The sequence below is a fragment of the Chitinophaga sp. ARDCPP14 genome, from assembly GCF_051362515.1.
Classification (GTDB): Bacteria; Bacteroidota; Bacteroidia; order Chitinophagales; family Chitinophagaceae; genus Chitinophaga.
On record NZ_JBKIXB010000002.1, the window covers coordinates 518,571 to 576,241 of the forward strand.

47 protein-coding genes (2 of these 47 cut by a window edge) are annotated in these 57,671 nt (G+C 46.2%); 25 read left to right on the top strand and 22 right to left on the bottom strand.

The window, feature by feature from the left end; all coding sequences use genetic code 11:
• From ACLHR0_RS06795 to ACLHR0_RS06805, 3 genes are all read right to left on the bottom strand, one after another.
• Nucleotides 1–171 carry the 5' portion of a RagB/SusD family nutrient uptake outer membrane protein gene (locus ACLHR0_RS06795; protein ID WP_370908741.1) on the bottom strand. It extends 1,221 nt beyond the left edge of the window, so the window shows 171 of its 1,392 coding nt (coding positions 1–171); it begins with the start codon at nucleotides 169–171; its stop codon lies off the left edge, out of view.
• Between the two features lie 17 nt (nucleotides 172–188).
• Complete coding sequence (locus ACLHR0_RS06800; RefSeq protein WP_436485502.1) at nucleotides 189–3,287, bottom strand: SusC/RagA family TonB-linked outer membrane protein; 3,099 nt, start codon at nucleotides 3,285–3,287, stop codon at nucleotides 189–191.
• Nucleotides 3,288–3,539: 252 nt separating this feature from the next.
• A complete protein-coding gene (locus ACLHR0_RS06805; protein ID WP_370908743.1) occupies nucleotides 3,540–4,229 on the bottom strand; it encodes a zinc metallopeptidase in 690 nt (229 codons plus the stop codon).
• Nucleotides 4,230–4,788: 559 nt separating this feature from the next.
• On the opposite strand from ACLHR0_RS06805, the gene radA reads away from it, so the two are divergent.
• The 6 genes from radA to ricT all read left to right on the top strand — a co-directional run bounded on the left by radA (nucleotide 4,789) and on the right by ricT (nucleotide 11,075).
• Nucleotides 4,789–6,165, top strand: a complete 1,377-nt coding sequence (radA, locus tag ACLHR0_RS06810; RefSeq protein WP_370908744.1) for a DNA repair protein RadA — start codon at nucleotides 4,789–4,791, stop codon at nucleotides 6,163–6,165.
• A gap of 28 nt (nucleotides 6,166–6,193) precedes the next feature.
• The gene (locus ACLHR0_RS06815) at nucleotides 6,194–6,883 is read left to right on the top strand and encodes a ComF family protein (protein WP_429042875.1); all 690 of its coding nucleotides are present in this window, start codon (nucleotides 6,194–6,196) and stop codon (nucleotides 6,881–6,883) included.
• A 95-nt stretch (nucleotides 6,884–6,978) separates the two neighbouring features.
• Entirely contained in the window at nucleotides 6,979–7,500 is a 522-nt protein-coding gene (locus ACLHR0_RS06820; protein ID WP_370908746.1) for a glutathione peroxidase, read from the top strand.
• A gap of 115 nt (nucleotides 7,501–7,615) precedes the next feature.
• Nucleotides 7,616–8,167: a hypothetical protein gene (locus ACLHR0_RS06825; protein WP_429042877.1), complete on the top strand. Its 552-nt coding sequence runs from the start codon at nucleotides 7,616–7,618 to the stop codon at nucleotides 8,165–8,167.
• A 32-nt stretch (nucleotides 8,168–8,199) separates the two neighbouring features.
• Complete coding sequence (locus ACLHR0_RS06830) at nucleotides 8,200–9,339, top strand: ATP-binding protein (RefSeq protein ID WP_436485506.1); 1,140 nt, start codon at nucleotides 8,200–8,202, stop codon at nucleotides 9,337–9,339.
• Nucleotides 9,340–9,485: 146 nt separating this feature from the next.
• Nucleotides 9,486–11,075 carry a regulatory iron-sulfur-containing complex subunit RicT gene (gene ricT, locus ACLHR0_RS06835; protein WP_436485508.1) on the top strand — a complete coding sequence of 530 codons (1,590 nt, stop codon included), beginning with the start codon at nucleotides 9,486–9,488 and terminating at the stop codon, nucleotides 11,073–11,075.
• Between the two features lie 423 nt (nucleotides 11,076–11,498).
• On the opposite strand, the gene ACLHR0_RS06840 is transcribed toward ricT, so the two are convergent.
• Entirely contained in the window at nucleotides 11,499–12,551 is a 1,053-nt protein-coding gene (locus tag ACLHR0_RS06840) for a nucleoid-associated protein (RefSeq protein WP_079471359.1), read from the bottom strand.
• A gap of 153 nt (nucleotides 12,552–12,704) precedes the next feature.
• Here ACLHR0_RS06840 and ACLHR0_RS06845 point away from each other — a divergent pair, with 153 nt between their 5' ends.
• Nucleotides 12,705–13,607, top strand: coding sequence for an SMP-30/gluconolactonase/LRE family protein (locus ACLHR0_RS06845; protein WP_436485509.1), 903 nt, complete (start codon nucleotides 12,705–12,707; stop codon nucleotides 13,605–13,607).
• 219 nt (nucleotides 13,608–13,826) lie between these two features.
• Here ACLHR0_RS06845 and ACLHR0_RS06850 read toward each other — a convergent pair whose 3' ends face one another.
• The 8 genes from ACLHR0_RS06850 to lptB all read right to left on the bottom strand — a co-directional run bounded on the left by ACLHR0_RS06850 (nucleotide 13,827) and on the right by lptB (nucleotide 26,832).
• Complete coding sequence (locus tag ACLHR0_RS06850; RefSeq protein WP_436485511.1) at nucleotides 13,827–16,847, bottom strand: glycoside hydrolase domain-containing protein; 3,021 nt, start codon at nucleotides 16,845–16,847, stop codon at nucleotides 13,827–13,829.
• A gap of 119 nt (nucleotides 16,848–16,966) precedes the next feature.
• A complete protein-coding gene (locus ACLHR0_RS06855) occupies nucleotides 16,967–18,448 on the bottom strand; it encodes a RagB/SusD family nutrient uptake outer membrane protein (protein ID WP_429042889.1) in 1,482 nt (493 codons plus the stop codon).
• A 22-nt stretch (nucleotides 18,449–18,470) separates the two neighbouring features.
• Entirely contained in the window at nucleotides 18,471–21,641 is a 3,171-nt protein-coding gene (locus ACLHR0_RS06860) for a TonB-dependent receptor (RefSeq protein ID WP_436485513.1), read from the bottom strand.
• A gap of 242 nt (nucleotides 21,642–21,883) precedes the next feature.
• Nucleotides 21,884–22,993, bottom strand: coding sequence for a FecR family protein (locus ACLHR0_RS06865; protein WP_436485515.1), 1,110 nt, complete (start codon nucleotides 22,991–22,993; stop codon nucleotides 21,884–21,886).
• A gap of 81 nt (nucleotides 22,994–23,074) precedes the next feature.
• Nucleotides 23,075–23,638: an RNA polymerase sigma-70 factor gene (locus ACLHR0_RS06870; protein WP_429042898.1), complete on the bottom strand. Its 564-nt coding sequence runs from the start codon at nucleotides 23,636–23,638 to the stop codon at nucleotides 23,075–23,077.
• 110 nt (nucleotides 23,639–23,748) lie between these two features.
• Nucleotides 23,749–24,498, bottom strand: a complete 750-nt coding sequence (gene fabG, locus ACLHR0_RS06875; RefSeq protein WP_370908756.1) for a 3-oxoacyl-[acyl-carrier-protein] reductase — start codon at nucleotides 24,496–24,498, stop codon at nucleotides 23,749–23,751.
• Nucleotides 24,499–24,515: 17 nt separating this feature from the next.
• The gene (locus ACLHR0_RS06880) at nucleotides 24,516–26,048 is read right to left on the bottom strand and encodes a GH3 auxin-responsive promoter family protein (protein WP_370908757.1); all 1,533 of its coding nucleotides are present in this window, start codon (nucleotides 26,046–26,048) and stop codon (nucleotides 24,516–24,518) included.
• A gap of 22 nt (nucleotides 26,049–26,070) precedes the next feature.
• Complete coding sequence (lptB, locus tag ACLHR0_RS06885) at nucleotides 26,071–26,832, bottom strand: LPS export ABC transporter ATP-binding protein (protein WP_370908758.1); 762 nt, start codon at nucleotides 26,830–26,832, stop codon at nucleotides 26,071–26,073.
• 168 nt (nucleotides 26,833–27,000) lie between these two features.
• Here lptB and metF point away from each other — a divergent pair, with 168 nt between their 5' ends.
• Complete coding sequence (metF, locus tag ACLHR0_RS06890) at nucleotides 27,001–27,954, top strand: methylenetetrahydrofolate reductase [NAD(P)H] (RefSeq protein WP_429042904.1); 954 nt, start codon at nucleotides 27,001–27,003, stop codon at nucleotides 27,952–27,954.
• Between the two features lie 277 nt (nucleotides 27,955–28,231).
• On the opposite strand, the gene ACLHR0_RS06895 is transcribed toward metF, so the two are convergent.
• From ACLHR0_RS06895 to ACLHR0_RS06920, 6 genes are all read right to left on the bottom strand, one after another.
• Nucleotides 28,232–28,906: a porin family protein gene (locus tag ACLHR0_RS06895; RefSeq protein WP_436485519.1), complete on the bottom strand. Its 675-nt coding sequence runs from the start codon at nucleotides 28,904–28,906 to the stop codon at nucleotides 28,232–28,234.
• A gap of 31 nt (nucleotides 28,907–28,937) precedes the next feature.
• Nucleotides 28,938–29,612, bottom strand: coding sequence for a porin family protein (locus ACLHR0_RS06900; RefSeq protein ID WP_436485521.1), 675 nt, complete (start codon nucleotides 29,610–29,612; stop codon nucleotides 28,938–28,940).
• A 57-nt stretch (nucleotides 29,613–29,669) separates the two neighbouring features.
• Nucleotides 29,670–30,356 carry an outer membrane beta-barrel protein gene (locus ACLHR0_RS06905; RefSeq protein ID WP_436485523.1) on the bottom strand — a complete coding sequence of 229 codons (687 nt, stop codon included), beginning with the start codon at nucleotides 30,354–30,356 and terminating at the stop codon, nucleotides 29,670–29,672.
• A gap of 170 nt (nucleotides 30,357–30,526) precedes the next feature.
• A complete protein-coding gene (locus ACLHR0_RS06910) occupies nucleotides 30,527–31,147 on the bottom strand; it encodes a porin family protein (protein ID WP_436485525.1) in 621 nt (206 codons plus the stop codon).
• Between the two features lie 154 nt (nucleotides 31,148–31,301).
• Entirely contained in the window at nucleotides 31,302–32,003 is a 702-nt protein-coding gene (locus ACLHR0_RS06915) for a porin family protein (protein WP_429042911.1), read from the bottom strand.
• A gap of 125 nt (nucleotides 32,004–32,128) precedes the next feature.
• Nucleotides 32,129–33,535 (bottom strand): redoxin domain-containing protein, encoded by a 1,407-nt coding sequence (locus ACLHR0_RS06920; RefSeq protein WP_429062343.1) that lies wholly within the window; start codon nucleotides 33,533–33,535, stop codon nucleotides 32,129–32,131.
• A 75-nt stretch (nucleotides 33,536–33,610) separates the two neighbouring features.
• On the opposite strand from ACLHR0_RS06920, the gene rlmD reads away from it, so the two are divergent.
• From rlmD to ACLHR0_RS06975, 11 genes are all read left to right on the top strand, one after another.
• Nucleotides 33,611–35,071 (top strand): 23S rRNA (uracil(1939)-C(5))-methyltransferase RlmD, encoded by a 1,461-nt coding sequence (gene rlmD / locus ACLHR0_RS06925; protein WP_429042915.1) that lies wholly within the window; start codon nucleotides 33,611–33,613, stop codon nucleotides 35,069–35,071.
• Between the two features lie 5 nt (nucleotides 35,072–35,076).
• Complete coding sequence (locus tag ACLHR0_RS06930) at nucleotides 35,077–35,904, top strand: rhomboid family intramembrane serine protease (protein ID WP_370908767.1); 828 nt, start codon at nucleotides 35,077–35,079, stop codon at nucleotides 35,902–35,904.
• 47 nt (nucleotides 35,905–35,951) lie between these two features.
• A complete protein-coding gene (locus ACLHR0_RS06935; RefSeq protein WP_429042917.1) occupies nucleotides 35,952–36,884 on the top strand; it encodes a rhomboid family intramembrane serine protease in 933 nt (310 codons plus the stop codon).
• 43 nt (nucleotides 36,885–36,927) lie between these two features.
• Nucleotides 36,928–38,025 carry an endonuclease/exonuclease/phosphatase family protein gene (locus tag ACLHR0_RS06940; RefSeq protein WP_436485529.1) on the top strand — a complete coding sequence of 366 codons (1,098 nt, stop codon included), beginning with the start codon at nucleotides 36,928–36,930 and terminating at the stop codon, nucleotides 38,023–38,025.
• A gap of 28 nt (nucleotides 38,026–38,053) precedes the next feature.
• Nucleotides 38,054–39,196: an endonuclease/exonuclease/phosphatase family protein gene (locus ACLHR0_RS06945; protein ID WP_370908770.1), complete on the top strand. Its 1,143-nt coding sequence runs from the start codon at nucleotides 38,054–38,056 to the stop codon at nucleotides 39,194–39,196.
• A gap of 143 nt (nucleotides 39,197–39,339) precedes the next feature.
• Nucleotides 39,340–40,839, top strand: a complete 1,500-nt coding sequence (gene cysS / locus ACLHR0_RS06950; RefSeq protein WP_436485531.1) for a cysteine--tRNA ligase — start codon at nucleotides 39,340–39,342, stop codon at nucleotides 40,837–40,839.
• 20 nt (nucleotides 40,840–40,859) lie between these two features.
• Nucleotides 40,860–41,852: a M28 family peptidase gene (locus tag ACLHR0_RS06955; RefSeq protein WP_429062339.1), complete on the top strand. Its 993-nt coding sequence runs from the start codon at nucleotides 40,860–40,862 to the stop codon at nucleotides 41,850–41,852.
• 57 nt (nucleotides 41,853–41,909) lie between these two features.
• Nucleotides 41,910–42,551, top strand: a complete 642-nt coding sequence (locus tag ACLHR0_RS06960) for a DNA-3-methyladenine glycosylase family protein (protein ID WP_436485533.1) — start codon at nucleotides 41,910–41,912, stop codon at nucleotides 42,549–42,551.
• Nucleotides 42,552–42,592: 41 nt separating this feature from the next.
• Entirely contained in the window at nucleotides 42,593–43,210 is a 618-nt protein-coding gene (locus ACLHR0_RS06965; protein WP_436485535.1) for an alpha-ketoglutarate-dependent dioxygenase AlkB family protein, read from the top strand.
• A gap of 15 nt (nucleotides 43,211–43,225) precedes the next feature.
• Nucleotides 43,226–44,128: a hypothetical protein gene (locus ACLHR0_RS06970; RefSeq protein ID WP_436485537.1), complete on the top strand. Its 903-nt coding sequence runs from the start codon at nucleotides 43,226–43,228 to the stop codon at nucleotides 44,126–44,128.
• Between the two features lie 111 nt (nucleotides 44,129–44,239).
• A complete protein-coding gene (locus ACLHR0_RS06975) occupies nucleotides 44,240–45,673 on the top strand; it encodes an META domain-containing protein (RefSeq protein ID WP_436485539.1) in 1,434 nt (477 codons plus the stop codon).
• A 90-nt stretch (nucleotides 45,674–45,763) separates the two neighbouring features.
• Here the strand turns inward: ACLHR0_RS06975 and ACLHR0_RS06980 are convergent, their stop codons facing one another.
• From ACLHR0_RS06980 to ACLHR0_RS06990, 3 genes are all read right to left on the bottom strand, one after another.
• Nucleotides 45,764–46,531, bottom strand: coding sequence for an AraC family transcriptional regulator (locus ACLHR0_RS06980; protein ID WP_436485541.1), 768 nt, complete (start codon nucleotides 46,529–46,531; stop codon nucleotides 45,764–45,766).
• Nucleotides 46,532–46,652: 121 nt separating this feature from the next.
• Nucleotides 46,653–46,997, bottom strand: a complete 345-nt coding sequence (locus ACLHR0_RS06985) for an IPT/TIG domain-containing protein (protein WP_436485543.1) — start codon at nucleotides 46,995–46,997, stop codon at nucleotides 46,653–46,655.
• Nucleotides 46,998–47,265: 268 nt separating this feature from the next.
• The gene (locus ACLHR0_RS06990; protein ID WP_436485545.1) at nucleotides 47,266–49,428 is read right to left on the bottom strand and encodes a S46 family peptidase; all 2,163 of its coding nucleotides are present in this window, start codon (nucleotides 49,426–49,428) and stop codon (nucleotides 47,266–47,268) included.
• A 208-nt stretch (nucleotides 49,429–49,636) separates the two neighbouring features.
• On the opposite strand from ACLHR0_RS06990, the gene ACLHR0_RS06995 reads away from it, so the two are divergent.
• From ACLHR0_RS06995 to recA, 5 genes are all read left to right on the top strand, one after another.
• On the top strand, nucleotides 49,637–50,074 hold the full coding sequence (locus ACLHR0_RS06995) for a hypothetical protein (protein WP_429042949.1): 438 nt from the start codon (nucleotides 49,637–49,639) through the stop codon (nucleotides 50,072–50,074).
• An 89-nt stretch (nucleotides 50,075–50,163) separates the two neighbouring features.
• Nucleotides 50,164–50,763, top strand: coding sequence for a ribonuclease HII (locus tag ACLHR0_RS07000; protein ID WP_370908781.1), 600 nt, complete (start codon nucleotides 50,164–50,166; stop codon nucleotides 50,761–50,763).
• A gap of 96 nt (nucleotides 50,764–50,859) precedes the next feature.
• Nucleotides 50,860–52,347: an RNA polymerase factor sigma-54 gene (rpoN, locus tag ACLHR0_RS07005; RefSeq protein ID WP_429062325.1), complete on the top strand. Its 1,488-nt coding sequence runs from the start codon at nucleotides 50,860–50,862 to the stop codon at nucleotides 52,345–52,347.
• A 10-nt stretch (nucleotides 52,348–52,357) separates the two neighbouring features.
• Complete coding sequence (locus ACLHR0_RS07010) at nucleotides 52,358–53,053, top strand: hypothetical protein (RefSeq protein WP_370908783.1); 696 nt, start codon at nucleotides 52,358–52,360, stop codon at nucleotides 53,051–53,053.
• A gap of 591 nt (nucleotides 53,054–53,644) precedes the next feature.
• Nucleotides 53,645–54,655 carry a recombinase RecA gene (gene recA, locus ACLHR0_RS07015; RefSeq protein ID WP_370908784.1) on the top strand — a complete coding sequence of 337 codons (1,011 nt, stop codon included), beginning with the start codon at nucleotides 53,645–53,647 and terminating at the stop codon, nucleotides 54,653–54,655.
• A 235-nt stretch (nucleotides 54,656–54,890) separates the two neighbouring features.
• Here recA and typA read toward each other — a convergent pair whose 3' ends face one another.
• Entirely contained in the window at nucleotides 54,891–56,699 is a 1,809-nt protein-coding gene (gene typA, locus ACLHR0_RS07020; RefSeq protein WP_370908785.1) for a translational GTPase TypA, read from the bottom strand.
• A gap of 264 nt (nucleotides 56,700–56,963) precedes the next feature.
• On the opposite strand from typA, the gene ACLHR0_RS07025 reads away from it, so the two are divergent.
• Nucleotides 56,964–57,671 carry the 5' portion of an alpha/beta fold hydrolase gene (locus tag ACLHR0_RS07025; RefSeq protein ID WP_436485549.1) on the top strand. The gene runs 291 nt beyond the window's last position, so the window shows 708 of its 999 coding nt (coding positions 1–708); the start codon lies at nucleotides 56,964–56,966; its stop codon lies off the right edge, out of view.

Here is a 57,671-nt window from a genome sequence, read left to right on the forward strand (position 1 = left end):
CAGGTTGGTATATGCGCCCATTAAAACGCCCCGCACATCATCTGCCGTTTTAATCTGGTCAGGAACAATGTCCTTACCAGGCGTCACGTCCAGTTTTTTATTACATGCTGAGAACGTAGCCACTGCTACCACCAACATTATTGCGCTGATATATTTGTTATAGATTTTCATCTTTTCTCTTTTAAAGCTTAAAATTTAACATTCAGTCCCACTGTGATCTGCCTGGCCTGTGCCGGTGTGTAATAATCAATACCACCACCAATATTATCAGGTTCACCGGCTGTGCTATATGAAGCACCGGAGTTCACTTCCGGATCGCCATCGAAATTGGTGATTGTCCAGAGATTGTATCCGGCTACATATACACGCAGGCTGGATATTTTAAGCGTGTTCACCACACTCTTTGGCAGTGTATAGCCCAGTGTTAATGCTTTCAGACGCACATAAGAACCATCAGAAATCCAGCGGCTGGATAAGCCCGCGGCAGAACTTCCATCAGCAAACGCTTGTGTTAACCGTGGCACATCGGTGATGTCGCCTGGCTTTTGCCATCTTTTCAGAATAGTGCTGCGTTGGTTGTCGTAACCGGCAAAACTATTGTCCTGGTATTGACCTGCACGGTTAAAGATGTCATTACCCTGCACAAAAGAGAAGAACGCACTGAGGTCAAAGCCGTAACCGGTAAAGGTATTGGTAAGACCACCTGTCCAATCAGGATTGGATTTTCCAACTACTACACGTGGCGCATTCGAATAATCGGTGGTGCCCTTACCGGTAGAATCCTGGTATAAAGCGTCTCCGGTAGCCGGATCCACACCCACAAATTTGGGCATAAAGAATACACCGATAGGTTGGCCTTCCACCGCGCGTTGTTCTTTAGCCGGACTTTCTATGATCTGTCCGTTCAGGTTTTTAACCCTGTTCTTATTATAGGCAAGGTTCAGGGTGGTGGTCCATTTAAAATTACGGGTGTCTATATTCACACTGTTCAGGAGAATTTCAACTCCTTTATTTTCCATCTTTCCAACGTTCAGGTACTGGAACTCATAACCCGTGGAATATGGCAGATTGGCTCTCAACAGCAGGTCGGAAGTTTGCTTGTTATAATAATCCACTTCACCACTTAACCTGTTGTCAAATAATCCGAACTCAAGGCCAACATCAAACTGCGCTGTTTTTTCCCATTTCAGATTAGAGTTACCCATCTGGCTTGGTCTGTAACCAGGCAGGAAAGGATAAGCCGTTGTTTCCAGCAAAGTGAGGTACCTGTTTTCGCCGATTTCAGCATTACCGGTATTACCATAGCTCGCGCGGAGTTTCAGGTAATTAAGGGTTTTATTTTCTTTAAGAAAATCTTCTTCAGAGATAATCCAGCCCAGGGATCCTGCAGGGAATACACCATAACGGTTATTAGGTCCGAAACGGGAAGATCCGTCTGAGCGTATGCTGAAGGAAGCAATATACTTGTTATTGAAAGCATAGTTGGCTCTCAGGAAGTAGGAAAGAAAGGTATAACGTTGTACTTCAGAAGAACCAAAAACAATAGATCCTGCTGCAGATACTGTTTTCACAAGATCAGAAGGAAGGTATTCACCTTGTACCTGGGTGCGGGACAAATCATTCTGCAGATAACTCATACCAATGGTGGTACTCAGCGAATGCTTTGTGCCGAGATTTGGTGTGAATGTAAAATAGTTGTTGGTATTAAGGCCCACATTCTGCGTAAAGTAGGATTGTGCAAAACCTTTTCCAATGGCATCTGATGCCAGCCTGCTGATAAACTGATCTTCCGTGAGGTTGGTGATATCTGTTCCAAGCTCTGAACGGAAGCTTAATGAAGGCAGGATCCTGTAGTTCAGGAACACATTGCCGAGGGTTCTGAAAGTAACCTGTTTATCCCTGTTATACTGCGCATCATACAAACCGTTTGAATAAAGCACATTGTCGTTGTTAATAGTACCATCCTCATAATAGAGTGGCGACAATGGCGATTGTGCTACCAGCTGACCTGGTGTGGAGAATATGTTATCATTCGCTACCCTGTCCAGCTGTGTACGGCTTACATTCAGGTTCATACCAAATGAAAGCTTGTCTGTAGCGCTATGTTCAAGGTTAAGGCGGCCGCCATAACGCTGGAACTTGTTGTTTATCACAATAGCTTCCTGGTTGTTATAAAATCCGGAAACGAAGAACTTTGTTTTTTCGGTTCCTCCTGTGGCAGAAAGGTCAATCTGGTTAGTGTGGGCCACATCTCGGTACGACAAGTCTTCCCAGTTAGTACCTGCACCCGGGTTGTGCCAGTCCTTTCCAACAGTCAGATAAGGGAATAAGCCATAGTCGGGGTTTTCAAGTCCGTCTTTAAACGCAGCAATTGCCTCTTCTACTGTAGCATATTCGGGATTATCGGGGTCTTGTGTAGCAAAAGCGGTTCTGCCATCATTGGTAGCTGCTTCTTCCAGCAGGTCTACATATTGCTGTGCGTTTAAGAATCCTCTTTTACGGGTTGGTTTACCCCAGCTGCTGGCTGCATTCAGCTCCAGCCTTGTTTTCTCACCTGTTTTACCTTTTTTGGTAGTGATCAGGATAACACCGTTAGAACCGCGTGCACCATAGATGGCGGATGCGGCAGCATCTTTCAGTACTTCAACGGACTCAATATCGTTGGGGTTTATGTCGGCCAGGGGATTGGTGGGGTCATTATTTATGTCAGAGCTGCTTACAGACAATACGGGCATTCCATCCACCACATACAGCGGCTGGCTGTTGGCAGAAACGGAAGAAGTACCGCGCACGCGTATTTTCATTGCCTGGCCTACTTTACCACTACCGGATTCAATGACCACGCCGGGCGATTTACCCTGGATGGCCGATTCAAAGCTCACTACCGGCTGATTCTCGATTTCCTTCGCCGCAATTTTACTTACTGCGCCGGTTACCTCCCGCTTGCTTTGCGTACCATAACCTACTACCACTACTTCAGAAAGCTCTTTGTTACCGGTTCCCAGCTCGGCATTCACCACCTGCTGGTCGCCTACAACCACTTCTTTATCACCATAGCCAACAAAGGAGAAGACCAATGTGGTTCCTTTTGCGGGAACGTTCAGTTTATATGTTCCGTCGGAGGCAGTGACGGTTCCTATAGTGCCGTTTTTAATTTTGACAGTAACGCCAGGCAGGGCGCTGCCGTCTTTCTGGTCGGTAACTTTACCGGTAACTGGTTTGGACTGGGCAAACGAAAGCATGCAAAATAGCAATAGGATGCCCATAAACGAGAAGGATCGTATCATGGTTCTTAGTTTAGATTTGGTTTAATGTCAGCAGGCTGAACTATTTGATTGAATGATCTGGTTGAATGCTACATCGGGCTCAACTCTCATATAAGCAAAAACACCGGAAACTGGTTAATCGTCATCCGTATGGTAAAACTAAAAAATATTTTCTGTTTTTCTTAACAAAATGTTAAATCGCTTATTTACAGGTTATTAAACGATAAAAGGCGACCTTTGGTCGCCTTTTATCAATATAACAATATTATTTAATTAGTCCCTGCTTCTTGCCCCGGTGTATATCAAAATATAATATACCAGCGTGGCTATGGAGGCAAGTGCCGCTACCACGTAGGTCATGGCAGCCCACCAGAGGGCGTTTTTCGCCTTGTCGTGTTCCTCCCTGCGCATAATAGTGGTATTATCCAGCCAGGCCAGCGCCCTGCGGGAAGCGTCGAACTCCACAGGCAGCGTTACCACCGAAAATAGCGTGGTGAGGGCAAAAAGGATAATACCCCCCAATAACAGCTGCGGGAAGGTATTTATGAGGAGGATACCGGCCAGCAATACCCATGAAACGATATTGGAGCTGAACTGAACAATTGGTACCAGCGTGGACCGGAGGCCCAGCCAGGGATAGGCTGCCGCATGCTGCACCGCATGTCCGCACTCGTGGGCGGCCACTGCCGCAGCGGCTACATTGGCGCCATTGTACACATCGGGGCTCAGATTCACCGTTTTATCGGCCGGATTGTAGTGATCCGACAGAAATCCTGCTGTTTCACGTACCTGAACGCCGTATATCTGATTGTCTTTCAGCATCTTCTCTGCAATTTGCTTACCGGTTAAACCGGAAGAGGTGGGTATTTCGCTGTAAGCCCGGAACTTACTTTTGAGTACGAAGCTTACCAGCAGGCTGATCCCCACAAAAATCAACGATAAAAACATGATTCCAGGTGTCATAATGATAAATGTTAGGTGGTCTTATGGCACAAATATCTCACCAGATCATCCCTTTTAAGGTTTATTTAGCACTTGACTGCCAACCTTGCTTTTTGTCTGTAAATTATAAATTTAACACTGTCATTATGGCGTTAAAATAATTTTTCTGTGTGAAAAAGCGCCTGTTTGTCATTTACAAAAATGTGTTTTATTAAATTTTATTTATATACAAAAATCATCAACATCAACCCTATTTATCAACATTTTACGAGCCCCCAATGAAAGTAATATTAGATAAAAACAACCCCTGAAACAAGCGATGGCAGCCACTTTCTTAGATCAGGCAAATACCCCAAAAGTTATTCACATCAATTAAATAAACTTTTTTATTCTGAAGCCATTTTGTAATTTAGACCTGAATTTAATGGGTTAGTAAGTAGAAAGAGTCAGCGGAATCTTCCGTTTGGCTCTTTTCTCTTTTTATACCTCTTCCTCTCCTTTTTTAACACTTCTCTTCTTATCATTTCGGTTCAATAAACGTAAAAACGTTACTTTGTAACGCATCTTTTTTATGAAAATTATGAGTAAAATTAAAACCGCTTTTTTCTGTCAGAATTGTGGATATGAATCAGCGAAATGGAATGGAAAATGTCCGAGTTGCGGAGAATGGAATACGTTTGTGGAAGAAAGAGTGCAAAAAGACATTCCACTTAAACAAGCTGAATGGAAAAACAATGATACCTCCTCTCCCCGGACACACAAAATAATTAACCTCTCGGAAGTAGTTGCGAAAGATGAAGAAAGAATATTAACACCAGATAATGAATTGAACCGTGTGCTGGGAGGCGGCATAGTAGCGGGTTCGCTGGTATTGGTTGGCGGAGAGCCCGGCATCGGGAAGTCAACACTCTTCCTTCAGAACGCGTTACAGCTGAAGCATATCAAAACACTTTATATCAGCGGTGAAGAAAGTGAACAACAGATAAAAATGCGGGCCGACCGCATCCAGAATTCCAATGAACAATTCTATCTGCTCACAGAAACTTCTACGCAGACAATCTTCCAGGAAATTAAAAAATTACAACCACAACTGGTCATTGTCGATTCTATTCAAACACTGCATTCACCATTTATAGAATCTGCACCGGGAAGCGTATCACAAATCAGGGAAACTACTGCCGAATTACAACGCTTCGCCAAAGAAAGTAATACCCCGGTTTTTCTCATCGGACACATTACCAAAGATGGCTCCATTGCAGGGCCGAAAGTGCTGGAACACATGGTGGATACGGTTTTACAGTTCGAAGGCGACCAACATTACGCCTATCGCATTCTCCGTACCATCAAAAACAGGTTCGGTTCTACCGCCGAACTGGGTATTTATGAAATGACCGGCACCGGGCTCCGGCAAGTTACCAACCCTTCAGAAATCCTCATTTCACAAAGGGAAGATCTCCTGAGCGGTGTAGCCATTTCTGCCACCATGGAAGGAATGCGCCCGCTCCTGGTAGAAGTACAGGCACTCGTTACACAATCCGTTTACGGTACCCCGCAACGTACCGCCACAGGGTTCGACCTGCGCAGGCTGCAACTGCTGCTGGCCGTACTCGAAAAACGCGGCGGATTCCACTTCGGGGTAAAAGATGTGTTCCTCAATATCGCCGGCGGCATCCGCGTGGAGGACCCCGCCATTGACCTCGCCGTGTTATGCGCCTTGCTTTCATCTTATGAAGACAATGCCATTTCACCCAAAATCTGTTTTTCGGGAGAAGTAGGCCTCAGCGGTGAAATAAGAGCCGTAAACCGCATTGAACAACGCATTGCAGAAGCAGAAAAACTTGGCTTCGAGAAAATATTTATCTCCCGTTACAACAAAAAAGGAATTGATTTCAGTAAATTCCATATCGAAGTAATTGCTGTAGGGAGAGTAGAAGAAGTATACCAGCGGTTATTCTGATTACCACATATCTTTAAAAAACCATTCGATGCTCACCAGTTTGTTTTCCCCACTGGTTCATCTGTTCTATCCGCATTGCTGTGAGCTGTGCGGCACTGATCTGCATCAAACAGATGAACTGTTATGCCTGCGCTGCGTGCAGGCCCTACCCCTCACCCATTTCCAGCGTTACGCCAATAATCCCGTAGCGCAGATCTTCAACGGAAGGGTACCTGTACAACAGGCCACTGCCACTTATTATTACAACCAGTCATCCGGTTTGCAACACCTGATCCACCGGTTTAAATACGGACAACGTCCGGATATTGCTACCTGGCTTGGTAAACAAACCGGTTACCAGTTGCAGGAAAGCGCCTGGATCAGCACCGTCGATTTTGTGGCGCCGGTTCCACTCAATCCCCGCAAGGAAAAAAAACGTGGCTATAACCAGGCCACCCTGCTGGCCAATGGCATTGCGCAGGTAATACAGCTGCCGGTACATCCGGCCACTCTCCGCAGGGAACAGTTCACCGCCACCCAAACAAAAAAGGGACGAACAGACCGGTGGGAGAACGTAGCCACCGCCTTCAGTGCCAATGGCAACCTTTCAGCCGGATCGCACGTACTACTGGTCGATGATGTTATTACCACCGGCGCCACCACCGAAGCCTGCTCCAGGGCCCTTCAACAGGCGGGCGCCCGGGTAAGCATCTGCTGCCTTGCCTATGCCTGGAAATGAGACGGCTAAATTCTTCTCTTTTTTTATTCCGGGAATGCTAACTTTACAAATACAGCCCCGCGCTGTATTTTAATCTGTCTTTAAAAAAAATCTATATGTTCAGATTAGCTATACTATCAGTTGTTATGCTTTTTGCCTCATCCCATCTTTATGATTTCAAAGTAGATGCTGTTGACGGAGGAAAAATCGATTTCTCCAAATACAAAGGAAAGAAAGTATTGATCGTGAATACCGCCTCCCTGTGTGGTAACACGCCGCAATATGAAGGCCTGGAAAAACTCTACAAGAAATACCACGACAAACTCGTTATCGTTGGTTTCCCTGCTAATAACTTTGGTTCACAGGAACCCGGCAGCAACAAGGAAATACAACAATTCTGCACAAAACAGTATGCAGTAACCTTCCCCATGGCAGCCAAAATTTCTGTAAAGGGAACAGACATTCATCCGCTGTACAAATGGCTGCTGGATGAAAGTAAAGCCAAACACATGGAGCCGGCAGAAGTTACCTGGAACTTCCAGAAATACCTGCTGGATGAAAAAGGTAACCTGGTAGCAGTATTTTCTCCCAAAACTCAACCTGAGTCAGCGGAAGTGATTGCGGCCATTGAAAAATAGTTTTTATAACTGTTACCAACTTTTGCGTAGACAAAAAATTTTGCAGATACTTGCGTAAACGTATATCCGTTTACGTAAGTATCCTGTTATTAATATACAACGCGCAACCGTATTCATGAAACACTACTTTGTTCCTACCAATAACGCCTTGCCGCTAATGGCATTGCTGTGCTTTTTACTGATACTTTCCGCGTGCCAGCACGATGTAGATCCCCCTTCACTCTCGTGCCCCGAAATGCAAATGGTTACCAACATAGGAACCAGCAGCAACAATATGACCTTCAGCCGCAGCCTCCTGTTCCGTGAACGGACGGATACCGGCGGACTCAAATTCCTCAGTGTGGAAACTGTATCGGATTCCTGCAGGGTGGTATTTAATCTCACGGATGGTATGTACGACGAAGCGGGGTTGAAGAATGACAGCCTGCACCTGAAAACTTATACCTACACCCGGCAGGGAGTGCAAACCGGCGGACTGGTGGCCGTAGCCGTTAAAAACAACAATGGGGAATTCACCTATCTCACCACCGACTCTTCCAGTGTAACCATCCGTAAAATGAATCTCCGGACACAAACCATATCCGGCAGCTTTTATTTTACAGATAATGAGAAGAACATCAGCGGCACCGGCACCTTTGAAAATGCCTGTTATGTATCTCTTCAATAAATGATTAGCCCCCTTTTCATTATCTTGCGCCCATGCTTTTTTCTGATATTATAGGACAAGGGGATGTAAAGCAACAGCTCGTTCAATCCGTACAGCATAACCGGCTAAGTCATGCCATGATACTGCTTGCCCCGGAAGGTGCAGGTGGTCTTCCGCTCGGACTGGCCTTTACCCAATACCTGGTTTGTGAAAACAAACAAGCGCACGATGCCTGCGGACAATGCCCCGCCTGCACCAAGGCTTCACAATTTGTACATCCGGATATCCATTACTCCTACCCGGTTATTCCGCGCAAAACCGGCGATAAACCAGTAAGCACAGACTATATTACCGAATGGCGGGAGTTCGTAACAACGCATGCCTATGGCAATGCGTACGACTGGCTGCAGTTCATAGGCGCCGAAAACAAACAGGGTAACATCACTGCCACCGAATGCCAGGACATTATCCATAAACTGAACCTGAAAAGTTTTGAGAGCGGTTATAAAATACTGGTGATGTGGATGCCCGAATACCTGGGCAATGAAGGAAACCGCCTGTTGAAACTGATCGAAGAACCCCCTCAGAATACACTGTTTATCCTGATCGCTGAAAACCAGGAACAGATACTGGCCACCATCTTATCAAGAACACATCTTATCAAAATAAACCCGCTGGCAAAAGAAGACCTGGTGACTGCGTTGGTGCAGAAAAGTAATGTTCCCCCTGCAAAGGCCCAGCAAATGGCCACCATTACAGCAGGCAATTACCGGGAAGCCTTGTACCTGTTGCAGCATTCAGACGACGACTACCACGAGTTGCTCCGCAGCTGGCTGAACCACCTTTTTACCGGCAACCGGGTAGCCCTGCAGGAATGGATAGAAGGGATTTCCAGTGCAAAAACCGGCAGGGAAAACCAAAAGCAGTTCCTCCGTTATTTCATTAACCTGCTGGAACATACGCTCCGTTTGCAATACCTGGATAAGAGCCAGCTGGCTTTTTCCACGGAGGAGATGGACTTCGCCGCCAAGCTGGCTAAACTGGCCAACCTGGACCAAATGCAGGAAATCACGGAGGCGCTGAACAACGCCAGCTACTATATAGAACGCAATGCCAACGGAAAGATGCTATTTCATGCCCTGTCCATCAAGCTGCAATATATATTTAAAAAGAAACCTATACCGGTTATGTAATAACCACCGGCTTCCTGCGGAGCTATCAGCTCCTTTTCCCTATCTTTGTTGCTTCCGGCCTTTTGTTTTTCTGAAAGGAAAAACGTATTTTGAAGAACTGGAATAACCTGAAATGCTTATTTATAAAATTTAAACTAATTAATAATATGGCTTGTGCCGGATGTGGTACGGGTGTGGAAGGGAAGCCGTCAGGATGCAAGAGTAATGGAGGATGCAGCACAGGAGGTTGTAACAGACTGAACGTGTTTGACTGGCTGTCCAATATTCCCCTTGGTGATAGCTTAGCACCATTTGACATTATAGAAGTGAGTTTTAACAATGGCAGCCGCAAGGACTTTTTCCGTAACGTAACCAAACAATTCTTTGATAAAGGAGAAATGGTTACCGTGGAAGGGGTCAGCGGTTTTGACGTTGGAACAGTAAGCCTGACGGGCGAGCTGGTAAAACTACAGATGAAGAAGCGACGCGCTGAAGACACACCCGAAGTAAAAAAAGTGCTGCGCCGTTCAACGAACGACGACCTGCAGCGAATGAATGACAACAAGTCCCGCGAGAAAGAGGCGCTCATAAAATCCAGAGCCCTTGCCCGCAACCTCGGACTTGAAATGAAACTGGCAGAAGTGGAAATACAGGCCGATGGCCGTAAAGCCACCTTCTTCTATACCGCAGATGATCGCGTGGATTTCAGGGAGTTGATTAAAGTATATGCCTCTGAATTCAGGGCCAAGGTGGAAATGCGCCAGATAGGCGCCCGCCAGGAAGCCGGAAAAGTAGGTGGCATCGGCAGTTGCGGCAGGGAGTTATGCTGCTCTACGTGGCTGTCTGACTTCAAAAGCGTGAATACCACCGCTGCCCGGTACCAGAACCTGTCTATCAACCAGGCCAAACTATCTGGACAATGCGGCCGTTTAAAATGCTGCCTTAACTATGAGCTCGATACCTACCTCGATGCCCTGAAAGATTTCCCCGACGATGCCGATAACATTGAAACTGCCGGCGGCGTTGCCCACCTGCAGAAACGGGATATCTTCAAAAGCCTCATGTGGTACTCTTATGAAGGCAGTAACAAACAGTATCCACTCACCATCTCCAGGGCTAAGGAAATACGCCTCCTGAACAAGCAGGGCGTTAAACCAGACGACCTGAAACCGGTAGAAGTAGTAACCGCCAAACCAAAAGAAGCGGATCTCGGATACGCAGATGTGGTGGGATTAATCAGTCTGAAATCTCTCGAAAAAACAGCTCAGAAGCGTAAACAGAAGGATAGAGACAAACAAAAACAACAACGCGGAGGAGAACGCGGCGAACGTGGTGAACGCCCGGATCGTGGTGAACGCGGCGAACGTAGCGAACGTCCGGATCGTGGCGAACGCGGAGAACCTAAACAAGCCCAGGGTCAGGGTCAGCCAAGAACTGATTCCCCTAAGGCAGGTCAAAGGCCCGACAACCGCCAGCCTTCAGAGCGTAAACCCAAACCGGATAACCGCCAGCGGCAACAAGGCGGAGGCCAGCCCAAACAGGGACGTGAACAACAACCCCGTAACGAGCAGCCATCAAACCGGCAGGAACAGGGACAAAGACAACCTGCGCCAAAGCAACCCGGTCAGCAACCAGCCCAACCAGGCATGCCTGGAGGACAGGGACCTACCAATCCCAAACAGGACAGGCGTCCACCACGGCATAAACACCGGCCGCCCAACCCTAACAAGAACAACAATCCTGAAAAAGGACAATAAATAAAAACAAAAAAGACAACCGGACTGGTTGTCTTTTTTGTTGCATACTGCAAGCATTTCTTATATGTTCAAGCCGGCACACGGAGCTGACTGACCTTCATTACCCTTACTTCACGGATGCCTCTTCCATGCCGCATACCTGCGTATCCCATGGAGTATCCATGCACTCTTCATGGACTCATGATGCACTATCAATGCACTCCCCATGCACTATGAATACACTATGCCCCTTCCGGGACCTATTATTTTTTGAATATCAGATGGTGAGGAAAAATTGTTAGAGAAAACCAAGTAAAAGGCCGCCCAGACGAGGCAGCCTTTGTTAACAATTGGTTTTTGCTTATGAGAAAACTTAAAAAATGCTATTTTATATCTCTTCACAAAATCAATCACACAGGCGCCTCTACTGCTTATCACACACTCTTACGCTTCATTCTCAAACAGTAGTTTATAATAGTTCATGTTGGTGGCTTCATCAAATCCGCGCTCAATCATCTCACGGTTGCCATGAATATATACATGAAAGTTACGATCCAATTTCAGAATGCTCTTAAATACTTTCTGCTGTTTCTTTACAGCAGGTGCAGATATTTCAAACTCGTCAGGGATATCTTGTTGAAAATGATTCGCATATTCGTTTCGGTACTCCTTAAAAGAAGCAATAGCGTCGGGATGACCTAGTACCTCTTTCGCAAAATCGTCCAGTTGGAATTGTTCTTTTTCTTTGAAATAAGCGGCTGATTTATTTAACAGATCTACCTGATCTACTCTGTCCATCTCATACTCCGTTGGCAATTTGTTGTGTATAAACTGTTTACACATGTCCACCGCGGTTTCTGTCTGATGATAACTGTCCTCCCGGCGTTGTACCTGTAAAAAGGCATCCTTCCAATACACCGCCTCGGTTTGTTTGCTGTTACTGTCTACTATACTTACTTTAAAGCCTTCTGTTTCTTCTGTATTAAATACCAGACAACCTTTATCCAGCTTATTAATATTTATACCGTCCTCGTAATTTACCTGATAATTCTCGTCTGCCAGAAATACTTTTAAATAGGTATCGCGGTTCTCCGACTTAAAAATGCCTATGGCTTCCACCTCTTCACCATCCACCTGGCACTTGCTAAAGTAGGCTATATATAGCTCTCCCCCTTTTATTTTAGGATGGGTGGAATGTTTATATAGATGTTTGGCAATATTGACCGACTGCTCCTGGAATTCATTTTGGTCAGTAAATATACGTCGACAATATTGAAATATTTCATTCAATTGCAGATCTGCGTCATGACGGAATCTGAAATACTCTGCTGCATTGGCAAACGGCTGAATAAAATAAGTCACCAATAACTGGCTGATCGTTTCATCCTCCAGCTGCAAAGGCGCTTTGGAACAGAGCAGGGCCTCATCGTTAGTGGGATTCCCTACCTTGTGTATCGTTAATTGCGCCAAATCTTTAAACTCCGAAACATGGATCATGGGCGCAAAATTAATAAATTAGTTGACAGGCAACAGATCCGTTTCTCCCGGTAATTATTTCTTGATAATTTCATTACATACCCTCCCTCCCATCCATATACGCTGAAAAATATGGAATAGTTCCTTAATTTAAAGTTTCAAAACAAAACGAACATGAGAAAATATATCTGCCTGCTGGCAATGACGGCCGGATACGGTCTCCCGCTGATGGCGCAGCAAAAAAATACCAACAGGCCCGTATTCGAAACCCGCGACCTCACGGCAGAAAATATGTTTTCCGTAAATATTGAAGGACCCAACTTTGACAAAGCAGGCAATTTTTACGTGGTAAATTTTCAACAGGATGGCACCATCGGTAAAATAAATACCAAAACCGGCGCCGGTGAAATATTCGTTACCCTCCCCGATAGCAGCGTGGCCAACGGCATTCATTTCAACAGTAAAGGAACCATGTTTCTCCCGGATTTCATCCGGCATAATGTGCTCACCATTGATATGAAAACCAAAAAAGTAGGCGTATACGTTCACTCCGATCAGTTCAACCAGCCCAATGATCTCTGTATCAACAGCAAGGACCAGATCTTCGTCACCGACCCGAAATGGGCCAGCAACACCGGCCAGATCTGGCGGATAGACCCGGGCCACCACACCCCCATCCTGCTTGAAGGCAATATGGGCACCACCAACGGCATTGAACTCAGTCCCGACGAAAAAATATTATATGTGAACGAAAGCGTGCAACGCAAGATCTGGAAATACAAGGTGGATAAAGCAGGTAACATCTCCCGTAAAACCTTATTCGCCAGCTTCCCCGACTTTGGCTTCGACGGAATGAAATGCGACAAGGTAGGCAACCTCTACGTAGCCCGGTGGGGAAAAGGCGTGATCGCTGTACTCTCGCCAACAGGAAAACTGATCCAGGAAGTACCCCTCAAAGGAAAACAATGCAGCAACCTGGTATTCGGGGATAAAGACGGCAAAACCGTATACGTAACCCTGCAAGACCGTAAATGCGTGGAAACATTCCGGGTAAACGTACCGGGTAAACGCTTTTAACGCGGAGTTTGTCTTGGCTCAGGATTACGCTGATTTTACTGATTAGTTTGATTTTTACTTTTTGGATTTTTTTGATTTTCTTAAGATATAATTAAGGGAGATAAGCGAATATATCCGCTTCTATCTCCCTTAATCCTTTATAAAATCCAGAAGTAAAAATCAAACTAATCAGTAAAATCAGCGTAATCCTGAGAAAGACAAAATCCGCTGGCGATCAAACTACTTTATAATCAGCAGCCAGCCCTTGTTCTTTTCTACGGGGATACTGGCATCTTTACCAAATACCTGCCCTTGCTGGAAGTTGCGTATGTCCGGCGCCGTTATCGTTGCCTTTGTAGGGTCTATGCCCAGTGCTTTCCAGTCGATGGTGAGTTTAATGGTGGTGTTTTCCGGCGCCCAGCTGGCGAGGGATACCAGTACTGCGCCATCCTTACGGTAAATGGTGGCCGGTACCAACGGGTTGTTGGTTTTAACCGGGTTATTTTCTACCCAGTAACCAATCATCTTTGTTCCCTGCATACCAAAATCATCCCACACTTTCCAGATAGGACGCGGATCGGAAGTAGCAGTCCACGGCATGCGGTTGGTCATACCATACACCATACCCCGCCACTGGTTACCACCATCCTGGAGCATTTCGCCCATCAGGCCAAAAGGAATACCGCTTACTTCTGTGAGGAAGAAATCAGGATTGTTTTTTTCATAATCAAAGTACTCCCCAAACCAAAGCCTGTTCAGGTAAGGGAAGTGCTCCATATAAAGCACCGCACTGTTAATAAATCCATCGGATTTGTTATACTGGTTGGCCGAATGCAGATCAATAATGCCCGGATGATTATCCTTTGTCAGCACGCGTTTCACACGTTTCATGGTTACCCGGTCAAAAGCTACGTCGTCCAGGTAAATACCATCGATCCCTACGTTTTGCACCAGCCAGTTCATCCCTTCCACATAGTAGTTATGCCAGCGATTCATGCCACTGTTGATGATGGCGGCATCCTTAAACTCCGGTACAAACCATGCCGCGATGTAGTCTTTTCCTACATGCTCCTGCAGCCAGGAGAAGCCGCCACCCTTACCCGGACTGTATACTTCATGCCCTAAACTGCGCAGCGGGAAGGTTTCCCAGGCATGGTTCGATAACTCCCTTACGGTATTATAGATCTTAACTTTCAGCCCTTTCTGATGCGCTTCCGCAATGTAGTCCTTCATCGCCTTCCATTCAATGAACGGATAGTTGATCCAGGGGTTAATCTCGTTGCCATGGTGAATGTTTACCACCGTGGCGCCGGTAGTCTTGATGCTGTCGAGGTTATTATACCGGTGATAGAAACGGGTAGACCACTGGAAATCGGTGTTAACCGGGTGGAATGGCGTGATGATCAGGTGGAAGTTGTAATACAGTACCTCTCCCTTATGCAGCGTTCTTTCACCGCTATAGTTATTTACCAGTATAGCCTTTCCTTTTTCGCCCACGGTGATACCGCCTTTATCGCCATTACCCCATGAAGTGGGCAGCAGCAGCGGCTTCTGGAGGTAGAAGTTTGTATTCAGCGGGCGTACATAATTTTCATCCCGCAGGTTAAACTGGATGCCCGCGTTCACATCGCCAATCCAGGCGCCATCCTGGTTTTTGTTTTTCACGTCCCACTTCCAGTCGATCTTCTCCGGGCGTACGCCACCTTTCTGGTTCAGCCCCATCATGTACTTTGCAGCGCCTTTATCAAACGGCAGGTGCATCGTGATATCTTTCAGGGATACGTCTTCCAGCGCTGTTACTTTCACGGTATAGTCGAGGAAACCATCAAATTCCAGGGTGCCGCTTACTTCCATCTCCAGGCCGGCAGTAGTGTTCACCGCTTTCCAGCTGATTTTCCCCGGCGTTTGACTGGTAACTTTCCAGCCATTGCTTTGCCAGCGAAGATCCTTTCCTGTAGCGGCTTCAATGAAATGGAAATGTACCGGTTCGGTGAAAATATTTTTAGGTTGTGCAGACAGCGACGTCATTTCAGGCGTGAAAAAAGTCTGGATCTGCGCAGGGAAGCCATCTTTATGGATACCTACTTTACGGCCCAGTAAACTGATCACGCTGTCTTTCATTTCCAGTGGCGTGTAAGGTGCAATCACGGCATCGTCCTGTGCCAGCGTGGAGTTTAGCCATTTCAGGCGGGTTTGTTTCCAGGGCTCATTAAAGCCACTGTTCACGGCCAGTTTATTCGTTACCGTTAGTGTGATTCTTATTGGCATGGCAGGCATGCCGGCTGCCTTTATGGTGGCAATACCTTTATAGATGCCTGCTGCAGCGTTTTCCGGCACATCTATCCCGCACCACAGGGCCTGTACTTTTCCTTCGGGGATATTCACCGTTGCCGAAAAAGGTTTGGCATCGTAAGTGGTACCGGTGGTATTGATACAGTTGAGTTGCGTTGCCGGGATGGTTTGTCCGCCAGTGGTTTTCAGGTCGGCAAAAGAAATCTGCACATCCTTCATTTCATGGCGGGCATAAACGCCCAGCTGAAAGGCATAGTATTCGCCTTTATCGGCTTCGCCGGAGAAGGATTGGGAAGGCCCTTTCTTTATCCAGCGCTGTGGCAGGTCGTCCGTCATTTTAATAGGGAACTGCCGGTCTTCGGGAAACAGCATATAGCCGCCACCCGGATGTTTCAGCAGCAGCTGCTTTCTTTCTGCTTCCGTGGCGATTACTTCCATCGGGTAGAAGGTATTGAAGCTGTCAATAGCTTCCAGTTGCTTCACAGTGGTATTGGGCTTTATGCCCGCTGGTATGGATTGCAGCCAGTTGTTATCGGCGGTTTGTTCCGGCGCCAGGTACACGCCTTTCGGGTAGTTGTCGCGGCCTTCGTTTTTGGAAGGCAGGTAATAAATATAGTAGTCGCCTTTACCGGAAGTTGGTTCAAAGCAGATATCGCCTTGCTCACGGTTAAGTGTCAACGTTTTTACATTGGTAACTTTTTGTTTTGTTTTTGCATCTTCAACAATGATCCGTTTCAGCTCCGGATGCTCGTCTCTACGGCGCCAGGGGATTATAACCCGGGCTACGCCGGCGGCGCCATTAAAGGAAACTACCGCACGGTGGTTACCGAGCGAGTCTGCGTTCCAGTTATTGTTGCCATTGGTATACTTCAATTCCTGGGCGAGTGCTGTGGTAAGGAAGCTGAAAGTAAGTCCTGCCAGCAGCAATCCTCTCCTGAAATTGCGGGAAGGGTGGTTTGTCTGATACATGAAGAATAAGCAATTTTTTAAATGTTCACCGGTTATAAATTTACTACTGTTGCGGTTTCTTTTCCCGATTATTTTATAAAAGCAAAAGCCCCGCAGAACGGGGCTTTCACCGGGTAATACTATTGAATCGGGTTTTGCACCAGGTTAGGATCAAGCAATATTTCCTGTTCAGGAATAAAGTGTACCACCCTTGCATCTGTATAAGAAACTGTTTGCGGATTATTTTGTACGCCGGGATAATTGCGGTATACATTCCGGTTATTGCGGAACAGGTCAAATACACGATGTGTTTCAAAGGCAAGTTCCAGGCGGCGTTCGTCCAGTACTACATCCAGCACGGAAGGATAGCCATGCAGGTCAGATACGGTAAACAGCGCCGCGCCGCTTAACCCGGCCCTTTTACGGATGGTATTCACATCATCGATGGCGGCAGCGTTGTTGTTCAGCTTCGCATTCGCTTCCGCACGGATCAGGTACATTTCAGCCAGGCGCAATACCACCGGTGAACTGAGGGTAGGCACGTTATCCTGGTTGGAATATTTCAGCACGTACCATTTTGGAACGCCATTGCGGGAAGCCATTACTTTCTGGCCGCCGGCATTCACGGAATCCCGGCCATCAGCGCCTTTCAGGTACACCGCTTGCACAAAGGAGTTACGGGCATCTGCCGGGTATTTGTGCAGCAGGTCGAGGTACGACTGGGAAGCATACATTTCGCCATAGCCCATACCACCGGGCGACATATAATACATAGAGCCGATAGAGCTCCAGGTACGGTCGTCCTGCAAGGTATGATGAATAGCGAAGATGGTTTCCTTGTTGTTTTCATTGGTTTTGGTGTAATAACCGGGAAGATCAGAAGTATTCACCAGGGAATACTGACCCGAAGTGATAACAGAATCTGCATAAATACGGGCAGAATCATTTTTCCCCATGTAGAGATACACCCTCGCCAGTAAAGCCATAGCGCCATATTTGGTGGCGTAGCTGTTGGTGTTGGAGTTGTCCATCAGGTCTTTTCCTTTCTTCAGATCTGCTACCACCTGCGCGTATACATCCTGTACAGTGCTACGTTTAGGCATGGCAGTTATATCGAATTTAGTAACAACCGGTACCCCCAGGTTGGTTGCCGGGCTTTGTGTATAAGGGCGGCCGAAAGATCTTACCAGGCTGAAATGTACAAAGGCGCGGATGAACAGGTTTTCCCCGATCATCTTATTCACGGCGTCCGACTTACCTTCTGTCATTACCTCCAGCAGCTTATTACAGCCGTTGATCGCCTTGTATCCTGCCCGCCAGATCTGCAATGCGTTGGCCTGGTTGGTCAGGTGCCCGTAAGTGTATGAATAAAAAAGCGCATCAGTAGTAGCGCCACTCAGTGCTACATCATCACTGGGGAACTCTCCCATCTGGAAATAGTTGCGCGTAAAGTTTTCTTCTTTCAGTAACGCATAATTACCTACAGTGGCCGCCGGCCATTTAGTTTCATCTTTCAGAATATTATCATCCGGAACAGCACTGTACGGGTCTTTCTTCAATGAGCAGGAAGTAGCCACTGATAACAGCAACAGCCCTGCAAAGTATTTTGACATGTGTTTCATGATCATCTCTTTTTAGCTCCTGTTAAAAATTAATTTCAAGGCCTGCAAACCACTTGGTGCTGGACGGATACTTGATGTAGTTGATACCGCGATCATCTACTTCCGGATCCAGACCGGAGAATTTGGTTAAGGTCCACAGGTTATCACCGCCAATAGAAATTCTGGCGTTTCCAATATGCGCGCGGTCCAGCCAGGCCTTCGGCAACGCATAGCTCAGGTTTACGTTTCTCAGACGCAGGTAGCTTCCGTCTTCCAGGAAACGGGAAGATGGTTTGTGTGAGTTTTTATTTCCTTTGATAGTATACTTTGGATGGGTAGCCACATCACCTGGCTTTTCCCAGCGGCTCCAGTCTTTATCCAGCGACATCATATTATAGGTATAATATGCGCCGTCATTGTCCATCAGTTCACGGGTGCTGTTATACACATCATTACCGGAAACAAACGCCAGGAAGGCACTTAGCTGGAAATTTTTATAGGAGAACGTATTACGCATACCACCAAAGAATTTCGGCGTGGCAGAACCCACAATCTGCAGGGACGCATCGTTATAGTTATTGGTAGTGGTTTTACCGGTTACGTTGCCATTGGCATCTGTCACTAGTTTTTCCCACAGCGGATCACCATTGGCAGGATCTACACCGGCCCATTTACGCATGTAGAAACTGCGCATATCCTGACCCTGTTGCAGGATGAAATAGCCGCTGATCGGATCTACGATCTGGTTCTTCCCGGTATACAGTTCGGTTACCCTGTTTTTATTGAAGCCGATGTTGAAGTCGGTGCTCCATTTGAAGGCGCCTACGAGGTTATCTGTACTCAGGTTGATTTCAAGTCCTTTGTTACGCACAGATCCTACGTTCTGTGAAATGTAGCTGTAACCGGCAGTAGCAGGCAGCGGCACATTGAACAGGAGGTCTTTGTTATCTTTCTGGTATAATTCCACGGTCAGGTTAATGCGGTTAAATAATCCCAGGTCGATACCAATGTTGGTATTGTATGCTTTTTCCCAGGAAAGGTTCGGCACATTATACACGCTTTGGTAAGCACCGGGGAAACCGTTGTACTGCGTATTGATCAAATAGGCCCCAATAGCGCTGTAGTCGCCTATTTCCGCGTTACCGGTAGTTCCGTAGCTGGCCCTTAACTTCAGGTTGGTGATGGCTTTTATCTGTTTAATAAAGTTTTCTTCAGATGCTGCCCAGGATGCGCCGAAGGCATAGAAGTTACCATACTGCTGGTTGGCGCCAAACTTGGAAGATCCATCTCTTCTAAAGGAAGAAGTGAAGTAATATTTATAATTGTAGTTATAGTTCGCCTGTACAAAATAGGAGTTAAAGGCGCGGGCTATTTTAGTACCGCCAATAGACATCGGCGAAGAAGTACCATCCAGTACCTCTACTCCCTGCAGGATACCTTTACCTTTTGCATTGATATCATTAAGATTGGCCTGCTGGAACTCAGCGCCCACCAGTCCGTCGATGTTATGCACCTTGTTGATGGTATATCTTGCTTTCAACAGGTTGGAGCTGATATAGCTCGCAGAATCCTGGTAGTAATTATACAGGTTGCCACGGTCGTCGGTGCCGGAAGAAGTCCGCACATCGCCGTTGCTTTCCTGGTTGAAGTGGTAATACTGTGCGCGGTTGGTTGAGCTGAAGGACAACCATTTGGTGATGTCGTATTCCAGTTTCACCAGTGCTTCGAGCGACTGCCTTTTATTTTTAATATAGTTATACTGCTGGTCGTAAAGGAAGTTAGTCATATCCCTTCCGTACCAGGTAGCGGCGGTGAGCGGGTTTACCGGCTTGCCTTGTTCGTCGTACGCCTTGTCCCAGGGGAGATTGGTATAGTATTGATACAATGAGCCGTTTGAATTATCGTGGTCGGAAGTTTGCGTTCCGGCGAAGTTGGCGCTGATGCGGAACTTATCGGTGATGTTATGATCCAGGTTGAGGCGGGCGCTGAAACGCTCTACCCCGGTACCTTTCAGGATACCATCTTCTTTATAGTAGTTACCGCCCAGGTAGAACTTTGTTTTTTCGTTACCACCGCTGGTAGATAATTCGTAGTTCTGGTTGGTGGCATTCTGGAAGGCCAGCTTCTGCCAGTTGGTATTGATATTATGGAGAGATGGATCCAGCGTAGCGCCTGCGGCTTTCTGCAGGTCGTACAGGTCTGTTCCGTTCATGAGATGGAAATGTCCTGTATTAAGCTGGGCGGTTCCTACGTTGGTGCGGAAGTTTACCTGGGTTTTGCCGGCTTTACCTCTTTTGGTGGTAATTACCATTACGCCGTTGGCGGCGCGGGCGCCGTACAGTGTAGTAGCGGCGGCATCTTTCAGGATGGTAACGCTTTCAATATCGCTGGGGTTGGGTAATCCGCCTATGATACCATCTACAACTACCAGGGGAGAGTTGCCCGCAGTAAGGGTTCCGTTACCACGGATGCGGATCACGGGCGCCGAGGCAGGATCTCCGGAAGTATTTCCTACAAATACGCCGCTTACTTTACCCTGCAACATTTTATCCATGCTGCTGGCAGTAACGTCTTTCAGTTTAGCGCCGCTTACTGCCTGCGCTGCACCGGTGAGGTTTTTGGTAGTAGTGGTGGTGTAACCCATTACTACTACTTCTTCCAGTTTCTTGGTATCCGGTTCCAGTTTAATATTGAGTTCAGAGCGGCCGCCTATTGCTACTTTCTGTTGCAGGTAGCCGATATAGGAAAATATCAGCACGCTGTTTTCCGAAGGCGCCTGGATAGTGAACTTACCGGTAGCATCTGTTACGGCGCCGGTGCTGGCGCCTTCTACGGTGATCGTTACACCGGGCAACGGATCTTTGGTAGTGGCGTCTGTTACATATCCTGTTACTTTTACCTGTGCGGTACCGGTGGGAGTAATCACCACCAGGTTGTTTTCCAGCACGCGGAAGGTAACATTGGAGTTGTTGAAGAGTTCCTTCAGCACTTCACTGATCTTTTTATCTTTCACATCAATAGTCACTGCCTTATTCAGATCAGTAAAGTTCTCGTTGTAGAAGAAGCGATAATTGCTGTTGTTTTCGATGAGTTTAAATACATCTTTCACGCTTTTATTTTCAGCATGCAGTTCTTTTATATTATCCTGCGCGTATGCATTAGCGGATACCTGTAAAAAACCTCCGAAAATCAGCAGACCCGTCAATTTCATCATGAGCAATAATTTTCGCCCGGGGCAAAATAATGCCGCCAGGTTTGCAGTGGATTTCATAAACTTGTATAGATTTTAGTTAAACGATAATTACGGCGATTGCCCGTCGCAAAGGCAATTCGCCATTAAGTGATTTTCGTTGATTGGGGTAAGTCGCATTACCCCAATTTTTTTAGTCCTTCATGTCGGGCATGTAAGTTGGTTTTACAGGTGATTGAATGATGGTTGTCCCTTCTATCCGGCCATTACCGGCTTTTAAATGCTTTATTATATTTTTCTCTCAGCTCTTCGTCCAGCGCCAGGGTAACTACACCTTTGTTGATGGTGTATTTCAGCGGTGCTGTGAGCTTTAGAATGTTCAGTACCTGTTCCAGCGTTTCCTGACGGAAAGTGCCACTGAAGCGGTATTCTTTCAGTTCCTGTTCTTTAAAGATCACCTTTACATTAAACCTGCGTTCCATTGTTACCGCCAGTTCTTCCATGGTTTGAGCGGCCACTATCCAGTTGCCGTCTTTCCAGGCGGTATATATTTCCGTATTGTTCACTTCCCTGCTTTCTATCGGAGCAGCGGTGGAGCTGTCTCCGCCAGATACAGGCGTTTTCAATTGTTCACTGCCGTTTGACAACGGTTTTTTATACACAACATGTTGATGTGGTTTCATCATAAGTCCGAAAGGCGTAGTGGTTTTGCTGCCGTCTATCTTCACTTCTCCGTCTACCAGCGTGGTTACTACGGTTTTATCTTCCGGGTATGCTTTTACATTGAAAGATGTACCCAGCGCGAGTATTCTCAGGTCGGAGGCTCTTACCGTAAAAGGCTTTTGTGCGTTGGTATGCACTTTAAAGAAGGCCTCTCCCTCCAGTTTTACTTCGCGGCCGCGGAGGTTGTACGACTGTGCATACTGCAGCTTGCTCCCTGCATTCAGCCATACTTCCGTACCATCAGACAATTCAATTTTGGTGGTAGCCCCTTTCGGGCTGGTTACCGTTACCAGCGCATTACTGCTGTTATCTTTTTTACCGGAGGCCCAGGCATACACCAGGCCGCCGCCGATTAAAAAAGGCAATGTATAGGAGGCGGCCACACGGAAATAGTACCTCCATTTGTTTACCGCCAATGGCGGTTCTATGGCCGTGCTATACTGCAAACTATCCCAGGCGGTGCCGGTATCATAACTCCCTTCCCGTGCCGTTGCCTGCCACGCATCCCTGAGCTGAAGGAAATAAGACTGGTTCTCCGCCGAGGCATTGATCCAGTGCGTTAGCGCCGCCTGCTCATCCGGGGAAATATTACCGGATAAAAAACGTGCGATCAGGTCATCTGCCTGCTCCTGTGTATAGTTAGGACCCATCATATAGAAAACAAGTAGTAAGACAACATTTAATGCCGGGTAGGGTGACAAGCGAAGAAAATAAATGTTGTTTTTTTTAAACCTCTACTTCAAAAGAGGAAGTAGTTCGTCGCGTAACCTTTGCAGGGCGCGGGTCATCTGTGTTTTGACGGTGTTGATGGAGATGCCGAGGTGGCGGGAAATTTCGGGGTAACTCAATTCTTCAAAGCGGCTAAGCCGGAATACATCCTGGCACTGGGGTGGTAATTTGCGGATGGCTTTTTCCGCTATCAGCTCCAGTTCGGATTGTTCGAGTTTTTCTGCCGGCGAATGACCGGAGGCAATGCTGAACAGGGAAATACGGGACTCCAGCTGCTGAAGCTCTTCGCTGCCGTATTGCGTTTTCACCTTGTTTTGCTTGATGTAGTTGAGGCAATTATTCTGAACAGCGCGGTACAGGTATGCTTTTTCAGATACCTGGATGTCCAGCTCCCTGTACTTCTCCCATATCTTCAAAAAAGTATCCTGCACAATTTCTTCTGCCAGTTCATGTCTGTTTACGAAATCAAAGGCGAATGTACAGAGCGCGGCGTAATACTCTTTGAATAATGATTCAAAAGCGGGTAGCTGACGTTGTTTCCGGTTAATATTTTTACTTACTTCCTCCAAAGTATTCCTTCGTCCACAAGATTGTTCACTGCGGCAAAAGATACGTAAAGTAGGTTCAATAAAAAAACGCGGATCATAGACCCGCGTTTTACCATCTTTAACTCGTTGAATTACATACACAAGCCGCCACAGGTGCTGATTGTCTGACCGGTTACGTAACCGCTCATATCAGACGCCAGGAACAGGCAAACGTTGGCAATATCTTCCGGTGTGCCGAAGCGGCCCAGCGGAATCTGAGCAATATAATTGGCAGCGCCCTCTCCTTCTTTGAGGTAGCTGGTCATGTCTGTTTCTACAAAACCCGGGGCCACGGCATTACAGCGGATGTTACGGCTGCCCAGCTCCTGTGCAATGGACTTGGTAAAACCGATGATACCGGCTTTAGAAGCGGCATAGCTGCTTTGGCCGGCGTTTCCCATGATACCGATTACGGAGCTCATATTAATGATGCTACCGCTTTTTGCCTTCATCATGGGGCGTATTACATGTTTGGTCATGTTATACACGCTCTTCAGGTTGATGTTCATTACATCATCCCACTGATCAGGGCTCATACGCAACAGCAGGTTATCTTTGGAGATACCCGCGTTGTTCACACAAATATCAATTTTTCCGAATTCTTTCAATACATCCGCTACCAGCGCTTCAGTTTCCTCGTAAACGCCTGCATTGGATTTATAAGCTTTTGCTTTTACACCCAAAGCGGTGAGCTTTGCTTCCAGTGCCTGGGCTTTTTCATCGGAACTTACGTATGTAAATGCTACGTTTGCTCCCTGTGCTGCAAATTTCAAAGCAATTGCTTCCCCGATACCACGGCTGGCGCCTGTTACTATGGCTACTTTGTTCTCCAGTAATTTCATGTTATAGTTGATAGGTTTTAAGCATTCATATGATCCGCCGCAAATTGCAGAATTTCTTCGAGGTATTTGCGGTCGTTGTTCAGTCGTGGAACTTTATGTTGTCCGCCCAGCTTGCCTTTGCTTTTCAGGAACTCGCAAAAAGTTCCTTCCGGCAATACACGCACTACCGGCATGTGCAGGGCGATATCCTTGTATCTTTTGGCCTCGTAATCTGAGTTAATGGCTTTTAAAGTACTGTCCAGTACCGTAATGAAGCGGTTCAGGTCATCCGGCGCTACTTCAAATTCCACCAGCCATTCGTGTCCGCCGTTGCCATGATCACTGAAATAAACAGGGGCTGCGGTGTAGTCATTTACCACTGCACCCGTAGCTTCGCAGGCTTTGGCCACTGCAGTATCTGAATTTTCCACGATCACTTCTTCACCGAAAGCATTAATAAACGACTTTGTTCTGCCGCTGACTTTAATACGGTAAGGAATCAGGGAGGTGAACTGGATGGTATCTCCTACCATATAGCGCCATAAGCCGCCATTGGTACTGATCACCAGGGCATAGTTTTTACCCAGCTCCACTTCCTGCAGTTGCAGGGTTTGCGGATTTTCCTTGTCCAGTTCCTCCATTGGCATAAACTCATAGAAGATGCCATGGTTTAGGAACAGCAACAGCCCTTCTTCTCCTACCACATCCTGGGCTGCAAAGAAGCCTTCGGATGCGTTATACGTTTCCTGGTAATGCATTAAAGGCTTGCGGATCAGTTTTTTAAATTGCTCGCGGTAAGGGGTAAAGCTTACGCCGCCATGCATATAAAGCTCCAGGTTAGGCCATACATCGGCCAGGTTGTCTGTACCGGTGAGTTCAAAAATACGTTTGATCAGCACAATGGTCCAGGTAGGCACCCCTGCAATAGAGGTTACATTTTCATGGATCACGGCGTTGGCCATACGTTCTATTTTCTCTTCCCATTCGTCCATGAGCGCTATTTCCAGGTCCGGTGTACGGATCATATTGCCGTAAAACGGCATATTCTGGAGCATTACGGCGCTCAGGTCCCCGAAATAGGAATCGCTGTTTTCGGAAAGTTTGTTCACCTGGTGACTGCCTCCTATTACCAGTGATTTACCGGTAAATACGTCGGAGTCGGGGAAATTATTGTAATAAAGGGAGATCACATCCCTGCCGGAACGATAGTGGCATTCATCCAGGCTTTCCACTGTTACAGGGATAAATTTGCTTTTATCCGCGGTGGTACCGCTGGATTTTGCAAACCATTTGATGGGTGTATTCCAGAGTACATTCTGCTGTCCCTCCATCGTACGCTGTATATAGGGCTTGATGGTATCATAAGTATGAATAGGAACGCGCTGTTTATATTCGTCTATCTTATAAATCTTTGAAAAGCCGTACTGCTTACCGAATTCGGTATACTGGGCGGCACTGATAAGGTTTTGGAATACCTGCTGCTGCACCTGCACGGGATACTGCATGAAATACGCAATACGCCCCATTCGCAATCTTGCCAGTTGTGATATTGCAGGACTTAAAATTCTCATATAGGATGCTGTAGAATTATTTTTATTGTTTAGCTGCTTCGTCCAGGTAATCTTTACGGCGAAGAATAAAATTCTGGCCAAGATACACTTTTCTTACCTGTTCATCGGCTGCCAGCTCTTCGGCAGATCCTGATTTCAGGATTTTACCTTCAAACAATAAATAAGCCCGGTCAGTAATGGACAATGTTTCCTGAACGTTGTGGTCGGTGATCAGGATACCTATATTTTTGTATTTCAGTTTGGCTACTATTCCCTGGATATCCTCTACGGCAATGGGGTCGATACCGGCAAAAGGCTCATCCAGCAGGATAAACTTCGGGTCTACGGCCAGGGCGCGTGCGATCTCGGTACGACGGCGTTCTCCCCCGCTCAATACGTCGCCAGGGCTTTTCCTTACGTGCGTAAGCCGGAACTCAGACAAAAGACTTTCCAGCTTCTCTTTCTGCTCCGCCTTTTTCAGGGTAGTCATTTCCAGGACAGCGGAAATATTATCCTCCACGCTCAGCTTCCGGAACACGGAAGCCTCCTGCGGCAGATAACCAATGCCCATCTGCGCCCGCTTGTACATGGGCAGCTTGGTAATGTTCTGGCCATCCAGGTACACATTCCCTTCATCAGGCTTAATAAGCCCCACCACCATGTAAAAGGAGGTGGTTTTACCGGCGCCGTTTGGCCCCAGCAGCCCTACAATCTCCCCCTGGGACACTTCCACAGATACGTGATTTACCACGGTTCTGTTGCCGTAACGCTTTACCAGCTGGTCTGTATGTATTCTTAATGTCATATGATCAAACTTAGCAAAAATAAACAATTCATTCAGTTAGCCTAGTTATAGTTATCCTAAGATTAAAAATGATCTGATAATAATAAGGGGATATCTTATTTTTGCCCGCGTAATTTTAGCAGGAAGCTGGCTTTATATCCAGCCGCCTTCCTCAAAGCTTATAACTTTATGAAAGTAACTGAACATATTGCCAAGGCCAAAGACACCCTGATTTCTTTCGAAATCCTCCCTCCGCTTAAAGGAAAGAGCATTGAGTCTATCTACGACCACCTGGATCCGCTGATGGAATTCAAGCCCGCATTTATCAATGTGACCTATCACCGCAGCGAGCATATGTTCAAGAAAAAGGCGGACGGATCCTTTGAAAAGGTGGAAATCCGTAAACGCCCCGGCACCGTGGGTATTTGCGCGGCCATTATGAACCATTATAACGTAGATGCGGTACCACACCTCATTTGCGGTGGTTTTAGCCGGGAAGAAACAGAAAATGCCCTGATAGACCTTAACTTCCTGGGTATCGACAATGTACTGGTTTTACGTGGAGATGCTCCCAAAAATGAAACTTTCTTTGAACCCGACCCGCATGGACACAGCTATGCAATTGATTTGCTGGACCAGGTGGCACATATGAACAACGGCGTTTACCTGGAAGATGATCTGCAAAGCGGTGTAAAAACCAATTTCTGCATCGGCGTAGCCGGTTACCCCGAAAAACATTTTGAAGCCCCCAATATGCAAACAGACCTGTCGCACCTGAAACGTAAGGTGGAAAACGGGGCCGATTATATCGTTACTCAAATGTTTTTCGACAACCAGAAGTTCTTCGACTTCGTAAACAAATGCCGTGAAATGGGTATCACCGTGCCTATTATCCCCGGGCTGAAGCCATTAACTTCCAGGAAGCAAATGACCATGCTGCCACGTATTTTCCATGTGGACCTTCCTACAGACCTCTCTACAGAAATCCTGAAATGCAAAACAGACAAGGATGTGGAACAAGTGGGTACTGAGTGGCTCATTGCACAGTCGAAAGAACTGAAAGCCTTTGGCGTGCCGGTATTGCACTATTACACGCTGGGTAAACCCAAGGTGGTGCGTCAGGCAGTGGAAGCAATTATGTAGCTTATCCTAACTCCTTATAAAAGCAGAAGGGAAGGACGAAAGTCTTTCCCTTTTTTGCTGTCTTTCATATAAAAAATGCCATCACGTAGATACGTAGTGGCATATCCCTATAACTGTCACACTTTTAATTATAACTGTCCAATGATCGATGTCATCTTCCGATGGCATCTTTCGCTAATAAGACGCGGTAAAAAGGAATGACCCCTATCTTCTTTTAAAAAAAATAAAAAAGACCGCCGTAAGAGGCAGTCTTTCTATTGTCTGTATAGTATACGTACTATTTTCGTGTAAAGAGATATCCGACAGACAAGCCAAAATAACGGTGCTTTTCCTGGGTTCTGTCGCTGGCACTAACGTCTAAAAAGCCGGAAGTATAGTTTATACTAAACAATAACCCGTTTTTAAATTCATAGCCGGCCAGTAAATTAACACCCGCATCTATGGCGTTGGCATGTAACTCTTCCTGGTTCGCAACATCATCTCCATCAAATTTAATCTGCCTGGATTTTTTCGTTTCGGCGTTGTATCCCTTATAAGTAACTTTTCCGCCTATACCATAGGCTATATAAGGTCCCAGCCCCGCAAAAACTTTTCCTTTGCCCGCTTCCCCTTTATATAAAAAGTTAACGGGTAACTCCAGGTAGTTATACCGGTAGCTGGTAGTAGCTTCCTCGTTACTGCCCATGCCCGTCATAAAGGTATTAACGGCTTTGGTGCCTTTAACACTGTATAACAGTGCCGGCTGAACGGCAAAACTCTTCGCAAGCGGGATGTCTGCCAGTATCCCTGCATGGTAGGCAGGCAGCGTCCGGTCGTGAAATAATGTCATCTGGGTGCGGTCTTTCAGTTTCATGTTTCCGCCTGAAAAACCGGCTTTGACTCCCCATCTTACCTGGGCACACAGGGTTAACGAACTTAACAAGGTTACAATAATCAGGATGTTCTTTTTCATATAGGTTTAAGGAATGTTGTCTGTCAATTTGCTACCGGTGGGTCCGGGGAAACAAGTATCCAAAGGAAATCCGGAAGCTTCGGTTCAGCTCTTCTGCATGTTCCCTGGTAGTTACATTTATAAAGCCGGAAGAATAACCTGCCGTAAGCAAAAATCCTTCATTAAACTCATAACCGAGCAGGAAATTAGCCGAAACGTCTACCGGGTTAGCATGTATTTCAGAGCCGTTTGCCGGAACCGCTTTATCCCCGTCAAACTTTACCCGTTTTGTTTCTTCTTTAGTGCCTTCTTTGATATAAGTGGCCTTGCCACCAATACCATAAGACAGGCCGGGACCAAATCCTGCTACAATTTTACCTTGTCCCAATTTTTGCTTAAACAGAAAGTTGACAGGTAATTCAAGATAGTTATACCGGAATTTGACGATATAGTAATAGTTCCCGGTTGATTGCTCCGGCCGGGTTCTGTAACCAGCAACGCTGTAAAGAAGTCCTGGCTGTACCGCCAACCATTTTGCAAGAGGAATATCTGCTAAAATGCCTGCATGAAAAGCAGGCAACATAAACTCGTTCCGGTCCGGAACATCAGCGGGGTCAGTCAGTTTCATACTGGCGCCGGTAAAGCCGGCCTTTAGTCCAAATCTAACTTGCGCAGTTGCCATCTGAACAACCAGCAGGGCTACAACAATCAGAATATTTCTTTTCATGCATTTTAAGTATAAATCCGCTCCCTGTTAACAAAAACCGTTCCCCGCGTAAAAAGACTACCAGTCTTCCCTGTCAAAGAAAAAACCAAGGCTTACGCCCCAATACCTGTTTTTATAATTATTATCCACCGATTGATCGATATCCATCATGCCGTATCCATATTGTGCACTCAGTGAAAGGCAGCAATTCAACTCCAAACCCGCAATGAAGTTAACCCCGGCATCCCAGCGCTGCAGGTTCATGTTAGTGCCGAAAATATTGGGAGACCCCTTAAAATCGATCCGTTGGGATCCCGATTGCACCAGTTTATTTTCGGTGTAAGCCGCTACACTGTAATCGCCGCGGATACAATAAGCGGCATAGGGACCTGCACCTACCAGCAGCTTACCAAAGCTTACCGGCACCTTATATACCAGGTGAACCGGCAGTTCCAGGTATTGCAGTTTCAGCTTTGTTGCCCCGGATGTAAACAGGTTAACCGGATGGGATACCGCATAATCCAGTCCCGCACCTTTTTTTATGTAACTGATGCCTGGCTGCAGATAGCCATTTTTAAACAGCGGTACGTTCGTATAGAAGCTTGCCTGCCAGCTATCCGTTTTTTGGGTTCCCGGCGCATATCCACTCCCGGAAGACTCCAGCCCGGTATTGATATAGCCGCCACGAATACCCAAACTTACCTGTGCATGTGAGGTAGCTGTAACAAAAAATACTGTTACAAAAAGAAGAGTAAAAATTTTCATCAGTGGTTCGGTAATAAAAGGATTAAGAATATCACAGTGACATCATTTTGGGGGAAAAGTCTTAATGCTCAGTCGGTTATTGTAGGCGAAATTAAACAAACGTTTTCATAAAAATAAAAAACCACCCGAAATTCCCGGGTGGTTAATAAAAAGTTCATCGGAAGCAGGTTTTACCTGCCACCAAACTTATATCCAACGGACACGCCAAAAGACGTGTTCTTAAAGCTACGGTCGTTATCGGTATTATCTGCCGTATTAACCAGACCAAGGTCGGTATTCAGACCGAAATACAGTCCCACAGGCAGTTCATAACCTACATTAATACCTAAACCGGCATCGAATCTTTTCTGTTTCAGCACGGTGGCTTCATCATCATATACATCCAGATCGCCAAACCCGGTATCCTTGATCTTTCCGCCCAAACCATAAGCGAAATAAGGTCCTGCAGATAATACCAGCCTGCCGGTACCTACTTCTGGTTTAAACATAAAGTGAACAGGCAACTCCAGGTAGGACAAAGTAGTTTTCACATCTGTATCCTTGTCCTTGCCTCCTTTACCGGAATAAAGTAATCCTGTTCCGATATAAAATTCATCTGCCAGCGGAACATCTACCGTAACCCCGGCCCTTATGCCGGTAAGAATAGAGCTGGTTTCTTTTCCACTGTTTAGAACAGCATTTTTTGCAGTCATGCTGGAAAACTGCGGTCCTGCAACGATACCCCATTTAGCCTGGCCAAAAGAAAGACCAGCTACCAGTAATGCGGCTGCAGATAATAATACCTTTTTCATGTGTGATGTAATTTGAATGATTTTAAAAAAAGCGATACCCACAGGTCAGGTATCGCTTCCCTAATTTTTTTGATTGCCAACTAATGAATGAACCTGTTTTTTTTTGCTTGCTTGCAGTTATTACAATTTAGTTCCGTATTTGTTTATTAACCAGCTATTTTCCGCCGAACAAATAACCTACAGAAACACTGAATACCCGGTTCTTGCTCTTGTCATCGGTACTGTTGTCCTCTCCGGAGTTCACTTTGGCAAAACCAATACCATACTGGGCAGAGATCAGGAAGTTGCTGAGTTCCGCACCAATCTGTACGTTACCACCCCAGTCGAAACGTTTCATTTTATTATATGCTGTATTCGGGTCGTTATTAAAAGGGGTATCATCATCCCACTTAATACTTTCTGAACCACTGGCATGCACACCGGCAATAGTGGTTTCATACTTTTGCTTACCGGCAACACCAAATGCAAAATAAGGACCTACACCTGCAAAGAGGCTGGAACTCTCACCTATTGGCAACTTAGCCACGAAGTTCAGCGGAATTTCGATGTAAGATGGGTTGATGGTGTACTTTGCGTAAGGATTGGTAGTGGAGTTATTCTTATCTCCTGTTTCAAGCTTGGTACCCTTGGTGGTATAAAATACACCGGGCTGAAATGACAAAATCTTTGGAACTAACGGTAAATCTGCAATGGCTCCCACATTAAAACCGGATAATGAACGACTATCTTTTGTATTTCCGGAGTTATCATAAGTAATGTTGGAGAGATTCCAGCCAGCCTTAATCCCAACTCTCGCCTGAGACATCGCTGCTACTGAAATCGTTAACGCTGCGAGTGATAATAACATCTTCTTCATAATCTTTGGTTTTATGGTCTGCAACCACAGAGCCAAAGACTATGCCAAAGGAATGTTAAAAGTTATGAACTATTTGGTTTTCAATGCGTATAGAGGCATATATTCTACGTTCCACACTCCTGTTTCTACAGTTTTGTGGCAGTATCTTTCGGGGCAACCCTGTCCAGGAACTCCTGCAATTGCTCCACACCCAGTCTTTTTGCCACAATTTTCTTCTTTTCATCCAGTAAGTATACCATTGGTGTGCTGTACACATCATAAAGCCTGCGGTAATTCGTTTCCCCCTGCGGATCTGAGCCATGTATCCAGCCATTAAGATGATGCTCATGGATAAACTGTAGCCATTCCTCACGGGTACCTTCCGTTTTAACACCGATCATGGCCACTCCTTTGCTCTTCCAGCTTGCATTCCAGGCAGAATCCAAACGGGGAATCTCTGTTTTGCAATGTCCGCAGGTGGGATCCCAGAAAACAAGGACCGTAAACTTCGCGGGGGTCTTATACAGGGAAAGCGGCCTGGCAGCAGTATCTTTATATTGCAACGGAGCGGCCTGGCGGCCAATCAGGTTTGGCGCCATTGTGTATGCCCTGTCCACAATTTTATTGAGTTGCTCATCCGTCAGCCAGAACGCTTCCCCAGGAACGTAATATTTTTCCACAAGGTGTACAAAAACCGCGTCCATACCCATGTAAGGCGAGCTCTCGTAATTATAAGTAAGCCACCACAACACAAACTTAAAAACCTCTTTGCTTTTGCGGGTACGGGCAATCATGGCATCACAGTCTACAATAATAGAATCCGGATGTACCGGTACCAGCTGGGTGAAATATTTTTTCAGCTTTCCTTCCAAAATAGGCGTTCTAACCAGGCGGTCGCTTTCCAGGTCCACCTCATCCCAGTAATGATTTTTAAAATAATGATAGGCAAATAAAGAATCCGCTCCGGCTGGTGCTGGCGGAACCACCGGTTCCTTCATCGCCAGGAAAATGGTGCTGAGGATATTGCCGGGATGTTGGGCAATAAAGCTGGTCCTGAATTCCTGGATCTTCTTTCCCAGTTCCTGCTGCAATGGCTGCACCTTGGCAGAATCTGCGGTCGTGCGGGCAGTTTGCAGCTGTTGCTGGATATTGCGGCTCAGCGTTTCCTGCTGGAAAAGAAATTTATTGTAGGCCAGGAACCCCTCGTTATCTGGGCTGCCCTTGTATACTGTTTTATTAACAAGATCGCTGGTGTCGATGGCTACGCTGAAAACCTGCTGCTTATCTATCAGGGTTTCTACATACTGCTGTTTACCGGGCAGTACCAGCAGATAAATGCCTGGCAGCAGTTTTTCCTTGCCTTTCAGCACAACTTCTCCCGCAGGGCTTACTGCTGCAGAGTCGGCCAGGTAGGTAGATCTGCCCATATAATGGGCCAGGAAAAACTTCCCGCCGGTAAAGTTTTTCAGCTTCACAGTAATCTGGTAACCCTGCGCCTGCAGGCTATATTGCGCTAAAAGGGCTGCTATCAGCAGTAGAAATAGTTTACGCATAATATTTGAAAGCAATATGTAAATGTAAGCGGAAAAAAGTAAAAAAGGAAAGCGGTGTGCTGAGTGGTAATTCGTATGAATTACGATGCAGGATTCAGCATTTCAATTACCTTTGCAGCCGTGAGGAAAAAAAACGTTGTTTTAGAAAATGTACCGGTTACTGCTTATGCGGCAGAAGGTAAAGCCCTGGCCCGTCATGATGGGAAAGTGATATTTATTGAAGGCGGAGTAGTGCCCGGCGATGTGGTGGATGTTCGTCTTGGTAAAAACAAAAAAGACTGGGCAGAAGGGAAAGTAGTTCACTTTCACAGCTATTCTGATAAAAGAGTTACTCCTTTTTGCCAGCATTTTGGCACCTGCGGAGGATGTAAATGGCAAATGCTGCCTTATTCCCTCCAACTGGAGTACAAACAACAACAGGTGGCAGACCACCTGCAACGCATTGGGAAGTTGGCCCTGCCGCCAATGGACCCTATCCTGGGCAGCGCCCATACCGAACATTACCGCAATAAGCTGGAGTTTACCTTCAGCAACAAAGCATACCTTACCAACGAGGAAATCAGGGCCAACGACGGCGAAATACCTGTAAGGCCCGCATTGGGCTTTCATGTACCTAAGCTCTTCGATAAAGTACTGAATATAGATACCTGCTATCTGATGCAGGAGCCGGTAAACCTGATCCGCAACACCGTCCGTGAATATGCGGTTTCCCACGACCTTACGTTTTATGACATCCGTGCCCAACAGGGATGGCTGCGTAACCTGGTGATCCGCCTTTGCACTACCGGTGAAATCATGGTGAACCTGGTGATCCACCATGAAGACAAGCCCAACAGGATTGCCCTGCTGGACCATTTGCTGAAAACAGTACCGGCCATTACCACCCTGCTTTATACTATTAATCCGAAAGGAAACGATACCATCTTCGACCTGGAACCCAAAGTCTATTTTGGTAAAGGATATGCAGAAGAGAAACTGGAAGATTTTGTTTTCAAGATAGGTCCTAAATCTTTTTTCCAGACCAACACTTACCAGGGAGAGGTGTTATACAAGGTAACAAGGGATTTTGCAGGCTTAACCGGATCCGAGATCGTATATGACCTATATTGCGGTACCGGAAGCATTGGCATCTTTGTATCGCGTAATGCCCGCAAAGTAGTGGGTATTGAGCTGATAAAGGAAGCCATAGACGACGCAAAGGAAAACGCCGCCCGTAATAATGTGAATAATGCCACCTTTTTTGCAGGCGATGTAGTGGATATTTGCAATAACGAGTTTTTTGCACAACATGGCCAGCCGGATGTGATCATTACCGATCCCCCACGGGCAGGCATGCACGAAAAACTGGTCAATAAACTGCTGGAGATCGGTGCTCCTAAAATTGTATATGTTAGCTGCAACCCCGCTACACAAGCCAGGGATCTGGCGTTGCTGGATTCCCTCTATACAGTGGAAAAGGTACAACCGGTAGATATGTTCCCGCACACCCATCACATCGAAAATGTGGTGTTGTTGAAAAAAAGAGATAATAACTAGCAACAATGAACGAGTACAGGCCCGGAAAATTTCAGTACCTGCCGATGGTGATCAAAAATCTGATGATCATTAATGGTTTGGTTTGGTTAGTGCAGATTACGCTGCTGAGCAAATTCGATTATGATCTGAGTCGTTTGTTTGCCCTTCACTACTGGGGCTCCGAACTATTCAAACCACACCAGTTCATTACCCATCTGTTCCTGCATGATCCGAAGAACATTACGCATGTGCTCTTCAACATGTTTACGCTGTGGATGTTTGGCGCCACCCTGGAAAACCTGTGGGGACCCAAGCGTTTCCTGGTTTTCTATCTGATATGCGGACTGGGCGCTGCACTGTGCCACATGGGCGTACTCACTTATGAGAACCTGAGCCTGAACAGGTATGCAGCGCAGTTCCTGAATGATCCCAGTTTCTCGAATTTTGTGTTGCTGGATAATAAGTTCGACATCGGCAACCTCGCCAACTTCGATATGGCCAGCCTGAAAAATGCATTGGCCGCCCGCGACCCTGCAGCTATAGAAATGGCCAGCCTGTATGTCAAAAATTATGTAAGCTATTACCGCAATGGCGCTACACTGGGCGCGTCCGGAGCGGTATACGGTATCCTGTTCGCATTCGGATACCTGTTCCCCAACCGGTACCTCTATTTCTTTGCAATGATCCCCATCAGGGCTAAGTTTGTGGTTGGCTTCATGATCCTGGGTGAACTGTACTCCGGTATCCAGAACTCGGCAGGAGATAATGTGGCTCACTTTGCCCACCTCGGTGGCGCACTCTTTGCCTACCTGCTGCTAAGGAACTGGAGTAAAAAGAGAACAGATTTTTATTAAGACAACTGTATTATTGACGTATTTTTGTATTGAAAAATATTTGTACCATGCATGCGTTGGAAAAAGAGAAATTGCCCCGCCTCTCTTTAGGAGAAGGAAGAAATATGGTGACACACCTGATGGTCGTTAATCTTACGATTTTCGTTTTCCTGTTTTTTACGCTTGTAATATACCAGATGGAACAAGTGGGCGAGCCCCGGTTTCACCAGGATATTATGACCTGGCTGAGGCTTCCGGCAGATCCGTCCAAATTACTGACCCGTCCCTGGACGCTGGTCACTTCCCTATTTACACACATCAGCTTCTGGCAGATCTTTTCCAATATGGTGTGGCTGTGGTGCTTTGGCACCTTCATGCAGCACCTGGCAGGCCACCAGCGGATTTTACCATTATATCTCTTCGGAGGTCTCTGCGGTAACCTCTTTTACGTGGCTGGTATGCAGCTGATCCCGTCCTTTCATGCACTCGCAGGCAATGAATACACCCTGGGCGCCGCCGGAAGTATCATGGCGATTGCCGTAGGCGTTACCGCTATTGCTCCGCGTTACCGCATATTCCCTTTACTGGCAGGAGGTATTTCCCTCTGGATCATTACCCTTGTTTTCGTTGTGCTTTCTGTTGGCGCACTAATGGCGTCTTCCAGCTATGGATACACCTATATCCCGGTACTCGCCGGCGGCGGACTCGCAGGCTGGTTATATATGTACCAGTGGAAAAAAGGCAGGGACTTGGGTGCTGGATTTAACAAACTGGCCTTTAAACTTACCCACGTATTTCACCCGGCATCACAACGCATTAACCCGGACGATTTTAAAAGGAAGAATTCTCCCACAGATGCTGATCAGCAACCGTACCGGCGCATTGGCAAAGTACCAGAACAGAAACTGAACGAAATCCTCGATAAGATCAATGAAAACGGATTATCGTCGCTTTCAGCAGAAGAACGGGATACTTTATTACGGGCAAGCAAAACTGAATAAAAGTATGACGGATTAAAAATACCTCGAAATTGCTTGTTCCCCTATGCTGAAAATCATTGTACGCCGTACCTTGCTCTGGAGTAACATTTGTGGTGTAGCTGCGCTGCTCCTCAGCGTTTTCCTTCCCGGTGTCAACCCGGGCCAATGGTGGCCCGCGGGCTTCTCCGGATTCTTTTTTCCGTTTCTCTTCCTGCTTTGCCTTTTATATACCGCCGTATGGGCCTGGCGTAAAAACCGGAAATACGGGTGGATGAATATAATCGCCATAATCTGTGCCATGCCCGCAGCATTAACTACCTGGGGCGTTCATATCTTCCGGGAAAATATTATCAGCAAACAAACCAACAGCGGGCAATTCACACTGATGACCTATAATACCAGCAGTATGGGTTTAGAGAGATATGTAACGAATAAAGACAAAGAAGCGGCGATCTATAACACCATTGCCTCCGGCAGCCCGGACATTCTTTGCATGCAGGAATTTTACACCAATGACAAACCGGGTAATGAACAGCATCTGCAACGCATTACATCCACCGGGAACTATCCATATCATTATTTCACCCGCGACAAAACCCACTGGGAAAGCTGGCATTACGGCATTGTATTATTTTCCCGGTATCCCATTATTACTGCTTCGGCCATCCCCTCAGTAGAAAGCAGCACTGGCAGTGGCAGCACCTTTCTCCAGGCAGATATTGCCATAAACGGAGATACCATCCGGGTATTCAATGTTCACCTCATTTCGTATATGTTTAAGGGTGAGGACTATGAAAACATGAAAGCCCCGAAAGGTACTGGCCTGGTTTATAAAATGCGGCGCACTTTCCCAACAAGATCCTCACAGGCGCTCCAGCTGGCAGCACTGATTGCCGCAAGTCCCTATCCTGCTATTGTTTGCGGCGATTTCAACGACACCCCCGTTTCGTTCACCTATAAAACCATCAGCCGCAATTTGCAGGACGCCTTCCTCAAAACCGGCGCCGGCTGGGGACGCACACTCTCCTACCTGTCGCCTTCACTGCGGATCGACTACATCCTGGCACAGCCTGCGGTAAACATCCACGGAAGTAAGGTTTTCCATAACCGGCCATCAGAGCATTTCCCGGTTATGGCCTGTCTTTCATTGAAAAAAAACTAACTTTAGTACTTCAACAAAGTATGACGCGGTGCGCTTTTTAAGACTATTTACGAAAGGATTTTTTCTGATCATCAATTTCGCCGTGGTATTACTTTTCCTGGCAGCCTGTATGGCGCCGTATATATCCCCGGCCTGGTTCTGGCCCATCAGTTTTATTACGCTGGCCTTCCCGTTCCTGTTGGGGCTATTGGTGATATTCCTGATCGGGTGGCTGTTTTTTAATTATCGTTATACGTTATTGTCACTGATCGCCCTGTTGCTCGGCTGGAAATCTATCAGCGCCTTTGTGGCCTTTAAAATGCCCGCCGGGAATAAGGTAGCCACCAATGGCAATACCCTTACCGTAATGAGCTATAATGTAAGCCAGTTTGGCCTGTACCGCGAAAGGGACAGTAAATACAACCGGCAGGCCATGTTTGCCATGATCAAAAAACAAGAGCTGGATGTTGCCTGCTTCCAGGATTTTTATACCTCCGAAAAGAAAAACGACTTTAATAACCGCGAGGATATTTCCCGGGAAATGGAACTGCCATACCGCTACTTTTCCAGTGATTTTAACCGCGATGGCATGCAACACTGGGGATCTATCATCTATTCCCGCTTTCCTATTATAGCATCGGATAAAATGAAAATGAGCGATGGCCCGAGAAGTGAAAGCCTTATCTATGCCGATATTGTAAAAGATAAGGATACCCTGCGGATCATTAATATGCACCTGGAATCTTATCGCTTCAACGAAAAAGATTATTCTGCTATCAGGAAAATCAAAAACCAGGAAGACACGGGACTAAAGGCCACCAAAAGCATTATCCAGAAAATGCGGGAAGCGTATATCCGCCGCAGTCAACAAGCCGATATTGTAGGTAACTTTATCCGGCAAAGCCCATACCCTGTAATCGTTTGCGGCGACTTTAACGACACCCCGGCGTCGTATACCTACTTTACCATTAAAGGCGATCTCCAGGACGCTTTTCTGCAAAAAGGTTTCGGAATTGGCCGTACTTTTACAGGGCTGGCGCCTACCTTACGTATTGACTATGTGTTTGTCAGTAACCATTTTAAGGTAAACAGCTTCCGGAAAATAAACTCTGACCTGTCTGACCATTATCCTGTAATTGCCAATCTTAGCCTGATAGGTAGCGGAAAAACAGCAGTAGAAGTAAATAAATAACTGTAATCGATTATGAAAATGTATAATATTTTTAGGGCTGACCGATGTTGTTGCCTGCTTGTACCAGGAAAACAATTTTTATCTTTGCCATCCATCAACAAAAAATAAGATGTCAGCTATATGGCATCTGTCATTTACAGCATATGTCAGAACTAAGGATATATAATTCATTACACCGTCAGAAAGAAGTATTTACACCTTTACACCCCGGGCACGTTGGTATGTACGTGTGCGGTCCTACCGTATCCGGCGAATCACATCTCGGCCATGCCCGCCCCTATATTACGTTTGATGTAGTATTCCGCTATTTACAATACCTGGGATATAAAGTACGCTATGTACGTAATATTACCGACGCCGGCCACTTCGAAGAAGAAGGCCGCGCAGCGGAAGATAAAATTTCCAAATTTGCCATACTGGAAAAGCTGGAGCCAATGGAACTGGTACAGAAATACACCAACCTGTACCACTGGGCCATGCTGCAGTTTGGCAACCTCGAACCCAGCATTGAACCCACCGCCACCGGGCATATCATTGAACAGATTGAAATGATCAAAACGATCATGGAAAAAGGCTATGCGTATGAAGTAGACGGCAGCGTGTACTTCGATGTTAAAAAATACGCCGCCAACTACGACTATGGCATCCTCAGCGGCCGCGTACTGGAAGACATGCTGGAAACCACCAGGGAACTGGAAGGCCAGGATGATAAACATAACAAAGCAGATTTTGCGCTCTGGAAAAAAGCGCCGCCGGAACATCTTATGCGCTGGCCAAGCCCCTGGGGCGAAGGCTTCCCTGGATGGCACATTGAGTGCTCTGCCATGAGCGCCAAATACCTGGGCGCCCAGTTCGACATTCACGGCGGCGGTATGGACCTCCAGTTTCCGCACCACGAATGCGAAATTGCGCAAAGTGAAATTGCACACGGCAATATGATGGCCCGTTACTGGATGCACAATAACATGATCACCATCAACGGCCGTAAAATGGGTAAGGCTTATGGCAACACCATAAAGCTCACCGAAATGTTCACCGGTGAAAGCCCCCAGCTGGAAAAGCCATACAGCCCCATGACCATCCGCTTTTTTGTGCTGCAAACACATTACCGCGGTACCCTGGATTTCTCTAACGAGGCCCTGCAGGCCGCCGAAAAAGGACTTCAGCGTTTATGGGCTGCTTATGAAACCCTGCAGAAACTGACGTATACCCCTGCCAACGGCCAGGCCATTAATGAAGAACTGGATAAACAGGTACGTCAGTGGTGCCAGGAATGCCCGGATTTCATGAACGATGATTTCAATACCGCCAAAGTGCTCGCCAACCTGTTTGAGCTCACACCAGTGATCAACTCCCTGAAAGGCGGGCAAATAAAAATGCATGAAATCAGCGAAGATACTTTCCGGTTGCTGCAGCAAACCTGGAAAACTTATCTCGTGGATATCCTCGGTATACAACAGGAAGCCATCACCGGGGAAGATAATAAACTGGACGGCGTATTAAAAATGCTGATTGAAATGCGGAAGGAAGCTAAAAGCCGTAAGGATTACGCTACCTCCGATAAAATCCGTAACGAATTATTGTCTGTAGGCATTCAGCTGAAAGATGAAAAAGACGGCACCGTATCTTACAGTCTTCAATAAAATAAACATTCCGGAAGATAATGCGTAAAGCTCTTATTACACTGACAGCGCTGGCCTTAACGGCCGGCGCCTGCCAGCAGAATAGTCAGACAACCGATAACACCACCGACAGTACCGGCGAAAGCAAGGTAGCTAAAGTGGATGTACCGGTACCCGTTTTCCAGGCAGATTCTGCATATGCGTACACCGCACAGCAGGTAAGTTTCGGCCCCAGGATACCCAATACGCCCGCGCAGGAGAAATGTGCCAGCTGGCTGATCAGCAGCCTACGCAATTGGGCGGATTCTGTGTACGTACAGCGCACTACCGTTACCGGTCCCAAAAACGAAAAACTGCCCTGCATCAATATCATCGCCAGCTTCAACCCCGCCGCCAGGCAGCGTGTTTTACTGCTGGCTCACTGGGATACCCGTCCCTGGGCAGACGAAGACGCCTTTGATAAAACAAAGAAGCTGGACGGTGCCGATGATGGCGCCAGTGGCGTTGCCGTACTAATGGAAGCAGCCCGGCAATTCCGCAAACAAAAACCGGAAGCCGGCGTGGATATCCTGCTGGTAGACGTGGAAGATTACGGCGCTAAAAATGACGAAAACTCATTTTGCTTAGGTACCCAGTACTGGGCTAAAAACCCGCATATTCCCGGCTATAAGGCGAACTACGGTATCCTGCTGGACATGGTAGGCGGCCGTGGCACCCAGTTCTATATGGAAGGCTCCTCCAAACAATATGCAGGCGCCCAGATGAAAATGTTCTGGGATGTAGCCAATAAACTCGGCTATTCTGATATATTCCGCTATGAAAATAATGGCGCATTTATCACGGACGACCATATCGCGGTAAATACCATCGCTAACATCCCAACATTCGATATCATTGCGTTACAGTCGAACAACGACTTTGCTCCTCACTGGCATACACAAAACGACAATATGGATGTGATTGACAAGAAAACGCTGCAGGCAGTCGGACAAACACTGTTGCAAGTAATCTATACACAGCCGTTTAGTTATTAATAACCGGAGGGTCCGGGGTGAAGAGTGATGTGACGTATTAACGCTAAAATTAGTTTTATGCCCAGGTCCAAAAGCACCCCGGAAGCCGTTCCGGTACATTATGTAGCCCATCTCAGCAAAGATAAAAAGCTGCAGAAAATTATCAATGGCCCTCTAACGGAGCTGGCTATACGAAAAAACATCTGCCTGAAACTGATTGGCTCCATTATGAGCCAGCAGCTGTCCACCAAAGTAGCAGACGTCATCTATTCCCGGTTCCTCGACCTCTACGGCCGCCGGGAGCCAACAGCACAGCAGATACTGGATACCCCGCCATTAACCCTTCGTGGTATCGGTTTATCGAATGCCAAGGTAACCTACGTCCAAAATGTGGCAGCGTTTATCATCGCCGAAAAACTGACCGACAGCAAGCTTAAAAAGATGGGGAACGACGAAGTGATTGCCTATCTCACACAAATCAAAGGCGTTGGCCGTTGGACAGTAGAAATGCTCCTGATGTTTTACCTGGGCCGCGAAGATGTATTTGCCATGGACGACTGGGGATTACAGCAAGCGATGATTAAAATCTACAAGCTGAACCGGGAAGACAAAAAAGCATTCCGGGAGAAGCTGGTCAAAATCTCTGAAAAATGGTCGCCTTACCGCACACATGCCTGTCGCTACCTTTGGGCATGGAAAGATAATACACCCGATAAATAACTAGACATATACAGTGCGTAGCACGGTTGTAAATTTGTGTTATGAATGTGCAGGGAAGTTTTTTTAATGATGAGGATGCCGGGAAGATTGCATTACTGAATGGAGAGCTGGCTTACCATCCGCAGTTTTTTAACCTGGCGGAAAGCAACCATTTTATGCAGGTATTGCAGGAAACCATCACCTGGAAACAGGAATCCATGAAAATGTACGGCAAAGAGGTGTTATTCCCACGTTTAATGGCCTGGTATGGCGACACTGCCAGCTCCTACAAGTTCTCCGGGAACACCTTCTCCCCCCAAGCATGGACAGCAGAATTACAACAGATACGCGATCGCATAACGCCAGTGAGTGGCCAACAGTTCAACAGCGTATTGCTCAACCTCTACCGCAACGGCAACGACTCTATGGGCTGGCATGCAGATGATGAACCGGAATTGGGCCATCACCCGGTAATTGCCTCGGTGAACTTTGGCGCAGCCCGCCGCTTTCAGCTGCGCTATAAAAGTGATCACCAACGGAAGTATGAATTATTATTGCAACACGGTTCCCTGCTCATCATGAAAGGACCATTACAGCAATACTGGGAACACCAGGTCCCGAAAACCACTAAAGTATCAAACGGAAGAATTAACCTCACCTTCCGGTTTATCCACCCCTAAAAGATGGCATGTACTATGAAAAACCTTGTATTATTAATCGGAAATGACATCAACAACATCTCACGCGGCCAAAGCTGGAAAGACCTGCTGCAGGACATCATCACCTTCTGCCACGCCGGCGATTGCGTGGAACTGGATGATAAAAAACCTTTTCCGCTCCTGTATGAAGAAATCTTTCTAACCGCCAGTAAAAATCACCGTATCAGAGAAAAAGATCTCAAGTCTTTCATCGCCATCAAAGCAGCGGAAATAAAGGCCAACCCGCTGCACAGCGCTATCCGCGAACTGAAGCCGGCACATATCCTGACCACCAACTATGAATTCACGCTGGAAGGGCAAATACCATTAGAAAACACCAGCGTCATCAAGGAAAAGTTTTACAGTATTTTCAGGAGATATGAAGTAGATAATATCCATTACTGGCATATTCACGGCGATTGCCTCAACCCCATGAGCATAAATCTGGGGTTTGAACACTATGGCGGCCAGTTACAACTGATGCGCAATTACGTGGTAAGCGGCACCGTGTACTCTTCCAAAGAAGTACCCAAGCCCTCCCTGCTCCGGCGCATTCACTCCCGGGAAGTATATTTTCACTCCTGGATAGATCTTTTTTTCACAGAAGATATACACATCTTCGGACTGTCGCTCGACTTTGTGGAAACTGATCTCTGGTGGCTGCTCACCTACAGGGCACGGCAAAAGTTTCATCATAAAAATGTGCCGGTTCCCAATCACATCTTCTACTATATCCCGGAAGAATATGTGGCAACCTCTAAATTCAAACTGGACCTGCTCACCGCAAATGATGTGACCATTGTAAGCCTGCCCGGTAAAGATAAACTGGGATATTACGAATCTATCATCAAACAAATCGGGAAGACCCGTCAAACGGTCCACCATAGCAGCACCAGGTAATACCAGGGCCTGAAAGTGAGACTGGCAGCGTTTTTGCAAAATACAGTACAATCCTTCAAAAGAGACAACCTCATGACTCCTTTTGTTGTTAACTATTAAAATCTATATTTTATGTTATTGGAATTAGCAATCACTCTTGCCACCACCTTTATGGCCCCGGTACAAAGCAAACAATCACCCCCCAAAACGCAGGTCATCTATGTAAAAGAATCAAAGGAACCCTGTACCGGCGTGGCTCCCATGGAATGTTTGCAGATAAAAGGAGTAAATGATACAGACTGGTCAAACTTATATACCAATATCAGCGGCTTTAAATATACCCCTGGCTACCGTTATAAGCTTAGGGTAAAAATTACCCGGGTAAAGAACCCACCGGCAGATGGCTCTTCCCTGAAATATACCCTCGCCAAAGTGCTGGAAAAAAAGAAGATCGGCAATACCGGTTCAACGCCTATCACCGGAAAGAAATGGGTATTGGTAAAAATGGATCATGAAGCCATTTCCGATGGCGCCATCTGGATGGAATTCGACGGCAGTCAGAAACGCATGCACGGTAAAAGTGGCTGCAACAGTATGATGGGTGCATATACCACCTCCGGCAGCGATCTTACCTTTTCCAAAACAGCCGGCACCCTGATGGCCTGCCCCGACAGGGATGTAATGCGCCGCGAAACCTCCTTCATGAAACAAATAGGCGATCAAACATTTCAATACGCCGTAGCCGGTCAAACGCTGAACCTCCTCCAAAATGGCAATATCGTATTGCAATTCCGCCTGGAAAATAAAGACGGCAATGCTTCCGGCAACAACAACTGGGCAGCTATCGGCAATAAAAAATGGACCCTGAAAATGATCAATGAAGGAGTAATCAGCAACTCCGGTGTGTGGCTGCAGTTTGATGAAGATAAAAAACGCTTCAGCGGCAAAGGAGGCTGTAACAATATTTCCGGTGGGTATACCGCCGTTAAAAATAAAATCACCTTCACACAAGCCGTGAGCACCCGCATGATGTGCGGCGATGCAGATGTAATGCGCCGGGAATCAGAATTCCTGAAACAACTCGGCGGACATACCTTTACCTACACCGTAAACGGTGAAACTGTTGACCTCTATGAAAGTGGCAAATTAGTGATGCAGTTCACACTGGAAGGTAATGACAACGATCAGCAAGGCAACGCCTCAAGCAACACCCAGTGGGCTTTCATTGGCGCAAAAAAATGGAGCGTGATCAAACTGAACGATGCCACACTGACCAACTCAGGTATCTGGCTGGAATTTGATACCAATCAAAAACGCTTCCACGGCAAAGGCGGATGTAACAGCATTTCCGGCGGATACAGCGCCGGCGGCAACGAAATAAAGTTCACACAAGCCATCAGTACCCGCATGGCCTGCACCGATGCTGAAGTAATGCGCCGCGAAGCTGAATTCCTGAAACTTATCAGCGGTAACACCTTCCGATATGATGTGGCCGAACAGACTTTAAACCTGTATAAAGACGGGAAAATTGTAGTGATGTTTGGCATGCAGGATAAAACACTGTAAATCATTTACAGGTAAAAAATATTAAAAAAGCAGCAAGGGTTCTTGCTGCTTTTTTATGTCTAATCCCTCCGGTTAAAAATAATGCTTGTCTCACCACTGCATATAGCCTGTTGGGCTTTCCCCTGCAAACGCCCTGAACTCGCGGGTAAGATGTGCATGATCATAAAAGCCGTGGTCCAGCGCCAGCGATAATAAGTGGGGATTAGACAATGTTTTCAACTGCTGTTTTAAACTCAGAAACCTGACAATGCGTGTGAACATTTTCGGAGATACGCCGGCTGTTTGCAAAAAGTGCCGTTCAAAATTACGCGGGCTCATGAACGCCTGTGCGGCCAAAGTATTTATTGCTATATCACCTTTCGTTTGCCTGATCAGTGTAATACTATGTTGTATTTTTTCAGAGATGATGTTTCGGCCTGGCAACCGCTGTAAGAGAAACGCTTCCAGGCACTTTATTTTTTCTGCTATCCCGGAGGACTTCAGCAGCAGAGGCTCCAGCGCAACATGCCATCCGGAGGAAATGTCCCGCAGGGGAACATGATCATCTGTAATCAATTGCAAAGGCAACCCGGTAAAACCACTCAGGCCGCCCGGTTTGAAACGGATTCCTAACAAATAGGTATTGGCATGAAGAGTCGTATCGCAGAAGGTAGTCATAGTACCTGTTACAAAAGCGTTACCTGGCATTATTTTCAGCGCCCCACCACCTGCTGCAATAACATCTTCGCTAATATTAAAAATAATATCCGCACAGGTATCCGGTAATATTCGTTGTAGCATAAAATGCGGACCGCCGCCTGCCCAGTAGGCATCTACAAACGTGGCTAATAGTGGATGTGGCCGGAACTCTTTATACATAGCCTGCAAATTAAAACATTATTACGAATGAGGGTTTTATACACAGCTCCGCCAATGGAAGAAAATCTTCGCATTACTATCTGCGTATAAAACCACCATCCGTAATTTTAATTCATCACGCTTACTTCGCTGCTACCAGCTTGGGATGATATGCAAACAACATCGCGTTGGATACATTATCTCCTACTGCAACAACCACAGGCACTGTAGAAGCGGCCTGCGCTGGTACCTGTACCAGGAGGGTGTTACCATCTGCACGCAGAATCTGCGCAGGTACGTTACCAAAGTTCACTTTGTTTCCGTGTTTATCTTCACTAAAACCGTGTCCTTTGATGAGGAGGAAATTTCCTGCACGTCCTTCTACAGTTACTACTTCAGCGGTATTTTCTGTTGAATTCGGGGAACAAGCCATCATGGCCGTAATTGACAGCATAAGGGCTGTCACAAACAATTTAAAATGTGTCATCTTATTTTTCTTCTTTTTGGGGGGTCACAACCCTGTTACAAATAATTCACCGGGGTTAACACTATTGCAATTGCAACTCTTATCGGCAACAGTATATATTCGGTATTCAAACGGACGCAAAGGTACAATCATTCCTTCAATAAAAAAACAATTCATCAAAAAAATGCGTAGAATTACGGATACGGGTATATGATTTTGTGACTAATGCAGAAAGTCCCGTACCGGTAATTCCGGTACGGGACTTTCTGATCAAACGCTTACCAGCCGGTTATTTCGCCAGCTTCAGCTCATTGATAATATTTTTTGCACCACCCAGTTTGTCGATGCACCACAATACATAACGTACATCCACACAGATAGTACGATTGTATTCAGAATCAAACTGAATTTTATGGCTCAGCGCTTCGTAGTTGCCATCGAAAGCCAGACCAATCAGTTCACCATTGGCGTTGATAACAGGAGAACCGGAGTTGCCGCCGGTGATATCGTTAGTAGTAATAAAACCCACTACAATATCATTGCGTTTAGCATCTTTATACTGACCGAAATCTTTTTTGTTATACAGGTCTACGTAATTTTCAGGCAGGTCAAACTCGTAATCACCAGGCACATACTTTTCTATCACACCTTTCATAGTAGTTACGTAGTCGTAGTGTACTGCATCCCGCGGAGCGTATGATTTTACCTGGCCATAAGATAAGCGCATGGTAAAGTTGGCATCAGGATACCTGTTGGCGTTAGGATTCATCTGCATCACCCCTTTCAGATAGGCACGGCCCAGATCATTATTTTTAGTATTGAACTGGTTGTATATCGGTAGATACTTACCTACATAATTTTTGAGGAATGTGCTGGCATAGGCGAATACCGGGTCATTCTGCAGGGTTACCGCATCGGGGTTCGCTACGAATGCGTTCCATTTGGCATCATCAAAAATAAAGGTGTTGGCCATTAACGAAGCCGCCCAGGTATTGTAAGTTTTGTCTTCATCAAGCGGACCGTATTTTGCTTTCAGCGCATCATAAAAACCAATGGGCTGTTGATCTTTGGCGATGTCTGTATAGAACATACGACAGGTAGCAGCCAGGATTTTCTGGTCGCTTGGTTTGTTTTCGCTTTCCAGGAATCCTTTGCGCGCTTTATCTGCTGCCTCTACAGCCTGTTTAACCGCATCTTTGGGAGCGCCTGGTGTTACCAGTGCTTTTTCCACGCCCGTTAAAGACGCTGCAAAAGCAGCTACCGGCGAGCCCAGGATACCTTCATTCAGGTAAGTGCGTTGTTTGGCGTAAGGAGTCCAGGCTTTGTAGGCTGCCTCGTAATCGGAAAGTATATTGGCAAATTCAGGTTTGCCTTGTGCCCATGTGGCAAAAGCAGCTTCCTGTTTTTGTTTATCGGCCAATACACCATGTTTCTGCAGTTGCTTGGTTTCGCCGTCAAAAAATTTCCAGTAGTTGGCGATGCCGGCGTAGGAAGAAGCCAGCTGCAATTTTACTGCAGGATCTTTCTTCATCTGCTCAAACATGGCCTTCAGCCTTACATCGCGGAGATTTACCACGGAAGGATTTTCGATAGTTGTTTTCAGTTGTATACCATAAGAAGTTTCGTAACGGTTAGTACCACCCGGGTAACCGAAGATCATGGCATAATCATTTTCCTTTACACCCTTGATAGATACGGGGAGGAAATGCTTAGGCTTTAGAGGCACATTATCAGCTGCATAAGAAGCAGGCTTACCATCTTTGCCGGTATATACACGGAATACGGAGAAGTCGCCGGTGTGACGGGGCCATTCCCAGTTGTCGGTATCGCCGCCAAATTTACCCACGCTTTCGGGAGGGGTACCTACCAGGCGGATATCTTTATAGCGTTCGTATACAAACATCAGGTATTGATTGCCTTTGAACATAGGCACCACCTTCGCTTCATAACCGGTATTGGCAATGGTTTTAGAGATAATTTCACCGTATACCTGTTGTTCTTTCTGGGCTCTTGCGGCGCCATCAAGTCCTTTCAGGGCTTCTTCCACCTGCTTGCTCACATCTTCCACTCTTACCAGGAATTGTACAGACAACTGGGCAGAAGCAATTTCTTCCTGTTTATTTTTTGCGTAGAAACCGTTCTTCAGGTAGTTGTGTTCTACAGAACTGGCTGCAGCAATAGCGCCGTAGCCGCAGTGGTGGTTCGTAAAAATGAGACCTTCATTACTTACAATTTCACCGGTACAACCACCACCAAAAATAACGATGGCGTCTTTCAGGGATGCTTTATTAATACTGTACAACTGTTCTTTCGTCAGCTTCAGGCCTTTCTTCACCATGTCGTTGTACGTTTGCTGCCCCAGTAAATAAGGCAACCACATGCCCTCATCTGCTTTAGCCCATTTGATACTTACGCTAAGCAATAAGAGCAAAACCAGTAATTTTTTTCTCATATTAAGTCAGGTTTTGTTTTTTAAGGACCTCAAACCTAGCTAATTTTTCGTTACCGGGCGCAGGTATAAGGACCAACGGCAGCAAACATCTGATAAATATAAAAATATGATCAGGGTCTAAACAAAAAAACTGGAATATGTTTTGATAAAGGGGTACGGCCGGAAGGCTGTGCCAGTATTTAAAAATCACAAAAAAAATCGTCGGAACATGAAAAAGGTATTCTTACTGGCGGGCATTGCCGCTCTATTTGCCTGTAACGAGAGTAGCACTCAGCAGGAAAAGAAAGAAGAAATAAAAGAAGATATTAAAGAAGCCGGGCAGGAAATAAAATCTGCCGCCAGCAGTACAGGCGATTATTTATCTGAGCAAAAGAAACAGGCGGAAGAAGCTATTCAGGAGCGTATCAAAGAAATAGACCAAACCACCCAGGAATTAAAAAAGGACGGGGACGAGAAAAGCGTGGCTGCCCGTAAAAAGCTGGAAACACTGAAAGCACAGATGAATAAAAAGCTGGACGACGTAAAAAACAGCAGCGCCGACAAATGGGACAGCACCCGGGAAGCCGCCGACCAACTGATGAAAAAATCCGATAAAGAGTGGACCGATTTCAAACAGGACTTTAAAGATCTCTTTAAAAAAGATTAAAAGAAGGTGGCCGGATTACTTCAAAAATCCACAATCCTTGTTCCTTGAACATTAATCTTGTAATTTTACCCGGCTTAATAGATTTCAATTTGCTACTGTCTTACTATCAGGAATTACTAACAGAAGCCGGCTGTGATGAAGCCGGAAGGGGATGCCTGGCGGGTCCGGTGTTTGCCGCAGCCGTTATCCTGCCGAAGAAATTCAGACACCCGTTGCTGAACGATTCCAAGCAGATGAAACAGTCCGACCGGGAAAAACTGAGAAAGGTGATTGAAAAAAAAGCAGTATGTTATGCCGTGGCAAGTGTGGATAATGTAGAAATAGACAAGATAAATATACTGAAAGCTTCTTTCAAAGCCATGCACCTGGCATTGGAGAAGTTACAGCAGCAACCTGAATTTATACTGGTAGATGGTAACCGCTTTTATGCATACGGCAATACGCCACACGCCTGTATTATACAGGGCGATGGCTTATACGCCTCCATTGCAGCAGCTTCCGTTCTGGCCAAAACCTATCGTGATGAATATATGCAGCAGTTACATGCTACATATCCACACTTTGGGTGGAATGAGAACAAAGGATACCCTACCAGGCAACACCGGGATGCCATCCGGGAATTTGGCGATACGCCATTTCACCGCAAAACATTCCGTTTGCTGCCGGAGCAGCTGGAACTGGATTTATAGCTTTTAGCCGTTAACGGGTTATCTAAAAGCTAAATGCTGACAGCGATAGCTCTGTTAACCTTATACTTATTAATTTTGCCCTGACAGGGAATAATTATGTTAAAGCAGACACAACAGCAGAAATTATTACAGAAACTTTCTCCCCAGCAAATTCAGCTCATGAAATTGCTGCAGGTCCCTACTGTGAACCTGGAAGAAAGGATCAAAGAAGAACTGGAAGAAAATCCGGCGCTGGAATATGGCGAAGAAGCAGGAGAAGACGAGTTCAAAGAACAGGAAGAGTATGAAGCTCCCGCAGAAGAAGATGAATTTGAGCCCGATGGCAGTGAAAATGAATACGACAATATCGATATTTCTGAATATGTAAGTGAAGGAGATGATGATGTGGCGGATTACAAACTGCGTGACGATAACTATCCTGATCCGGACGAAAGCAATAAAACCATCCCGATCCGGGTGGAAACGTCTTTTCATGAACACTTATTGAGCCAGCTGGGTATGCTCGAGCTGGACGACCACCAGAATGCCATTGCCGAACATATCATCGGCAGTATCGACGACGACGGCTACCTGCGCAGGGAAATCAGTTCCATGGTGGATGATCTCTCCTTTTCACAGAATATTGACACCACCGAAGAAGAAATCAATTCCCTGATCAAAAAGATCCAGGACTTTGATCCGGCTGGCGTATGCGCCACCGATCTGAAAGAATGCCTCCTGCTCCAGCTGAAACGTAAGCCACAGGACGATCCCGGCGTGCACAACGCCTACTCCATCCTCGAAAACTACTTCGACGAATTTACCAAGAAGCACTACGAGAAGATCCAGAAGGCATTAGGCCTTTCCGACGAAGGACTGAAAGAAGCCATCACCCAGATCATCAAGCTCACTCCCAAGCCAGGCGGCAATTTCGCCACGCTGAATAAAGCAGAAAGCTACGTACTGCCCGACTTCTTTATTTTAAACAACGCCGGTAAACTGGAACTTACGCTGAATTCACGTAACGCTCCCGATCTGCGGATTTCCGGTGGTTACCGCGAAATGCTGAAGGAGTATGACCGGGGCGATAAAAAAGATAAGCGCCAGAAAGAAGCCGTATTGTTTATCAAACAGAAAATAGATGCCGCCAAATGGTTTATAGACGCCATCAAGCAGCGGCAACATACTTTGCTGTCTACCATGGAATCCATCATGGATTACCAGCGCGAATTTTTCCTTACGGGAGATGAAACCACCATGAAGCCTATGATCCTGAAAGATATCGCGGATCGCACGCAACTGGATATTTCTACCGTAAGCCGCGTGGCCAACAGCAAATACGTACAAACCGAGTTCGGTACCTTCAAACTGAAATTCTTCTTCTCCGAATCCCTGTCTACCGACAGCGGCGAGGAAGTATCCACCCGGGAAGTAAAGAAGATCCTGTCAGACCTCATTGAGGCGGAAAACAAACGTAAACCACTCAGTGATGAAAACCTCACGAAGATGCTGCAGGATAAAGGATATAACATTGCCCGCCGTACGGTGGCCAAATACAGGGAGCAGCTGAATATTCCGGTAGCCCGTTTACGTAAAGAATTATAAGAACCATACCATGCAAGAACAAGCTGTTTTAGACAGGAACGGAAATATACGTTTGGAGCCGGAGTTTCCAAAGGCAATGAAATCCCTGGCTTTAATCATTTCCTATCTCTCACATCCGCTGTTCATTCCCCTGCTGGTAACATTCCTGGTACTGGAATCCATTCCGGAATATATGGTCGCCTTTAAACCATTGAGCAAAAGGTTCGCCTTCGATATGCTGTATTTCAGGGTGGCTATTATCAGTATCGGGTTCCCGGTGCTCACGCTTTTACTGGCCAAGGCGCTGAAATTTGTTTCTTCCGTTCATATGAAAACCCAGCGCGACAGGATCATTCCTTATGTAGCGATGATCACTTATTACTTCTGGGCATTTTATACTTTTCAACAGGAAGGCCGGGCGCCAAAATTCTATACCGCGTTTTTCCTGGGCGTGTTCCTGAGTGTTTCTATCGCTTTTGTTACCAATAATTTTATAAAAACCAGCATGCATACCGTAGGCTGGGGCGGCATAATCGGCCTTTTATTGTCGCTGATGTGGGGAATGCATATGAATGTATCCATTCCACTGGTCATTACTTTTTTTGTGGCCGGCATTGTAGCTACCTCCCGCCTGGTGCTGGGAGCACATGAACCACGTGAAATCTACATCGGTTTCCTGATTGGTATTGTTTCGCAGCTGGCAGCGTGCTGGATCCTCGTAAAATAGGTATTTCACCATTCTATCCCTGCTCCCCTGCCGGTAAATGCTGAAACAAGTCAGCCCACCAGCCAGGGATCAGGGAGAACAACATTTAGAACGGCGATAAAAATTTTTGGGGTTTAACCTTGACCACTTCACCATTTCATCTTCACATGGATGCAAGGCCGCAAGGCAGGCTAACAAACAATTTTAACAAACAGTAGGGGATTAACTTCAACAACTAAACTTGACAGTACAAAAGTGAAACTTTCTGCGCTGATACTCAAGCGTATAACTACGCTTTTTAAAAATGCAGTAGAATTCTCACTTCCGCCGGCTAACTATTTTTTTGAGGTTTTGTTGTTACGCACATTCAATGCGTAATGGGTTCGCATCTTTGTTATGCCATTAGGGGTTAACCCTTTAAGGTTTTAAGAATAAAATTTTAACAGGAAGTTCTTGAACAGCACGGAAAAGGATTACTACTTTATTTAGCATTTAAAAGAAAATGCTAAAATATTTAGGAAAATAAAAAATTAGATCATAACTTAGCAGTCCAATTAATTTGCTTTCTAATTGTGATCAGCTATCTATTAAATTTGTAAAAACATTACTTATATGTCTACAGCCAATGCAGAAAAACTGAAGGCCCTGCGCCTCACAATGGACAAGATTGAGAAAGATTTCGGGAAGGGATCTGTGATGATGATGGGAGAAAAAGCAGAAGCGCCGATGGAGATCATTTCCACGGGTTCCCTGGGCCTTGATATCGCACTTGGAATTGGCGGTTTACCCAAAGGAAGAATCATAGAAATATATGGTCCTGAATCTTCCGGTAAAACAACCGTCGCCATCCATACAATCGCTGAAGCACAGAAAAAAGGCGGCATTTGCGCCATTATAGATGCGGAGCATGCTTTTGACAGCAGCTACGCCAGAAGACTGGGAGTTGACGTGGATTCCCTGTTAATTTCACAGCCGGATCACGGTGAGCAGGCGCTGGAAATAGCAGATCGCCTGATCCTCTCCGGCGCAGTAGATGTAGTAGTAATTGACTCCGTTGCTGCCCTGGTACCGAAAAGTGAACTGGAAGGTGAAATGGGTGAAAGCAAAATGGGATTACAAGCCCGTTTGATGTCACAGGCACTGCGTAAATTAACCGCCACTATCTCCAAAACAAACTGCTGCTGCATCTTTATTAACCAGCTGCGTGAAAAGATAGGTGTTATGTTCGGTAACCCTGAAACTACCACCGGTGGTAATGCGCTGAAGTTCTACGCATCCGTAAGGCTGGATATCCGCCGCATGAGCCAGATTAAAGATGGTGACGAAGCAATCGGTAACCGCGTGAAAGTGAAAGTGGTAAAGAATAAGGTAGCGCCTCCGTTCCGTCAGGCAGAATTCGATATCGTTTACGGTCAGGGTATCTCCAAAACAGGAGAAATCATCGACATGGGTGTTGAATATGGCGTTGTTCAGAAAAGTGGTAGCTGGTTCAGCTATGATACCAATAAATTAGGCCAGGGCCGTGATGCAGTGAAACAACTGCTGAATGATAACCCTGAACTGGCAGCAGAAATCGAAGCCAAGATTAAAGTGAAGATTCAGGAAAAGCAGGATGCCGCTTAATATTGTCTGCTATTGAATTGAATAAGCATTGAATTGAAACTTAGTATTAAACATACATAGAAGTTAGTTTTAGTTTTAGTAAGCATTGGGTTAGTATGCACATCCCTGCCTTATCCTGGGCGGGGATTTTTTTGCCCGGGAGTGAAGTCTCCCCTCTACTTCCCTCCAAAACAAAAGCCGCCCCTAAACGGAGCGGCTTTGTTTTTTTTCACTATTATCTTACAAACAAAAGCAATTAAGCTTCTGCTTTCATGCTCTTAGCTGATCTCTTACGCTCTTCTTCATCCAGTATTACTTTACGCATACGGATAAAGTTAGGAGTAACTTCTATACACTCGTCATGCTGGATGTACTCCATACATTCTTCCAGTGTCATCAGTATCTTAGGCGCAATGTTAGCAGCGCCATCGGTTCCGCTCGCACGCATGTTGGTCAGTTTCTTACCTTCATTTGGATTCACCACCAGGTCACCTGGTTTGTTGGTTTCACCAATGATCATACCCTTGTATACTTCTTCTCCCGGATCAACGAAGAAAGATCCTCTATCCTGCAGTTTGTCCAGAGAATAACCGGTAGTAGTACCAGCTTCTTTGGCAATCAGCACACCGTTGTTACGGCCTGGGATAGCACCTTTCCATGGTTTGTAATCATTGAAACGGTGCGCCATCACTGCTTCACCTGCAGTAGCAGTAAGCATCTGTGTACGCAAACCAATCAAACCACGGGAAGGAATTTCAAATTCCAGGTGTTGCATTTCACCCTTGGTTTCCATGATTAGCATCTCACCTTTACGACGGGTTACCAGATCAATTACCTTGCTGGCAAAATCCTGCGGAACGTCTACCACCAGGGTTTCGTACGGCTCGCATTTTTTACCATCCACATGCTTCACAATTACCTGAGGCTGACCAACGGTCAACTCATAACCTTCACGACGCATGGTTTCAATTAATACCCCTAAGTGCAGAATACCACGACCATAAACCATGAAGCTATCAGCACTGTCAGAATCCATTACACGCAGTGCCAGGTTCTTTTCAGTTTCCTTCATCAAACGGTCACGCAGGTGACGGGAAGTAACAAACTTACCATCTTTACCAAAGAACGGAGAGTTGTTAATACCAAACAACATGTTCATGGTAGGCTCATCCACACTGATAATTGGCAACGCTTCCGGCTCTTCAGCATCAGCGATAGTATCACCAATGTTAAAACCTTCAATACCAACTACCGCGCAAATATCGCCGGCATATACCTTAGTTACCTTTCTCTTACCTAACGCTTCGAAGATATACAACTCACGCACTTTCTGCTTCTTGCTGGTACCATCTGTCTGCATCAAAGTAACCCACTGTCCTTCTTCGATAGAAGCACGGGCCACCTTACCTACAGCAATACGACCAAGGAAAGAAGAGTAATCCAATGAAGTGATCTGCATCTGCAGGTTACCTTCTGGAGTGGTTGGCTCCGGAACGTACTGGAGGATACCATCCATCAATGGAGAAATATCTTCACTCTGTTCTAATGAACTGTTAAACCAGCCATTTTTACCAGAGCCATAAAATGTCGGGAAGTTCAATTGATCCTCTGTTGCATCCAGATTAAAGAACAATTCAAAAACTGCATCATGTACTTCATCAGGACGACAGTTAGCCTTATCTACCTTGTTGATTACAACAATAGGTTTCAGATTCAGCTGCAAAGCCTTCTGCAACACAAAACGGGTTTGTGGCATCGGACCTTCAAAAGCATCCACCAACAGGATAACACCATCAGCCATTTTCAATACCCTTTCCACCTCACCGCCAAAGTCGGCGTGGCCTGGAGTATCAATCACATTGATCTTGGTTCCCTTATATTCAATAGATGCGTTCTTGCTGAATATGGTGATACCACGCTCTCTTTCAAGATCGTTACTATCCATGATCAGATCTCCTGATTCCTGATTAGCCCGGAATACATTAGCCTGATGAAGGATTTTGTCAACCAAAGTAGTTTTACCATGGTCTACGTGTGCAATAATTGCGATATTACGAATGTTCATATACTTAAATCTTTAGCTATCAGCCATTAACTAAATTTACGCTAATAGCTACAAAAAGAAGGCGCAAAGGTACGAAAACATAGCGAGAATGAAGGTGTCACGTTTTAAATAAATGTAATCATTTGGTCAGCCCGGAAAACGCCCTTGCAATAGGTTGGTTATCATTGATTTACAATTAATTATATCCAAATATTGTAAACAAATAGTTTTATGGCGTCAATTTTGCCCCACCCCACAGCGTTTTAACCGCTTAATACCGCTCGCATGAAAAAGAAACTATATCTCCTCGCCATCGCCTGCCTCTCCCTCATCACCTCCCGCATATACGCACAAATACCAGCCCAGGATATTAACCTCTCTGAATATAAATACCCGTTCCCGGTACATTTCCTGAAACTGCAAATACAAGGGCAAGCCCTTCAAATGGCCTACATGGACGTTCAACCCTCCCGTCCAAACGGTAAAACAATTGTACTCCTCCATGGCAAAAATTTCTGCGGCGCCTACTGGGATAGCACCGCAGCAGACCTCAGCAATAACGGCTACCGGGTTATCATCCCGGACCAGATCGGCTTTGGCAAGTCATCCAAACCCCAACACCTCCAATACAGCTTTCAACAACTGGCGCAAAACACCAAAACACTGCTCGACTCGCTGCAAATAACCAAAACAGCCGTGCTCGGTCATTCAATGGGAGGCATGCTCGCCACCAGGTTCGCATTGATGTACCCGGAGGTGACCGAAAAACTGATCCTCGAAAATCCCATCGGGCTGGAAGACTGGAAAGTGAAAGTGCCCTATCAGTCAGTAGATAAATGGTATAAAGCAGAACTGCAACAGAACTATGAGAAGATCAAACAATATATGATGGACAGCTACTACGCCGGCAAATGGTCGCCCGCCTACGATAAATGGGCGCAGCTCCAAGCCAGCTGGACCAGCAGCCCCGACTACTCCCTGGTAGCCTGGAAC

Bases quoted from the DNA above. Each gene is read 5' to 3' on its own strand.
- ACLHR0_RS06825 (WP_429042877.1), top strand. From the start codon at position 7,616: ATGAAACACTACTTTGTTCCTACCAATAACGCCTTGCCGCTAATGGCA.
- ACLHR0_RS06940 (WP_436485529.1), top strand. From the start codon at position 36,928: ATGCTGAAAATCATTGTACGCCGTACCTTGCTCTGGAGTAACATTTGT.
- ACLHR0_RS06815 (WP_429042875.1), top strand. From the start codon at position 6,194: ATGCTCACCAGTTTGTTTTCCCCACTGGTTCATCTGTTCTATCCGCAT.
- ACLHR0_RS06895 (WP_436485519.1), bottom strand. From the start codon at position 28,906: ATGAAAAAGAACATCCTGATTATTGTAACCTTGTTAAGTTCGTTAACC.
- ACLHR0_RS06800 (WP_436485502.1), bottom strand. From the start codon at position 3,287: ATGATACGATCCTTCTCGTTTATGGGCATCCTATTGCTATTTTGCATG.
- ACLHR0_RS06955 (WP_429062339.1), top strand. From the start codon at position 40,860: ATGCGTAAAGCTCTTATTACACTGACAGCGCTGGCCTTAACGGCCGGC.
- metF (WP_429042904.1), top strand. From the start codon at position 27,001: ATGAAAGTAACTGAACATATTGCCAAGGCCAAAGACACCCTGATTTCT.
- lptB (WP_370908758.1), bottom strand. From the start codon at position 26,832: ATGACATTAAGAATACATACAGACCAGCTGGTAAAGCGTTACGGCAAC.
- ACLHR0_RS06935 (WP_429042917.1), top strand. From the start codon at position 35,952: ATGCATGCGTTGGAAAAAGAGAAATTGCCCCGCCTCTCTTTAGGAGAA.
- ACLHR0_RS06805 (WP_370908743.1), bottom strand. From the start codon at position 4,229: ATGACACCTGGAATCATGTTTTTATCGTTGATTTTTGTGGGGATCAGC.
- ACLHR0_RS06930 (WP_370908767.1), top strand. From the start codon at position 35,077: ATGAACGAGTACAGGCCCGGAAAATTTCAGTACCTGCCGATGGTGATC.
- ACLHR0_RS06855 (WP_429042889.1), bottom strand. From the start codon at position 18,448: ATGAAACACATGTCAAAATACTTTGCAGGGCTGTTGCTGTTATCAGTG.
- ACLHR0_RS06920 (WP_429062343.1), bottom strand. From the start codon at position 33,535: ATGCGTAAACTATTTCTACTGCTGATAGCAGCCCTTTTAGCGCAATAT.
- ACLHR0_RS06880 (WP_370908757.1), bottom strand. From the start codon at position 26,048: ATGAGAATTTTAAGTCCTGCAATATCACAACTGGCAAGATTGCGAATG.
- ACLHR0_RS06965 (WP_436485535.1), top strand. From the start codon at position 42,593: ATGAATGTGCAGGGAAGTTTTTTTAATGATGAGGATGCCGGGAAGATT.
- ACLHR0_RS06975 (WP_436485539.1), top strand. From the start codon at position 44,240: ATGTTATTGGAATTAGCAATCACTCTTGCCACCACCTTTATGGCCCCG.
- rpoN (WP_429062325.1), top strand. From the start codon at position 50,860: ATGTTAAAGCAGACACAACAGCAGAAATTATTACAGAAACTTTCTCCC.
- ACLHR0_RS06865 (WP_436485515.1), bottom strand. From the start codon at position 22,993: ATGATGGGTCCTAACTATACACAGGAGCAGGCAGATGACCTGATCGCA.
- ACLHR0_RS06990 (WP_436485545.1), bottom strand. From the start codon at position 49,428: ATGAGAAAAAAATTACTGGTTTTGCTCTTATTGCTTAGCGTAAGTATC.
- ACLHR0_RS06820 (WP_370908746.1), top strand. From the start codon at position 6,979: ATGTTCAGATTAGCTATACTATCAGTTGTTATGCTTTTTGCCTCATCC.
- ACLHR0_RS06840 (WP_079471359.1), bottom strand. From the start codon at position 12,551: ATGATCCATGTTTCGGAGTTTAAAGATTTGGCGCAATTAACGATACAC.
- ACLHR0_RS06905 (WP_436485523.1), bottom strand. From the start codon at position 30,356: ATGAAAATTTTTACTCTTCTTTTTGTAACAGTATTTTTTGTTACAGCT.
- typA (WP_370908785.1), bottom strand. From the start codon at position 56,699: ATGAACATTCGTAATATCGCAATTATTGCACACGTAGACCATGGTAAA.
- recA (WP_370908784.1), top strand. From the start codon at position 53,645: ATGTCTACAGCCAATGCAGAAAAACTGAAGGCCCTGCGCCTCACAATG.
- ACLHR0_RS06910 (WP_436485525.1), bottom strand. From the start codon at position 31,147: ATGAAAAAGGTATTATTATCTGCAGCCGCATTACTGGTAGCTGGTCTT.
- ACLHR0_RS06960 (WP_436485533.1), top strand. From the start codon at position 41,910: ATGCCCAGGTCCAAAAGCACCCCGGAAGCCGTTCCGGTACATTATGTA.
- ACLHR0_RS06900 (WP_436485521.1), bottom strand. From the start codon at position 29,612: ATGAAAAGAAATATTCTGATTGTTGTAGCCCTGCTGGTTGTTCAGATG.
- ACLHR0_RS06845 (WP_436485509.1), top strand. From the start codon at position 12,705: ATGAGAAAATATATCTGCCTGCTGGCAATGACGGCCGGATACGGTCTC.
- ACLHR0_RS06915 (WP_429042911.1), bottom strand. From the start codon at position 32,003: ATGAAGAAGATGTTATTATCACTCGCAGCGTTAACGATTTCAGTAGCA.
- ACLHR0_RS06830 (WP_436485506.1), top strand. From the start codon at position 8,200: ATGCTTTTTTCTGATATTATAGGACAAGGGGATGTAAAGCAACAGCTC.
- cysS (WP_436485531.1), top strand. From the start codon at position 39,340: ATGTCAGAACTAAGGATATATAATTCATTACACCGTCAGAAAGAAGTA.
- radA (WP_370908744.1), top strand. From the start codon at position 4,789: ATGAGTAAAATTAAAACCGCTTTTTTCTGTCAGAATTGTGGATATGAA.
- ACLHR0_RS06850 (WP_436485511.1), bottom strand. From the start codon at position 16,847: ATGTATCAGACAAACCACCCTTCCCGCAATTTCAGGAGAGGATTGCTG.
- ACLHR0_RS06985 (WP_436485543.1), bottom strand. From the start codon at position 46,997: ATGACACATTTTAAATTGTTTGTGACAGCCCTTATGCTGTCAATTACG.
- ACLHR0_RS06995 (WP_429042949.1), top strand. From the start codon at position 49,637: ATGAAAAAGGTATTCTTACTGGCGGGCATTGCCGCTCTATTTGCCTGT.
- ACLHR0_RS06860 (WP_436485513.1), bottom strand. From the start codon at position 21,641: ATGATGAAATTGACGGGTCTGCTGATTTTCGGAGGTTTTTTACAGGTA.
- ACLHR0_RS06980 (WP_436485541.1), bottom strand. From the start codon at position 46,531: ATGTATAAAGAGTTCCGGCCACATCCACTATTAGCCACGTTTGTAGAT.
- fabG (WP_370908756.1), bottom strand. From the start codon at position 24,498: ATGAAATTACTGGAGAACAAAGTAGCCATAGTAACAGGCGCCAGCCGT.
- rlmD (WP_429042915.1), top strand. From the start codon at position 33,611: ATGAATTACGATGCAGGATTCAGCATTTCAATTACCTTTGCAGCCGTG.
- ACLHR0_RS06970 (WP_436485537.1), top strand. From the start codon at position 43,226: ATGAAAAACCTTGTATTATTAATCGGAAATGACATCAACAACATCTCA.
- ACLHR0_RS07010 (WP_370908783.1), top strand. From the start codon at position 52,358: ATGCAAGAACAAGCTGTTTTAGACAGGAACGGAAATATACGTTTGGAG.
- ricT (WP_436485508.1), top strand. From the start codon at position 9,486: ATGGCTTGTGCCGGATGTGGTACGGGTGTGGAAGGGAAGCCGTCAGGA.